The sequence below is a fragment of the Hyphomonas sp. UBA3195 genome (genome assembly GCF_002366485.1).
GTDB lineage: Bacteria > Pseudomonadota > Alphaproteobacteria > Caulobacterales > Hyphomonadaceae > Hyphomonas.
Genome location: NZ_DEXB01000049.1, coordinates 1 through 57,671, shown reverse-complemented (window position 1 = coordinate 57,671; position 57,671 = coordinate 1). Strand labels below are relative to the sequence as shown.

At 55.5% G+C, this 57,671-nt stretch carries 49 protein-coding genes (1 of these 49 running past the window's edge); 25 read left to right on the top strand and 24 right to left on the bottom strand.

The genetic code is table 11. The annotated features are described in order from the left end of the window. The 6 genes in view from B2344_RS14870 to B2344_RS14845 are tightly spaced (each overlapping or abutting the next) and all read right to left on the bottom strand, a layout consistent with a single transcriptional unit that may run on beyond the window. On the bottom strand, nt 1-901 hold the 5' portion of the coding sequence (locus B2344_RS14870; protein WP_242517325.1) for an RDD family protein. Its footprint begins 44 nt before the window's first position; the window shows 901 of its 945 coding nt (coding positions 1-901); it begins with the start codon at nt 899-901; its stop codon lies off the left edge, out of view. Further along, nucleotides 898-1,899: a stage II sporulation protein M gene (locus tag B2344_RS14865; protein WP_290485498.1), complete on the bottom strand. Its 1,002-nt coding sequence runs from the start codon at nt 1,897-1,899 to the stop codon at nt 898-900. The genes B2344_RS14870 and B2344_RS14865 overlap by 4 nt, the downstream gene beginning before the upstream one ends. Then, the gene (locus tag B2344_RS14860; protein WP_290485497.1) at nt 1,896-3,209 is read right to left on the bottom strand and encodes a DUF58 domain-containing protein; all 1,314 of its coding nucleotides are present in this window, start codon (nt 3,207-3,209) and stop codon (nt 1,896-1,898) included. The genes B2344_RS14865 and B2344_RS14860 overlap by 4 nt, the downstream gene beginning before the upstream one ends. Further along, nucleotides 3,206-4,162 (bottom strand): AAA family ATPase, encoded by a 957-nt coding sequence (locus B2344_RS14855; protein ID WP_034811615.1) that lies wholly within the window; start codon nt 4,160-4,162, stop codon nt 3,206-3,208. Before B2344_RS14855 ends, B2344_RS14860 begins: the two co-directional genes overlap by 4 nt. Then, nucleotides 4,149-5,375 carry a hypothetical protein gene (locus B2344_RS14850; RefSeq protein WP_290485496.1) on the bottom strand — a complete coding sequence of 409 codons (1,227 nt, stop codon included), beginning with the start codon at nt 5,373-5,375 and terminating at the stop codon, nt 4,149-4,151. The genes B2344_RS14855 and B2344_RS14850 overlap by 14 nt, the downstream gene beginning before the upstream one ends. After that, the gene (locus B2344_RS14845) at nt 5,372-6,163 is read right to left on the bottom strand and encodes a hypothetical protein (protein WP_290485495.1); all 792 of its coding nucleotides are present in this window, start codon (nt 6,161-6,163) and stop codon (nt 5,372-5,374) included. Before B2344_RS14845 ends, B2344_RS14850 begins: the two co-directional genes overlap by 4 nt. 144 nt (nt 6,164-6,307) lie before the next feature. On the opposite strand from B2344_RS14845, the gene B2344_RS14840 reads away from it, so the two are divergent. Then, nucleotides 6,308-6,775, top strand: coding sequence for a GAF domain-containing protein (locus B2344_RS14840; protein ID WP_206990733.1), 468 nt, complete (start codon nt 6,308-6,310; stop codon nt 6,773-6,775). Here B2344_RS14840 and B2344_RS14835 read toward each other — a convergent pair. The 6 genes from B2344_RS14835 to B2344_RS14810 all read right to left on the bottom strand — a co-directional run bounded on the left by B2344_RS14835 (nt 6,740) and on the right by B2344_RS14810 (nt 14,014). Continuing rightward, entirely contained in the window at nt 6,740-8,530 is a 1,791-nt protein-coding gene (locus B2344_RS14835) for a carboxylesterase/lipase family protein (RefSeq protein WP_206990732.1), read from the bottom strand. The genes B2344_RS14840 and B2344_RS14835 overlap by 36 nt on opposite strands. A gap of 68 nt (nt 8,531-8,598) precedes the next feature. Further along, the gene (locus B2344_RS14830; RefSeq protein WP_290485494.1) at nt 8,599-9,714 is read right to left on the bottom strand and encodes a cystathionine gamma-lyase; all 1,116 of its coding nucleotides are present in this window, start codon (nt 9,712-9,714) and stop codon (nt 8,599-8,601) included. Nucleotides 9,715-9,815: 101 nt separating this feature from the next. Then, a complete protein-coding gene (locus tag B2344_RS14825; protein WP_290483028.1) occupies nt 9,816-10,808 on the bottom strand; it encodes a glutathione S-transferase family protein in 993 nt (330 codons plus the stop codon). Next, nucleotides 10,805-11,227 (bottom strand): DUF1330 domain-containing protein, encoded by a 423-nt coding sequence (locus B2344_RS14820; RefSeq protein WP_290483027.1) that lies wholly within the window; start codon nt 11,225-11,227, stop codon nt 10,805-10,807. The genes B2344_RS14825 and B2344_RS14820 overlap by 4 nt, the downstream gene beginning before the upstream one ends. A 10-nt stretch (nt 11,228-11,237) precedes the next feature. Further along, a complete protein-coding gene (locus B2344_RS14815; protein ID WP_290483026.1) occupies nt 11,238-11,798 on the bottom strand; it encodes an NUDIX hydrolase in 561 nt (186 codons plus the stop codon). Next, a complete protein-coding gene (locus B2344_RS14810) occupies nt 11,795-14,014 on the bottom strand; it encodes a S9 family peptidase (protein WP_290485493.1) in 2,220 nt (739 codons plus the stop codon). Before B2344_RS14810 ends, B2344_RS14815 begins: the two co-directional genes overlap by 4 nt. Before the next feature lie 170 nt (nt 14,015-14,184). On the opposite strand from B2344_RS14810, the gene B2344_RS14805 reads away from it, so the two are divergent. The 3 genes from B2344_RS14805 (at nt 14,185) to B2344_RS14795 (ending at nt 17,803) form a co-directional block, all read left to right on the top strand. Beyond that, a complete protein-coding gene (locus tag B2344_RS14805; RefSeq protein ID WP_206990726.1) occupies nt 14,185-14,844 on the top strand; it encodes a tetratricopeptide repeat protein in 660 nt (219 codons plus the stop codon). Nucleotides 14,845-14,993: 149 nt separating this feature from the next. Then, the gene (gene ettA, locus B2344_RS14800; RefSeq protein WP_206990725.1) at nt 14,994-16,658 is read left to right on the top strand and encodes an energy-dependent translational throttle protein EttA; all 1,665 of its coding nucleotides are present in this window, start codon (nt 14,994-14,996) and stop codon (nt 16,656-16,658) included. A 257-nt stretch (nt 16,659-16,915) separates the two neighbouring features. Continuing rightward, a complete protein-coding gene (locus B2344_RS14795; protein ID WP_349679798.1) occupies nt 16,916-17,803 on the top strand; it encodes a sulfotransferase family protein in 888 nt (295 codons plus the stop codon). A gap of 69 nt (nt 17,804-17,872) precedes the next feature. On the opposite strand, the gene B2344_RS14790 is transcribed toward B2344_RS14795, so the two are convergent. Together B2344_RS14790 and B2344_RS14785 are read right to left on the bottom strand one after the other, a co-directional pair. Continuing rightward, nucleotides 17,873-18,502 carry an MlaC/ttg2D family ABC transporter substrate-binding protein gene (locus B2344_RS14790; protein WP_242517323.1) on the bottom strand — a complete coding sequence of 210 codons (630 nt, stop codon included), beginning with the start codon at nt 18,500-18,502 and terminating at the stop codon, nt 17,873-17,875. A 35-nt stretch (nt 18,503-18,537) separates the two neighbouring features. Then, nucleotides 18,538-19,293, bottom strand: coding sequence for an MlaA family lipoprotein (locus B2344_RS14785; RefSeq protein WP_206990723.1), 756 nt, complete (start codon nt 19,291-19,293; stop codon nt 18,538-18,540). Between the two features lie 143 nt (nt 19,294-19,436). Here B2344_RS14785 and B2344_RS14780 point away from each other — a divergent pair, with 143 nt between their 5' ends. The 5 genes from B2344_RS14780 to metH are packed head-to-tail and all read left to right on the top strand — an operon-like array spanning nt 19,437 to nt 25,451. Then, nucleotides 19,437-20,414: an ArsR/SmtB family transcription factor gene (locus tag B2344_RS14780; RefSeq protein WP_290485492.1), complete on the top strand. Its 978-nt coding sequence runs from the start codon at nt 19,437-19,439 to the stop codon at nt 20,412-20,414. Beyond that, complete coding sequence (gene metF / locus B2344_RS14775; RefSeq protein ID WP_290485491.1) at nt 20,411-21,319, top strand: methylenetetrahydrofolate reductase [NAD(P)H]; 909 nt, start codon at nt 20,411-20,413, stop codon at nt 21,317-21,319. Before B2344_RS14780 ends, metF begins: the two co-directional genes overlap by 4 nt. Nucleotides 21,320-21,322: 3 nt before the next feature. Beyond that, nucleotides 21,323-22,396, top strand: coding sequence for a homocysteine S-methyltransferase family protein (locus B2344_RS14770; RefSeq protein ID WP_290485490.1), 1,074 nt, complete (start codon nt 21,323-21,325; stop codon nt 22,394-22,396). Beyond that, nucleotides 22,393-22,821 (top strand): gamma-glutamylcyclotransferase family protein, encoded by a 429-nt coding sequence (locus B2344_RS14765; RefSeq protein ID WP_290485489.1) that lies wholly within the window; start codon nt 22,393-22,395, stop codon nt 22,819-22,821. The genes B2344_RS14770 and B2344_RS14765 overlap by 4 nt, the downstream gene beginning before the upstream one ends. Further along, nucleotides 22,818-25,451 (top strand): methionine synthase, encoded by a 2,634-nt coding sequence (gene metH / locus B2344_RS14760; protein ID WP_290479619.1) that lies wholly within the window; start codon nt 22,818-22,820, stop codon nt 25,449-25,451. The genes B2344_RS14765 and metH overlap by 4 nt, the downstream gene beginning before the upstream one ends. Here metH and B2344_RS14755 read toward each other — a convergent pair. Continuing rightward, nucleotides 25,448-26,287, bottom strand: coding sequence for a DUF5694 domain-containing protein (locus tag B2344_RS14755; protein WP_206990717.1), 840 nt, complete (start codon nt 26,285-26,287; stop codon nt 25,448-25,450). The genes metH and B2344_RS14755 overlap by 4 nt on opposite strands. 158 nt (nt 26,288-26,445) lie before the next feature. Between B2344_RS14755 and pyk the strand changes: the two genes are divergently transcribed. Then, nucleotides 26,446-27,870 carry a pyruvate kinase gene (gene pyk / locus B2344_RS14750; RefSeq protein WP_290485488.1) on the top strand — a complete coding sequence of 475 codons (1,425 nt, stop codon included), beginning with the start codon at nt 26,446-26,448 and terminating at the stop codon, nt 27,868-27,870. On the opposite strand, the gene B2344_RS14745 is transcribed toward pyk, so the two are convergent. Continuing rightward, a complete protein-coding gene (locus B2344_RS14745) occupies nt 27,857-28,393 on the bottom strand; it encodes a retropepsin-like aspartic protease family protein (RefSeq protein ID WP_206990715.1) in 537 nt (178 codons plus the stop codon). The genes pyk and B2344_RS14745 overlap by 14 nt on opposite strands. 9 nt (nt 28,394-28,402) lie before the next feature. Continuing rightward, nucleotides 28,403-28,597 carry a DUF1289 domain-containing protein gene (locus B2344_RS14740; protein ID WP_206990714.1) on the bottom strand — a complete coding sequence of 65 codons (195 nt, stop codon included), beginning with the start codon at nt 28,595-28,597 and terminating at the stop codon, nt 28,403-28,405. Nucleotides 28,598-28,797: 200 nt separating this feature from the next. Between B2344_RS14740 and B2344_RS14735 the strand changes: the two genes are divergently transcribed. The 7 genes from B2344_RS14735 (at nt 28,798) to B2344_RS14705 (ending at nt 38,852) form a co-directional block, all read left to right on the top strand. Further along, nucleotides 28,798-29,739 (top strand): nicotinate-nucleotide--dimethylbenzimidazole phosphoribosyltransferase, encoded by a 942-nt coding sequence (locus tag B2344_RS14735; RefSeq protein ID WP_242517322.1) that lies wholly within the window; start codon nt 28,798-28,800, stop codon nt 29,737-29,739. 109 nt (nt 29,740-29,848) lie between these two features. Beyond that, nucleotides 29,849-31,045, top strand: a complete 1,197-nt coding sequence (locus tag B2344_RS14730; protein WP_206990712.1) for an acyl-CoA dehydrogenase family protein — start codon at nt 29,849-29,851, stop codon at nt 31,043-31,045. A 26-nt stretch (nt 31,046-31,071) separates the two neighbouring features. After that, the gene (locus B2344_RS14725) at nt 31,072-32,226 is read left to right on the top strand and encodes an acyl-CoA dehydrogenase family protein (protein WP_206990711.1); all 1,155 of its coding nucleotides are present in this window, start codon (nt 31,072-31,074) and stop codon (nt 32,224-32,226) included. A 361-nt stretch (nt 32,227-32,587) separates the two neighbouring features. Continuing rightward, nucleotides 32,588-33,880: an outer membrane beta-barrel protein gene (locus B2344_RS14720; RefSeq protein ID WP_290481108.1), complete on the top strand. Its 1,293-nt coding sequence runs from the start codon at nt 32,588-32,590 to the stop codon at nt 33,878-33,880. A 72-nt stretch (nt 33,881-33,952) separates the two neighbouring features. After that, nucleotides 33,953-36,349, top strand: a complete 2,397-nt coding sequence (locus B2344_RS14715; RefSeq protein WP_290479616.1) for a GumC family protein — start codon at nt 33,953-33,955, stop codon at nt 36,347-36,349. Between the two features lie 59 nt (nt 36,350-36,408). After that, the gene (locus B2344_RS14710) at nt 36,409-37,554 is read left to right on the top strand and encodes a hypothetical protein (protein WP_290485487.1); all 1,146 of its coding nucleotides are present in this window, start codon (nt 36,409-36,411) and stop codon (nt 37,552-37,554) included. Next, nucleotides 37,551-38,852: an O-antigen ligase family protein gene (locus B2344_RS14705; RefSeq protein ID WP_290483017.1), complete on the top strand. Its 1,302-nt coding sequence runs from the start codon at nt 37,551-37,553 to the stop codon at nt 38,850-38,852. The genes B2344_RS14710 and B2344_RS14705 overlap by 4 nt, the downstream gene beginning before the upstream one ends. A gap of 30 nt (nt 38,853-38,882) precedes the next feature. On the opposite strand, the gene B2344_RS14700 is transcribed toward B2344_RS14705, so the two are convergent. Further along, nucleotides 38,883-39,053, bottom strand: coding sequence for a hypothetical protein (locus B2344_RS14700; RefSeq protein ID WP_156947807.1), 171 nt, complete (start codon nt 39,051-39,053; stop codon nt 38,883-38,885). Between the two features lie 399 nt (nt 39,054-39,452). On the opposite strand from B2344_RS14700, the gene B2344_RS14695 reads away from it, so the two are divergent. From B2344_RS14695 to B2344_RS14680, 4 genes are all read left to right on the top strand, one after another. Next, nucleotides 39,453-40,985 carry a lipopolysaccharide biosynthesis protein gene (locus tag B2344_RS14695; protein ID WP_290483016.1) on the top strand — a complete coding sequence of 511 codons (1,533 nt, stop codon included), beginning with the start codon at nt 39,453-39,455 and terminating at the stop codon, nt 40,983-40,985. A 54-nt stretch (nt 40,986-41,039) separates the two neighbouring features. Continuing rightward, the gene (locus tag B2344_RS14690) at nt 41,040-42,011 is read left to right on the top strand and encodes a glycosyltransferase family 2 protein (protein WP_290485486.1); all 972 of its coding nucleotides are present in this window, start codon (nt 41,040-41,042) and stop codon (nt 42,009-42,011) included. Between the two features lie 198 nt (nt 42,012-42,209). Next, nucleotides 42,210-43,958, top strand: coding sequence for a type I secretion system permease/ATPase (locus B2344_RS14685; protein ID WP_290483015.1), 1,749 nt, complete (start codon nt 42,210-42,212; stop codon nt 43,956-43,958). Beyond that, on the top strand, nt 43,955-45,298 hold the full coding sequence (locus tag B2344_RS14680; protein ID WP_290485485.1) for an HlyD family type I secretion periplasmic adaptor subunit: 1,344 nt from the start codon (nt 43,955-43,957) through the stop codon (nt 45,296-45,298). Before B2344_RS14685 ends, B2344_RS14680 begins: the two co-directional genes overlap by 4 nt. Before the next feature lie 9 nt (nt 45,299-45,307). Here the strand turns inward: B2344_RS14680 and B2344_RS14675 are convergent, their stop codons facing one another. From B2344_RS14675 to B2344_RS14665, 3 genes are all read right to left on the bottom strand, one after another. Beyond that, nucleotides 45,308-46,537 carry an acyltransferase family protein gene (locus tag B2344_RS14675; protein ID WP_206990702.1) on the bottom strand — a complete coding sequence of 410 codons (1,230 nt, stop codon included), beginning with the start codon at nt 46,535-46,537 and terminating at the stop codon, nt 45,308-45,310. Nucleotides 46,538-46,600: 63 nt separating this feature from the next. Continuing rightward, nucleotides 46,601-47,044, bottom strand: coding sequence for a hypothetical protein (locus B2344_RS14670; protein ID WP_206990701.1), 444 nt, complete (start codon nt 47,042-47,044; stop codon nt 46,601-46,603). Beyond that, nucleotides 47,041-48,501 carry a GMC oxidoreductase gene (locus B2344_RS14665; protein WP_290502204.1) on the bottom strand — a complete coding sequence of 487 codons (1,461 nt, stop codon included), beginning with the start codon at nt 48,499-48,501 and terminating at the stop codon, nt 47,041-47,043. Before B2344_RS14665 ends, B2344_RS14670 begins: the two co-directional genes overlap by 4 nt. A gap of 429 nt (nt 48,502-48,930) precedes the next feature. Here B2344_RS14665 and B2344_RS14660 point away from each other — a divergent pair, with 429 nt between their 5' ends. The 4 genes from B2344_RS14660 to B2344_RS14645 all read left to right on the top strand — a co-directional run bounded on the left by B2344_RS14660 (nt 48,931) and on the right by B2344_RS14645 (nt 53,818). Continuing rightward, a complete protein-coding gene (locus B2344_RS14660; protein ID WP_290485483.1) occupies nt 48,931-50,466 on the top strand; it encodes a lipopolysaccharide biosynthesis protein in 1,536 nt (511 codons plus the stop codon). Next, nucleotides 50,463-51,482 carry a hypothetical protein gene (locus tag B2344_RS14655; protein ID WP_290479605.1) on the top strand — a complete coding sequence of 340 codons (1,020 nt, stop codon included), beginning with the start codon at nt 50,463-50,465 and terminating at the stop codon, nt 51,480-51,482. Before B2344_RS14660 ends, B2344_RS14655 begins: the two co-directional genes overlap by 4 nt. 225 nt (nt 51,483-51,707) lie before the next feature. Then, complete coding sequence (locus tag B2344_RS14650; protein WP_290479604.1) at nt 51,708-53,420, top strand: hypothetical protein; 1,713 nt, start codon at nt 51,708-51,710, stop codon at nt 53,418-53,420. Between the two features lie 11 nt (nt 53,421-53,431). After that, nucleotides 53,432-53,818 (top strand): DCC1-like thiol-disulfide oxidoreductase family protein, encoded by a 387-nt coding sequence (locus B2344_RS14645; protein WP_206990696.1) that lies wholly within the window; start codon nt 53,432-53,434, stop codon nt 53,816-53,818. A 41-nt stretch (nt 53,819-53,859) separates the two neighbouring features. On the opposite strand, the gene B2344_RS14640 is transcribed toward B2344_RS14645, so the two are convergent. The 3 genes from B2344_RS14640 to B2344_RS14630 all read right to left on the bottom strand — a co-directional run. Then, complete coding sequence (locus tag B2344_RS14640) at nt 53,860-54,960, bottom strand: glycosyltransferase (protein ID WP_290485482.1); 1,101 nt, start codon at nt 54,958-54,960, stop codon at nt 53,860-53,862. 25 nt (nt 54,961-54,985) lie between these two features. After that, nucleotides 54,986-56,056, bottom strand: coding sequence for a glycosyltransferase (locus B2344_RS14635; protein WP_290483009.1), 1,071 nt, complete (start codon nt 56,054-56,056; stop codon nt 54,986-54,988). Nucleotides 56,057-56,099: 43 nt separating this feature from the next. After that, the coding region (locus tag B2344_RS14630; RefSeq protein ID WP_290485481.1) for a hypothetical protein at nt 56,100-57,671 on the bottom strand (1,572 nt) is incomplete at its 5' end.

Genomic DNA, 57,671 nt, shown 5'->3' with positions numbered 1-57,671 from the left:
TGCGTTGTTCGAGCCGCCTTCGAAGGGTTGCATAATAGGCTTCCAGAAAGGCGATATCGGTTTCACCCGGCTGGGCTTGCCATCCAATCTTTTGCCGAATGCGAAGCGCGACCTGCGCCTTTACATCTTGCGTTGACTGGCGAAGGACATCTTCCAATACGTGCAATTCATGAATGCCATAGGCTTCGGCTTGTTGGGGTGTGAAGGCAAATCGCTCATGCGTAGTGGCTCGGGTCGTCGATGAGATATCGCCCATCAGCTTGGTTTTGGGGTTTTTGATTACCCAGGTGCCAGCAATCAGATCACCAACGCGCATCTTGTCCTTGTTGAAGATTGGGAAGAGCAGGAAGATGCCGGACCAGACCAAGCCAAGCAGGGCCATCCAGCTGGTCACTTGATCCCCGCCCATCATAAGGAACTGAAAGGGTAGACCGATTTCGATTTCACGAATGAAATTCCGGGCTAGAACCGAGTTCGCAGTCAGACGCCCGCCATTGCGAGAGGTGACCCGGACGCCAAGGGCGCGCTTTCCGGGTGTGGCAGCCTTCGTGCCAAGTTCGAAGAAGATGTAGTAGAAATTTCGGACGAAGAAGAAAAAGACAAGCCAAACCGCCCAAGCGATATTGGCACTCTCGGGGTCCATGGCCCTTATTGCAAAAGAGAGCCCCAAAGCGGTCGCGATTACGATGGCCCATTGTATCGCGACATCGATGAGAAACGCGCCTGCACGCTCGGATGCAGTAGCCAGTTTAAGCTGTATCGCGGCGCCTTCCGGCGTGACCAGTTTTCGTACAAGTTTCGACTGACGCTCCTGCTCTTGCATGCGGGCGCGGCGGCGGCGCGCAGCTTCAACATTCGCAAGGTTCACGGTGTCTGGTGCCGGAGGAACGGTAGAGCTCATACGGTGTCCGTTCGTCTTGGCAGATAAAAATATGCGCACCACAAACCGAGAATGCTCAGAGCGATCGTATAGCGGATCGCGTCACTATTGATCATTTGCCGCCCGAAGCCTTCTAGCAAAGCCGCGACGATCAGCATGATGACGCACCCCATTGCAATTGTGGCGGCCTTTTGCCCGGCATGGCGCGCCGAGTTCAACCTGGTCATCTGGCCGGGGAAAGCGACTGCGCCCCCTATCACGAAGCCCGCTGCTCCTGCCAGTATGATGGCAAACAACTCGGTTGTTCCGTGGATCACCAGCCATCCGGTAAATTCATAGCCAAGCCCCTTGTCCCAGAATACGGCATGAAGTGAGCCCATCATGACACCGTTGTATACGAGCAGCCATGCGGTGGGGATACCGAACGCAAATCCGAGCGCGAAAGCAAACAGCGCAATCTGGGCATTGTTGTTGAACAGGAAACTCGCAAAGGAAGTCAGCTGGCCGTCGCCGTGATCTCCCTCGTCGGTATAGATTGTGGAACGCAGATATTCGACGGACGCATCCGGATTGCGCCCGTCCCAGAAGTTCTGGCCATGAAAAGTCCAGAACCATTCCATGTCCTGCATGCACAGAAAGAATGCGAGCGCCCATCCGCCAAACAAGAACAGAACTGCCAGCAAAGTTGGCCCGATGGCCGAGGAGACACAAGCAGGCCAGTCGCGTCGCAGGAAATCCATCATGCGCTCGCCGATGGAGGTCCTGGCGCCGTAGACGAAGAAATATGCACGTGTGCAGAGGCTTTCGAGATAGGCGATGACATTCTGGTCGAGCGAAATGGAGCGCGCCACCGACAAGGAAGAAACCGCCTGCCTATAGAGGCGAGGCAAGGCTGTCATATCGTCGTCGCTGAGCGCTTTCACGCCGGAGTTTTCAGCCCGTGTCAGGATCAAGTCCAGTTTGCGCCAGTCGGACTCACGCTCTTCGCGGAAGCGGTAGGATTTGAGAAGGTCGCTCACAGCATGTCCCTCTGTTTGATCTGAAGGTACCGGGAGATCAGTTCCGCGCCGAATTGTTCCGGTCTCGTCTCGATCACTTGTACGCCCATGCGCTGAAGCCGAAGCAGGACGGTGTCGCGCTCAGCCATGAGCGTGTCTGCGATGACGGCGCGAGTTACAGATTCCGTTGAACTTGGTGGCGCATCTACCATTTCTGCGAGCGATTCATCCTCGAATGTGGCAAATATCACCAGATGCCGATCAGTCAGGCGTTTCACATTTTCCAGCATGAGTTCGGCCGAAATCGTGTCGACAAAGTCGGAGAAAATAATGATGAGGCTGCGTCGCTCCAGCTTGCTCGCGAGTGAGGAGAGTGCAAGCGTGAAATTGGCCTCCTCAGCGGAGTAATCCAGTTGAGCCGCCAGATCCTGAGCTTTTGTGAAACTGCGTTGACCAGACATGAACCCGCTCATGAAACCGGGCTTGGCATCAAAGCCATAGATCATGGCGCGGTCGCCGCTGCGAAGAGACACAAAGGACAGGAGTAGTCCGGCATTGATGGCGCGATCAATCTTGGGCACGCCGCCAAGCGGCTCGCTCATCAATCGACCCGTATCAAAAGCGAAGACGATATTGTGATTGCGTTCGGTTCGGAATTCCTTGGCGAGCAGGTTGCGGTGGCGTGCAGAGTGTTTCCAGTCGATTGCCCGCCGATCCATGCCGGTCGTGAACTCGCGCAAAGCGTCGAATTCACTGCCATCGCCGCGCTCGATCTGCATCTTCACGCCGAATTCCGCATCACGAGAATAGATACGAATAGCTTCGTCTTTCACCCAGCGGATATTGGGTGTGATCGGAATATCTCTATCCAGCAAGGTAGTGTGTTGTTTTTGTATCAGCCCGAGCGGACCTTTCCAGCGGCTCCAAAGTTTGACCAGCCTGGCGAGACCCCGTCGTGTTGGCGTGAGCGGCAACGAGTATGACCGCGCCCGGTCCTGCCAGCCTCTTAATCCTGCGGGTGGAATGGTCTGCAAGAACGCGTTCACTTCCAACAACACCTCGATTCGTCTGGGAAGCGGACCTCGCGCGAACCGCAGCGTCAGGTCCGCTGGATCAGACCCGCCGACATAAAGCAGTGCCGGCGCGTCTACATTTGCCTCATAGGCTCGCAGGGATGCGGCCAGGACGGCATCCGCAAAGATCAGGCTGGCGATGCCGCCGACCCAGCCAGCGGATATGACCCAGAGCTCAGGACGCAGCAGAGCTATAGCCACCATGAGCGGCACGCCGAGCAGCATCAGGAAGATGGCGCGAGGTGTGGGTGAAATCACCGCGGTGCGGCCGTCTGTTCGATGATAGCTGAAAGAGTTTCGTCGGTCGTCTTGCCTTCGATTTCTGCGGCGGGGGATAACAAAACGCGGTGGCGGAGTGCTGGCAGGGCCAGCAGTTTCACGTCGTCTGGAATAACAAAGTCCCGGCCGTCGAGCGCGGCGCGGGCACGGGCCGCAGTGGCCAGCGCGGCAGCGGCGCGCGGCGAAGCGCCAGTTTCCAGGGCCGGGGTTGTCCGGGTCGCGCGAATAATATCCACGATGTAGGCAATGATATCGTCCTGCAGCCGGGCTTCAGCAACCGAATTGACAGCTTCACTGAGTTCTTCTGCCGAGACAACGGGCTCGATGCCGAACGCTGCTGCGGTTTTCATGCCCGTGCGTGTGCCATGCTTGGAAACAATTGCGAGCTCTTCTTCACGACTTGGATAGTCCAGCGTGTGCTTGAATAGAAAGCGGTCAAGCTGCGCTTCCGGCAGGGGATATGTGCCCTGCTGTTCGATAGGGTTTTGGGTCGCGATCACCGTGAACCGGTCATTCAACGGGTAGGTGTCGCCATCAATCGTCACCTTGCGTTCCTGCATGGCCTCTAGCAGCGCGGCTTGTGTTTTCGGAGGTGTTCGATTGATCTCGTCCGCCAAAAGGAGATCGGTGAAAATTGGACCCTTGGTGAGGGCAAATTGATTGGTTTGAAAGTTGAACAGGTTCGTGCCGAGAACATCTCCCGGCATCAGGTCGGGTGTGAACTGAATGCGACCGAAGTCGAGTGAAATCGATCTCGCAAAGCATTGCGCCAGTAGGGTCTTGGCTGTTCCCGGTGGGCCTTCAAGAAGGACGTGCCCTGACGAGAATATCGCAGTCAGAAGAACATCAACCGTTGTGTCCTGTCCCACGACTGCCTTGCGCACTTCGTTACGGATCCGGTCCGCCAGCGCCTTGATGTCATTCACGTTCATTCATGGATCTCCCGATAATTCCCTTGCGCCAGCGAAACAGCTCGCGCGCCTTGTTCATGAGGTCTTCACGGCTGGTGGCAGGACCGCGCAGTCCCGACGCCATGTCTGTGAAGTGTTTGCCGGACTCTTCTTCCGGGCCAAGCCGGTCGAACAGGGCGGTGAGTTGGGTTTCATTCAATGTCTTCGGAGCGCCTATATCCCGGGATACACGACGGCGGATCATGTGGAGATATGCGGGTGCTATACGCGTCTCCCGGCGCGCCATCGTAATCAAGCCTGCGGAGTTGTCAGCCAGCGCCTGTTTTCCAAGCGCAATGGCGCGTCCTTCCTTCACAGGTGGCCCAAATCGTATGAGCGCGGCCCAGCCCAGCAGGAAAGCGGCCGCCAACGCAGTCAACGTTGCGCCGATAAAGGGGATGTCGAAAATCATCTGCAGCAGATTCTCGGACCGAACGAAACCATGGAGAGTCGCATCAAATATAATCGGCTCGTCGTAGTCATTACGAAGAAAGTCGATCATCTGAGTCGCAAAGCGAGCGTTCTCAAACTGCGACAAACCGAAAGTGTTGATCATGTCGGGGTCGGACAGAACATACATGTCCGCATCGGGTGCCCAGGCGAGCAGGATCCCATCCTGTGTCTCAGCAATCGGCGTAAGCGAGTCTCCGCGTAGCACTTGCATCTTCACGTCTGGTTTGAGCGCGATTGATCCGAAGGGGGTTGAGGTTTCACTTGGCACATCGATACGTCCGATTTCCGCATCGATAGCTATCGTCTCCAGTAAGTCGTTCAAGACGCGCGCATTCATGAAGCGCGTATCCTTTTGATGGGTCTTGTTAAGAGGATCAGTCATGCCGGTCCATTTCGGCAGGACGAGCAAAGTAGTCCGCTGTGGCTCTAAGTCTTCGAGCGCCTTTGCTGCACCCCATTGGGGGAGTGTTAAGACGAGTAGGCCCCAATCACTGTCTTCAAGCGTGCGCTCCAGCCGGGAGACTTCCGCCGGATAGCCTTGTTCCTGAAGGAGTTGCACGAAGCCATTATAACCGAGCGCCGAGGTCGAGAACGGGTGCGCACCGGCCACATTCCGGTCCCGCAATTCAGGTGCCCAGCCTGCGAGCACCATGATTGCCCCAAAGGAAAAAAGCGCCACTGCCAGCAATATGCCGACGATCTTGCCACTGAACGGGGAGTCGACGTGAGAACGATCCTTCATGTCCACTGCTCCCCAAATGCGAAGTCTTCGTAGGAAGCCCGCGCCATATGCCAGCCGCTTTCGTCGACATCCCGGCCGCCGAAGAAACTACGTTCGACGATGGCGATGATCGGGCTGAGAGCGGTCCGCGCGCGATCTGGCAGGAAGCCAAGCTTGCCGATCTCACGTGCCGTGAGTGAGCGAGGCACGCCGATCTCGATGCGCGTCTGAATGTCCTCGATTGACCGGAACAAGAGTAAGTGCACGGCCTCCGCGAATTTTCCTGCGCGGGCAAGCGCATCGGCCTCTTCCAGTAGGGAGCGGGCGACGGATTCTGCCGGGCGGAAGTCCGGGATGACATCGTCGCCGACTTTGTCGGCTTTGCTGCCATCTTTGCCAAACCGGATACGCAGCGCCTCTCCGAAAAGGAAGTACAACACGCCCAAAATCAAGGCGGCGATTGCTACATAGAAAATGAGCGTTAGAAGCGGGCCCAAATGACTAAGGAACTCAAACAATCCTCGTAGCCAGTTAGGCGGAGGAGAGGGCGGATCGAACTCGACAGGATCGGCTTCCGGTCGTTCGAGCTGGAGGGTCGATTTTCTAAGATAGTCCCGATGCGCCTGTTCAAGTGTTTCAAGGTCTGTTTCGGGATGGTGGGTGACCTCGCCCCAATCATTCGAGTCGGGAATCTCGATTGGGGCGTCCAAGGTGAGGTCGTCATAGTCGTCGCCTGTCTGCGCCCCCGCAGGGACGGTGAGACAGGCTGCGATCAGCAAGGCGGCGCTTAGGCGTCCCGTCAGGCTCAATGACTGTCTCCCTCATGGCAGCGGCCCCGTCCACCGCCTTGACTGCTCCGACTATTTCAGAGGTTGGTGTCAGCTTCAACGCCCTATTGCGAAGTGCCTGCATCCAGCCGATATAGCCCGCTCAAGGCACAGATGAGGCAGAATATGGACAGGGCAGAACGCTACAAGGAATTGAAGGCGGAAATTGATAGCGTTGTTGCGGGAGAAACATCGATCACTGCGCGTTATGCGACAGCGTCCTGTATCCTGTCACAGGCCTTTTCACCCCGCTTTTTCTGGACGGGATTCTACATGGTTGACCCTCTGAAGGAGTCCGAACTGGTTGTTGGGCCGTATCAGGGCACGCTTGGTTGTCTGCGCATCCCCTTTGGCAAAGGGGTCTGCGGGCATGTGGCGGCGACGCGCGCGCCGATCATTGTTCCGGATGTTCATGAATTTCCCGGGCACATCGCATGCGACTCAGCGAGCAATTCTGAAGTTGTCGTTCCGGTGTTCGACGCAAATGGCGATCTCGCTGCCGTACTGGATGTCGACTCGACAGAACTGAATGCTTTTGACGCTGTCGACCAGGCGGGTCTAGTCGCTATTTGCGAAACGCTCCTCACCGCCTAGCCCGGCGGCTGTCGATAGAAGTGCCGTATTCTCGATCAGCTCAAACGGTGTTTTTGATCGCTTGATGGCGTCGATCCGCAAATTGAGATTGTCTTCCAGTATGTCGAGTTTGCGCGCGCGAAGGCCGCTGATGCGTTTGATCTCATGGTCCAATTCCAGCCAGATATCGGCGTCCGGATCATAAGCTGGCCACTCAGGCAGGTCTTTGCCATTGGGGTCACCTGTCTTGGCAAAATTGGTCCAGTACGAAATCATTCTGTCAGTCAGGATTTCATCGTCATCAGCTGCCGGAAGGAAGCCGTTGTGGCTATCGAAGACAAACGCGATCTCGGCCCCGTGATATGCACCGAGCGTTTGAGACTTTCCTGGCGGCGTCCGGCTGAATTGGTAGAGCCAAGTTGGCTGGCCAGCAGCGACATTGGCTTTGGCCAGAAAACGCGTATGGACGCCGAACAAGTCATCGCCCAGCATTTTTTCGGCGCCCCGATCCCACGTTTCCAAGGATGTCATGCCATAGAGGGCTTGTAGCGCTTTCGATGAGTTCACACCAAACACGCCTTCCAGCATCGCTTCGCGTTGTGTGATGGAACCAGAGATGTTCGGCAGCAGGGCTGTCGGCGATTTGCGCTGACTGTAAAATAGAGTGCCTTCATCAGCATTATAGCCTGCAAGGACTGGAACCCGATTGGCGCCACCGTCCCGAATAGCTTCACCGATTGGCACGGGCAGGACGTTACCATCCACTGTCGGCAAGAAGTACTTGACCAAATCCTGCCTCAACAGAACACGGTCGATGATCGCCCCCGACGGGATGGCGCGAAGCCGGTCTGCGGTAGCGGTGCCATCGGCCAGCGATGAAAGGAACTCGACACCGACTTCTTCGGAGCTTTGCACATTGGGCAATGGCGAGTGGGACAGGTGAAGCGCATTGTAACTGCTGACGCCACTCTGCAAGATGGCCTTGTCATACAGGCCGTCAGCAAGAGGCGTTGCCATCAGCTCACTGACAGATTGCGCGCCTGCGCTTTCGCCAAATATGGTGACATTGTTTGGATTGCCGCCGAAGCGCGCAATATTCATTTGAACCCAGCGGAGTGCTGCAACTTGGTCCAACAGGCCGTAATTGCCGGATGTTCCGGCTTCTTCGGTCAGGGCAGGGTGCGCCATGTAGCCGAATGGTCCGAGCCGGTAGTTGATTGTGACCAGAACGACGCCTTTATCCACAAGGCCATTTGCCTGGTAATATGACGCCGAACCCGCCCCAGCCTGATGAGAGCCGCCGTGAATCCATACCATTACCGGCTGTAGCCGAGGCTTGCCGCGATTTGCCGTTCGGACATTCAGGAACAGGCAGTCCTCAGCTTCAGCGGGCTCAGGCTGGGCAGCGAGGTATTGCCTGGCGGCCAATCGTTTCCACCAGGGCAAGCCGTTACCATCGATGATACGGTCGACAACCTCATTCATATGTCCGCGGGGTTGCAGGCATTGCGGGCCGAATTCCCTCGCATCCCGGGTAATGGCGCCCCATTGCGGCGGGGAAGTTGGCGCTGACCAACGACGGGCGCTGGCATAGGGAATCCCATTGAAAACCTGGATTTCCGGATTGTCTGGATCAACACCGCCCTGGATCTCGCCTTGATCGATCCGCAGGGGCTCAGTTAACGCCATAGGCGGCTCAGGCTGGTTCAGACGGAACCAGCCCCAAGCGCCAAAGCCCAGCAGGGCGAAGAAAAGGACAATACTCAGTCGCTTCATGAAACGAGACCCCTGCTCGTTGAGAGCAAACGCTATACCACTTGTCCGTGAAAGTCACTTCCCCAGCATCAAACCGGACTGATATCTCGTAAAGCATTTTCCGTAGCTTTTACAAGGTCTTCACCGGGCTCTATTCCGCACGCCAAGCGGACGAATCCGTCGGCGACGTGGTCTCCCCAGCGGACTCGGCACTCAGCAGAGGTGTGAACACCTCCAAAGCTCGTGGCGGGCACTATTAGTGGATTGTTATCAATAAACTTTTCTGCGCTTGCGCGATCTTTTAACGTGAAGCTCACGATCGGACCAAAGTCTCGCATCTGGCGAGACGCAACTGCGTGGCTCGCGTCTCGCGGGAGACCGGGATACCGGACGGTCTGCACAGAGGGGTGCGATAATAGGTGATTTGCCAGAATTAGAGCATTCTGGTTTGCCCGCGAAACGCGCAATTCCAGGGTCTCAAGCCCGCGATGCAGCAGATACGCGTCGAACGGGCTTACCGTGGCGCCGCCCAAACGACGGTAGCCACGCACCTGATTCATCAGGGATGTGTCCCGACTTGCTACATGTCCGCAGAGAACATCTGAATGGCCCGCCATGGCCTTTGTGTCAGCCATCACGACCATATCCGCCCCAAGATCGAGAGGTTGCTGGCACAGGGGTGTTGCAGTCGTGTTATCAGCCACCAGCAAGGCTCCGGCTGATTTTGCCCGATCAGCCACAGCCGCGATGTCGCAAACTTCGAGGCCCGGATTTGACGGTGTTTCAATCATTACGAGCCGGCAGCCCGACAGGTCAGCATCCGCCATCTGGGCGGTAGGACAAGTCTCGACGGTTATGCCCCGGGGTGCGAAGTGTTCATTCAACAGGGCTCGAACATTGTAGTAGCCGTCTGCATGCACCAGAACCTTGTCTCCCGGGCGCAGCACTGTGTGAAACATTGCGGCGATAGCGGCCATGCCGGATGGGAACAGCACCGTCTCGGCATTTTCCAGAATGCCTATCTCCGCTTCGACACTTTCGACTGTTGGATTTCCATTGCGCGCATAGAAATGGCTGCCGTCCGGATCTCCTGGCAACAGGAATGTCGTACTCGCCATGATAGGAAGCGATACCGGTGCACCCTTGGAAAGGTTGCGGGCGCGGTGGTGCAGCAATTCTGAGATGGGAGACGGTTTTTTCGTCACGGATAATATGCCTCGCAGTGGGATTCGCGCTGACTCTGCGTTGAGCCGAGCCACAAGAAAACAGAATTTCGTTCTTCAGGCGCAGTCTTGTACCCGAGTTGCTAAACGTTTGTTGAAAGGATGCTTGCGTTTGGTCCAATCCACTCAGCAAGTTTGTCTCGCGCGACAACATCCAGATCTTTCCAGGCATCGCCCAAGGTTTGCAGGCATCTTGCCTGATACTTGAATACGCCCTGTTCGTAGCGCCCGCGCTCTATTTCAAGCGAAAAACTGTCTGATCCGGAATTGAGCCCATCAAGATTGGCTTTCAGGAATGGCAAATAGGTTTCCCCTGCTATTGCGAGAAGGTCGTGGACGACCGGGCTGATACTATCAGACCAGTTACCTTCGATACCGCTCGCATCATCGGCGTGATCAATCCAGCGATACAAGTACGGTGTGTCCGCTCGCAGCCAGGTCATGGGAGTGGGGTCAACACTCATGACTTTCAACTGACCGTAAAAGCCAAGATCCGCGAGCGAAATGCGATCTCCGAACAAGAAGCGTGTTGGCCCGGTTGCCATCGCCTCCAGAACTTTGCAGATGCGCTTCCAGCTGGCCTCTATCAGAGGGGCAGTCTGGGGTGTGCAGCCAACAAGAGCCATGCGGCTGATTTGCCGGTCACGAATGGTGGCAGCAGCTTCTTCCACGCCAAGGCGACTTGTGTTGGGAAGCGTGTCATAGATCAGCCAATTGGCGCACCATTCAGCATCCAGGTCATATGCCCATCTGTAATGGAACATGGCTTTCATGAACCATTCGTCGGCCATGTCCTCAAGCAACAGGCAGGCAAACCGGGCAACCGGATCGGGTGGCAAGAGGTCTCGGCCTTCGCCTTCGAGTGACAGCAAGAAGGGGGTTGAATCATTCACCCAGCTGCCGTCAGGCTGGCGGATGACAGGGATCACGGGTGCCCGCACATTTGGCATGACGCTTTGTCGGTCGTCGGCTGTCATACCGGTCCAGGTATGGACAAGGCGTTTGGCCCGCAGGGCGGCGCGCACTTTCATGGAATAGGGCGAGCCGAGCGCGCCAAAGATTTCGTAGCGGCTCACAGCTTTCTCCCGTTTATCCAAGTGGGACGGGTCACGATCAATTCCTGGCAAAGCAGGCCTGCCTCGCGATGGCGAGACATGGATTTGTAGTCCGGATGGTTGAGCGTAGCGATGAAAGCCTGTCGATCTGGGAACTGGTTGACCAGCACGCCATCCCAATCGCCCTGACCGATGAAATAGCGTTCGGTCGATGCAAGGAGCAATGTGGAGCCGCCGACCTTTTTTGCCGCGAAAGTGAAGGCTTCGGAGTAACGAATATAGGCGTATTCCCCGCTGATCTCTTCGCCAAATTCGGGGTCATCCGGCTGATACTCAGCTTTAACTCGAAACTTCAGCAAATTTACCTGGGTAATGGGGCCATCGTTCGGGTCGTCACGAAACGCCCTGAATTGGTCGGCAGTAGGCTGGAAGGCAGGCATGGGCATTTCCTCACGGTCGTTTTTCGGGATGTTTCCCGAAATACCGCTCGGTGTAAAACAGTGCCGCCGCGTGAAGGCCGTGTTGAGTCTCGAATGCTTCGTATTCCAGGAAGTCTTTGTAAGGCATCTCGACGACCTCGATTTCCTCGTTTGCGTCAAGAGACTGAGCATCTGTCTTCTGGCAGCCCGTGGCCAAAAAATAATGAAGCTGATTATTCTGGGTTGCCGGGTTCGGATAACAGATGCCAACGGGGATCAACTCGCGCGCCGTGTAGCCGGTCTCCTCGCGTAATTCCCGCCGGGCTGCTATTTCCGGATCGGATTCTCCGGGATCCAGGACGCCGCCGGGTACGCCCAAGAGGACGATCTCGCCGGCGTGCCGATACTCGCGGACCAGCACAATATTGCCTTCGTCAGTAATCGGGATAATCGTGGCCCAATCTGTGAATTCCAACACATGATAGGCGGGCACTACATGGCCGTCTTCACGTTGGCAGACATCCGTGCGCACCGAAAGGAAGTCGTCTTTGTAGGTTTGACGGCTTTCCAGGATTTTCCAGGGTTTGATCATTCTGATGGTCTCTTCAGTTTGCGGTCCAAAAAGGCCATACGCGTTTGCATCAGGTGGCGTTGCAGCGCTTCTCCCCGAATGCCGTGGCGTTGGCCCGGATAGGTCATTAATTCAAACGGTTTGCCCAATTCCTGAAGTCTGGCCATCAGTCGTGTGGCATTGTCGAAGGTGACGTTGTCATCTGCCATGCCGTGAATGAGGAGGAGGGGGGTCGAAAGCGCGTCGAGGTTTGGAAAAACACTGGAGGCTTCATAGCCGCCTGGGTTGTTTTGTGGTGTCCCCATATACCGCTCCGTGTAGAATGTATCATAGAGGCTCCAGTCTGCAACCGCAGCTCCCGCGACAGCGCACGCGAATGTATCAGCTGGCGCTTGCAGAATGGTCATCAGTGTCATGTATCCGCCATAGGACCAGCCCTGAATGGCAATTCTGCCGGGATCGACAAATGGTTGTGTCTTGAGCCAGTCCACGCCCATCATCTGGTCGCTGACCTCATGCAGGCCCGTGCGGCGATGGATCACATCCTCAAACTTCTTGCCGCGATTCCAGCTGCCTCGATTATCGAGCCTGAAGATGAGGTATCCCTGACGGGCGAGATATTGATCTGACAGACTCCCCCAACTGCGCGTGACAGTTTGGACATGTGGCCCGCCATACACTTCCACAATAACCGGGTAGCATTTCCTAGCATCGAAACCGGGCGGTTTCAGTAGGGAATAGTGTAGAATCTGACCGTCATCGGCGGACAGGACTCCGAACTCTGGTGTGACGTGATCCGGCAGAAAGGAGTGATATGGATGGTCTGCGTCGAGCGCATTGTCCGAAATCCAGGAAATCAAACTGCCGTCAGAAGCGTACAGACCCGTTTGAGGGGGGTGGCTTGGGGATGATGATGTTCCGACAAAGGATCGCCCGTCTGGCGCCATGGCAATGGACCATGTTTGGCCTATGGAGGTGATGCGCTCGACCTCTGGAGGAGTTGCTGAGCCAGAAGTTGCTGGCTTGGCGCGATAGAGGTGGCACTCAAGCGAAGTATCCAGAAACCCTGTGAAGAGTATTTCGGACATGTCGGCTTTTACATGCTGCAGCTTGTCGACAACCCAGTCACCGCCAATCAGTTGTCTGGGGTGGGTTGTCGAAGGCGGTAACAAACTAATTTGGCGGTAACCACGAGATTCTTCCGTGAGAACAATGCCTGTATCCCCCAAGCTCACGAAATCTGAAGACAGATTGATCCAATTGGGTTGCTCATCAAGCTGAGCGACGGTGGCTTCATAAAGGCGCAACCCTTTCTCGGAATGCTTGAAGGCCATGAATTGGACCATTTCGAGCTGTGTCTGAGCCCGATTGACGCGCTGGACGTAGAGGCTGCTCTCAGTCCAATTGACCCGCGCGAGATATTGGTCGGTTGCGTGTCCCCAGTCGTTGCGCCGCCATCCAATCTCCGTGACAATGCCGGTTTCCACCTCCAGAACGAATAGGTCCACAATGGCGTTGGGGCGACCCGCGCGAGGATAGCGCTGCTCAATAACGGCAACATTTTCTGCGGCGATATCAAAGCGTGGAACGATGTCCACGGATGTCTCATCCACACGCGTATAGGCGATGTACTTATCGTCCGGGCTCCACCAATATCCGGTGTATCGGCTCATCTCTTCCTGTGCGACAAATTCGGCGACGCCATACGACAGTGATTTTGACGGCTCGGCCGGGGGAGAGGCGCGTTTCTCGTCGCCCGTCGCAAGATCAACTATCCAGAGCGCCCCGTCGCGAATGAAGCTGGCATACGTGCCTTTGGGTGAAATGCGGGCATCATAGTCAAAGGCATCGGTATCGGTTAGTCGCCGAACTTGCGGACTGTCTTCAGTAAGGGTGACCAAGTGCAGGTTTCCCCCTAGTGGGACGAGTATCGTCGTGGCTGTACCCCATGAGTAGTCGAGGATGCCTGTTCTCCCCGCAATTCGCTTGCGCTCGCGTAGGGCTATTTCTTCCTCTGAGAGAACGATTTCTTCTGGTTCAAGCAATAGGGAATCCACAAGGAGGGACGGCGCGCCTGTCTCAACGTCGAATTGCCAGAGATCGTGTCTTTGCTGGTCGTCGGGCCGAGGCTTGAGGAAGGTCACCCGTGCAGCATCGGGAGAGTACTTGATGCCCAGTGTTGTTTGGCCAGTTAGGGAAGGCGACGCAAAGAGGCGATCCAGGGTCAATTCTGTCATGGATGGATAGTGTCCTGAGGAAAGTTTTTTTGAGATTGATCGAAGTGTGCCCTGAGTATTCGTGTTCGCCACTCATGCATGCAGATTCAGTGACTATCGGACAGCTAACCAATCGCCAAAACTAAACACTTGTTTCAACTTTTGTGAGGCAAAAACTGCCAAAAGTCGCTATGCAAGTAGTGGTTTATGCATATCGTGCACTTATGGCGGAAGGGGATGTTCTGTTCGAACAAGCGGTCGCCTTGCTACTCGATAGCGAGGGCGGAGAGAGCTTGATGAAATCCGCGGCGTTGATGCGCCGGGCTGCGGACTCCGGACATGCTGCGGCTGCCAACAATTTCGGCGCCATGCTACATCATGGGCGGGGCGTCCATCAGGACTTTGCCGCTGCCAGAGCATATTATGCACAGGCGGCGGAGGCTGACCTGCCACCCGCATTGTTCAATCTGGGGTTCATGAAGTTACGAGGCCTTGGTGGCGAGCGTAACGAGACGGATGCGCGCCGTTTGTTTGAGCAGGCCGCGCATATGGGCGAAGTGAACGCGATGACATACCTCGGCGTCATGATGATGACCGGCGCTGGTGGCCCTAAAGAGTTCAAAACCGCGCAATCGTGGTGGGACAAGGGCGCAGAGCTCGGCGACAATCGCTGCGCATTCAACCTCGGAATTGCTCATGCAGGTGGGCATGGCCAGGACCAGCCCGACTTTGTCGAAGCTTGGCGCTGGTTCAGTCGGGCTCAGGATATGGGAAATCAAAGTGCTGAAACCGAGCTCGAGCGTCTCGCAAGTGTGCTGACCGACGACGAGCGCAAACGCATCGAAGGCTAATCGACAATTTGGTAGAAGGGGAGGTTTCTGGCTGAGCGAGGTTTGCCAGAGATGTTTCTCAGAACAGGTTGCGCTTACCCGCTTGATTTTCGGCCACGTCCGCGTAACTGAGGCGACATATTCCCCCAAAGTTTCAGGAGACGCTTTCAATGGCCGGTCCCCAAATCGTATTCCAAATGCAAGGCCTGACCAAGGCATATGCCGGTGGCAAGAAGGTGTTCGAGAACATTCACCTGAATTTCCTGCCGGATGCCAAGATCGGTGTCGTCGGTGTCAACGGGTCTGGTAAGTCCACGCTGCTGCGTATCATGGCGGGTGAAGACAAGGACTTTCAAGGCGAAGCCTGGGCGGCCGAGGGCGTGAAAGTCGGTTACCTGCCGCAAGAGCCGAAACTCGACCCCAAACTTAGCGTGTTCGACAATGTCGCCTCAAAATGCCCTGAAAAGCAGATGTTGGACGAGTTCAACACCATTTCAGAAAAGCTTGGCGAAGACTATTCCGACGAGTTGATGGAGCAGATGACGGCGCTGCAAGAGAAGATCGATGCGGCTGACGCATGGGACATCGACTCCAAGATTTCGATGGCGATGAACGCGCTGCGCTGCCCCGATGATGACGCCGATGTGGAAAGCCTGTCCGGCGGCGAGGTTCGCCGTGTCGCGATCTGCCAGCTGCTTCTTTCGAAGCCCGACATGATCCTGATGGATGAACCGACCAACCACCTCGACGCCGAAACCGTCGCGTGGCTGCAGAATTATCTGATCAACTTCCCGGGCTGTGTGATCCTCGTGACCCACGACCGATACTTCCTTGATGATATTACCAGCTGGATCCTCGAACTCGACCGTGGCCGCGGTGTTCCCTTCCAGGGCAACTATTCCGGGTGGGTTGAGCAAAAGGCCAAGCGGATGGAGCAGGAGGCGCGTGAAGAGTCCGGTCGCAAGCGCACCCTGGCGAAGGAACTTGAGTGGGTTCGTTCTGGTCAGAAGGCGCGTCAGGCAAAATCCAAGGCGCGTATCAACGCCTATGAGGAAATGGCATCGCAGGCTGAGCGCGAGAAGGTCATGACCGCACAAATCCGGATTCCCCCCGGCCCGCGCCTTGGTGGAGTCGTTCTGGAGGCGGAAGGGTTGCGAAAGGCATTCGGCGACAATCTCCTGATCGAAAATCTGGACTTCAAATTGCCTCCTGGTGGTATTGTTGGTGTCATCGGCCCGAATGGTGCGGGTAAATCGACCTTGTTCAAAATGATCCTTGAGCAGGAGAAGCCAGACCAGGGTAGCCTGCGCATCGGTGATACGGTGAAGATTGGCTATGTTGACCAGAGCCGCGACAAACTCGATTCCGACAAGAATGTCTGGGAGGAAATCTCCGGGGGGACGGATGTCATCGATTTGGGTGGTGTTGAAGTCATGTCGCGCGCATATGTTGGCGCGTTCAACTTCAAGGGCACAGATCAACAGAAAAAAGTCGGGCTCCTATCTGGTGGTGAGCGTAATCGTGTCCATCTCGCCAAGATGCTCAAAGGTAGCCACAATTTGCTTCTGCTAGATGAACCGACCAACGATCTCGACGTGGAAACCTTGCAGGCGCTCGAAGAAGGTCTCGACAATTTCCCCGGCTGCGCGGTGATCATTTCGCACGATCGCTGGTTCCTGGACCGTATGGCAACGCACATTCTCGCATTCGAGGGCGATTCCCATGTTGAATGGTTCGAAGGCGACTTTTCTTCCTACCTTGAAGACAAGAAGCGCCGCTTAGGTGAGGATGCCGTCAATCCCAAGCGTCTGAAGTTCAAGAAATTTGCCCGCTGATTGGCAAGATTTTCGGCCCGCTGGAAGTCGGGCCGTACTTGTTGGCCCAAACTAAAAATGAATTGTCATCGCATTACTGATGAGCGTTTGCTTTGCGGGTAGTGAGAAGTGTGATCGAATTTTGGTGTAAATTCGAATTTCGTTAACATTGGTTAACGAAATGCTTGCGCGTTGCCATTCCTTTGCCGATAAGAGGCTCACCCTTTGAAGGGTGGGGACAGAATGTGCGTATATGCTCGAATTGGGCATTTGTGCCCATGACAATGCGGGAATGTTCGACGATGATCCAAACCGGCGAACCAGGGGACAAGACTGCGGCTGACGCAATCGTCATTGGGGCGATGCGAGCTGGCACGACCGCCCTGTACCGAGTATTCCTTGAGAGCGGTCTAGTGGCCGTGCCGGAATGCAAGGAAACCGACTTTTATCTGTCCAAAGAAAATTTTGCGCGAGGCCTGGGCTGGTATCGCAAACAGTTCGGCAATTCGGACCTTCCTTGGGTGGATTTTTGTCCGAACTATACAAAGCGGGACATGTTTCCAGGCGCACCAGCGCGGACGTATGAAAATGCTCCGAACTCGAAGCTGATCTTTATCGCCCGGGATCCCGTTGCGCGGGCCGAGTCCCAATACAAGCATACATTCATGCATTCAGCATCTCTCGCTGAGCCGGCTGATGTGTTCGACACACATGAGGGTGAGCACATACTTATGGTTAGCAAATATGCTTACCAGTTGGAGCCCTACTTTGAGTACTGGTCTAAAGACGACATTTTAATCGTAGATTTCAACGATCTGCTTGCCAACTCTTCCTCCGTGTTCAGGCGGATCGCAGAGCATATCGGTCTGGCACCTTCGGCCGTCGAACATTTGAGCAATCTGCCCGAGGCAAATTCGGGAGAGGAAATTCGCAAAATGCCTCGTTGGTGGGGGCAAATGCGAGATACAGGTATGGGGAGATACGTCCGTTCGCGCACGCCGCGAGTCCTCATCGACTCCCTGCGCGCAGCGGTCAAAACGAGGAAACCGGTCGAAGTTCCAGAATTCGACGACAGGATTCGTTCTAATCTGGCGCAGAAGCTGAAAACTGATGCGAGTCGCTTTCGGGAGCTGACTGGAAAACCGTTCCGCAGCTGGAGCGTGTAAGCCACACGTAAAAAAGCCCCCAACCAGCCGTCTGGTGGGGGCTATTGATCTTTGGCTGATTTCAGACGACTAGCTTCGCTTCTCGGTTTCCAGCTTCCGCTTCATGCTTTCGATCTTGTCAATCAAGGCCTCGGCCGAGCCGTTCGAGCGGTCTAGCAAAGCGAGGAATTGGGCGCGCTGTTCGATTGCGAGCCAGATCAAATTACCGTCCAGATTCAGGGCAACGTCTACGACCTGATACTTGCCGTCGCGGGTCAGAACGCGCCACCGCACATCCATGTCTTTGCCGTCCTGACGCTTAATGACCGTGTTGACGATCGAATCGGTCGCAGATCGATCCACCGAATCCTTTACGATCACGGCTTCTCCGCGATAGGCGTCGAGTTCATTCTCATAAACTGCGAGTGCATACTCCCGAAAAACTTTCCGGTAGCGAGCTAACTCATCTTCGCTGAAGCGGCGCGCATACTTGCCAATGGCAAAGTTGGACACCGCAGTCATGTCGGTGAACTCATCCATGTAAGTATTGAATTTTTCTGTGCGCTCTTCTGAGTCCAGGGACGGATCGTTCAGCGATGCCAATACGTCACTGGCATTCTCCTGAACATAGGATTCTGTCTTTGCGTCTGCCTGGCTGGTTGGGGCAAGCATCAATACTGCAGCGCCAGCCAATGCAAAATATCGGTAGTAGCGTTTCACATTTCGCTCCTGTTGGTGGTCATCACGCCCCGGACCTACTCTTCAAATTCGTCAAAATCAGGGAGATCCTCGTAAGCATCTTCCTCGTCTATGCGACCATTACGTATTTCTGCCTGACGCTGGGATGAATAAAGTCTCCGCAAAGCGATGTAGGGCTCTGGCTGAGCATTCAGTTGCTCCAGCGCATCATCGAGGGCGACGCGGGCATTCAGCCCTCCGAGAATTCCACGACCCATTTCGATGTGATCGTCGAGGTCGGGATTGTTATCGAACTCTGTCCAGACAAGCGGATCCAGCGCACGATCCACACCGCTACCGAACAGGTCACGCGGCGTTGTTGGACCCATGAGGGGCAGGATCAGGAAGGGGCCGCTGTCGACACCCCACACAGCAAGGGTTTGTCCAAAATCCTCATTGTGCTTCTCAATACCGGTATACTCAGCAACGTCCCAAAGTCCGGCGATACCCAGCGTCGAGTTCAGAAAAAATCGAGCAAATGTTTCGCTAGCGCGATCACTCTCGCCCTGCAGGACATCGTTTACAAAGATCACTGGAGACTTCAAGTTGTGAAGGAAGTCGCTCAGTCGGTCGCGACCGTACTCGGGGGTCACCGTCTCATACACGTCTGCTGCGGGGCCGAGCGCATACTTGTCTACGCCACTATTGAAGGCGAACATCTGACGGTTGAAGCCTTCGTAAGGATCGGGAACGGTGCCGGATTCAAGGTTTTGTGTGGACGCACAGGCTCCTAGCCCCATGGCAAGAACCGCAGCAAAGAGTCGCTGTGTCATGTGTGGATAACCCCGTTGTGGAAGCCGGTAGATGGTAGTTAAGCGCTGGCGCTTCAACTCTCAATCTCTACCGAAACACGCATAGGTGATATTTCTGTAAAGCTGTGTTGCAAAAACATATAAATCAATGTTTATATCATTAAATGACTTCACGGCTGTCATCCATGATTGAGGCTCTGCGCGCAGCAGGGGAGCCCACTCGTTTGAGGGTGTTGGCCCTGTTGCGCCAGCGCGACCTGTCGGTCGGGGAACTGGTTCAGGTATTGGAGCAGTCCCAGCCTCGCCTGTCTCACCACCTGAAGGCGCTCACGGCTGCAGGTTTGGTTGAGCGTTTGCCTGAAGGTTCATTTGTCTTCTACCGCGCTTCAACCGGGTCGTATGGAAAAGCATTTCTGGATTCCTTGTTTGCGCAACTGGATCGAGACGAGCCGGAACTGGCTCGTGATGCAGCACGTCTGGACGAAGTGAGCGCTGCGCGTGCGGAATCAGCTGAAGCTTACTTCTCAAACATCGCTGAGACGTGGGACCGTTTGCGGTCTCTTCACTATCCCAACGATCTGATCGAGGGGGCTCTAGTCGAACTCGCGGGGAAGGGACCATTTGGGCGCGTCCTGGATTTCGGAACCGGTACCGGACGTATGCTGAGCCTATTTGCACCTTTGGCCGAGGAAGCAGAGGGCATTGACCTAAGTCATCATATGCTCACTGTCGCGCGGGCAAATCTGGAACAGCAAGGCATGCATGGTGCCCGCGTGCGTCAGGGGAACGTGACAGCTGTACCGTTTGACGACAACTCTGCTGATTTGGTGATCATTCATCAGGTTCTTCACTATATGGACGCGCCAAATCGGGCGATCGCGGAGGCTAGCCGTGTGCTGAAGCCCGGCGGCCAGCTCCTGATCGTGGATTTCGCACCGCATGATCTGGAGTTTTTGCGCGCCGAGTATGGCCATCACCGGTTGGGTATGGCGCACGAAGCTATGGCTGTGTGGTCTGCCGATGTGGGCCTCGACCTCTTCGAGCCGCGTTCCTTTGCGCCTCCCGAAGGTGAACAGGATGGTCTCACCGTAAATATCTGGAAGGCGGTCAAGTCCGCCAAACCCAAGGAGCATGTCGCATGAGCTCGCTCGCTACCCCTCGGCAGGCAGGCTCGCCGTCTGTTTCATTCGAGTTTTTTCCGCCGAAATCCGAAGCGATGGCTGATCGCCTGTGGGAAACGGTTGAGCGCCTCGAGCCGATGACTCCGAATTTTGTTTCCGTCACTTATGGCGCCGGGGGATCTACGCGTGAGCGTACTCACGACACTGTTCGCCGGATTGCTCAACAGACCCATTTGCGACCGGCTGGTCACTTGACGTGCGTCAGTGCAACCAAGGATGAAGTGCTGTCCGTTGCGGAAGATTACTGGGAGGCTGGGGTAAGGCATATTGTTGCCCTTCGCGGTGATCCACCGAGCGGCATGGGCGAGAAATTCGAACAGCACCCCGGTGGGTTCAGGGATTCAATCGATTTGATTGAAGGCATTCGTGCCCATCGGCCCGATCTCGGTCGCTGCTTCGAGATTTCTGTGTCCTGTTATCCTGAGCTTCATCCTGAGAGTCAGGGGTGGGACGCCGAAATCGCGTTTCTGAAAGCAAAGCAAGATGCAGGTGCGGATCGAGCAATCACGCAATTCTTCTTCGAGCCGGAAATCTATCTGAATTTTCTGGAAAAGGCTCGTGCAGGTGGTGTTACCATGCCCATTGTGCCGGGCATCATGCTGCAACCGAATTTCAAGGGCTTGAAGCGTATATCTCAACTGTGTGGCGCATCACTGCCGACCTGGCTGCATGAGCTCTATGAGGGCCTTGAGGATGATCAGGAAACGCGGGAACTAGTAACAGCTAACGTTGCGGCGGACCTTTGTCGGAAATTGTCCGATGAGGGGGTCTCCGATTTCCATTTTTACACGCTGAACCGGGCTGGGTTGGCTTTGTCCACCTGTCGCCTGCTCGGACTGAAACCCAAACCAGTTGAGGCCGCTTGAGCCATGAACAGACAAGATCGCATCAGCGCCCTGAAGGCAGCCGCCAAGGAACGAATTCTCATTCTCGATGGATCGTGGGGGGTCATGATTCAGAGGCGCGGCCTGGAGGAGGGAGATTACCGAGGGACTCGGTTCAGCGAGTCTGATTATCCCGGCCAGATGAAAGGAAACAATGATGTTTTGTGCCTGACGCGGCCGGATATCGTGACCGACCTGCATGATGCCTATTATGGAGCAGGTGCCGACATTTCCGAGACCAACACGTTCAGCGCAACGGTCATCGCGCAGGATGACTACAAGCTGGACCCGCAATCTGTCTGGGACATCAATCTGGAAGGGGCGAAGCTCGGCCGGGCTGCGGCCGATGCGTGGACGGCGAAGACGCCGGACAAGCCGAGGTTCCTGGCGGGCTCCATCGGGCCTCTAAACAAGATGTTGTCCATGTCATCGGATGTAAACGATCCAGGCGCTCGGTCTGTGACCTTTGATGAGGTCTATGAAGCCTATCGCCAACAAATCCGTGCGCTGAACGAGGGTGGGGTCGATCTCTACCTGATTGAGACGATTACAGACACTCTGAATTGCAAGGCGGCGATAAAGGCGATCATGGACCTTGAAGAAGAGGGCATGGACCAACTGCCCATCTGGATTTCCGGCACGATTACTGACCGGTCTGGTCGTACACTGTCTGGCCAGACGGTCGAGGCGTTCTGGAACTCGGTACGTCACGCGAAGCCTTTTGCTATCGGATTCAATTGTGCGCTTGGCGCTGACTTGATGAGGCCGCACATTGCGGCTCTGTCACGCGTAGCGGACACGCTTGTCGCTGCCTATCCGAATGCTGGTCTGCCGAATGAAATGGGCCAGTATGATGAGCAACCTGAAGAAACATCCGGTTCTGTAGGTGGTTGGGCGAAGGATGGTCTTGTGAACATTCTGGGTGGTTGTTGTGGTACCACCCCGGAACATATCGCGGCGATCGCCAACGCAGTCGACAGCATAAAGCCACGTGACCCGGCGCCGAGCAAACACACGATGCGCCTGTCGGGGCTGGAGCCATTCGAGGTGGCCTCATGACGGCCAGAGCCGTGGAGGTCGGAGACCTTTTCGTTTTCTATGGACTGCTCAAGCTGGGCGCGGCCGGGCAACCCGCCGATCTGCCGCTGGACAGTGCGGGTGTCTTCGGGGCGCCCTGCCGCTTTCGAGGGCGGATGATCGATCTTGGAGGTTTTCCGGGTGTCATCGAGGGTGATGAGCTTTGCCATGGTATTCGCTGGCGGATCGGCGATACAGCGATCATGTCAGCAATGGATGCCTTCGAGGACGTAACCAACGACCCGGTGACCAGTCTATACTTGCGTAAACGAATTTCCCTGGTGGATGACACCGGGGCTGAGTCAGGCGAAACCGCCTGGATTTATTGGTATAATCGTCCTGCAGACGGGTTTCCCTCTGTGGTCGATGGCAACTGGCCGCTAGACGCCGGGAAAACGAGAAAATGACAATTGCAGCTTCCCAATCTTTTGTGAACATTGGTGAACGTACCAATGTGACAGGTTCTGCGCGTTTCCGGAAAATGATCACCGAAGGTCGTTACGCGGATGCCGTTGAGGTTGCGCGACAGCAGGTCGAGAGCGGCGCGCAGGTGATCGACGTAAACATGGATGAAGGCATGCTGGATGGCGCCGAGGCCATGCGCACCTTTCTGAACCTGATCGCCGCCGAGCCGGACATTGCCCGTGTCCCGGTCATGATCGACTCTTCCAAATGGGAGGTGATCGAGGCTGGCCTGAAATGCGTTCAGGGCAAGGCGATCGTCAACTCCATTTCCATGAAGGAAGGCGAAGAGACGTTCCGGAAGCAGGCGCGAGCCTGCCTCGCTTACGGCGCGGCCGTCGTGGTTATGGCGTTTGATGAAGTGGGTCAGGCCGACACCAAAGACCGCAAGGTCGAGATCTGCCAACGTGCTTTCAGAATTCTCACTGAAGAAGTCGGGTTCCCCGCTGAAGACATCATCTTTGACCCGAATGTCTTTGCCGTCGCAACGGGCATAGAAGAACATAACAATTACGCGGTCGACTTCATTGAGGCGACGCGCGAAATTCGCAAAACATGCCCGGGATGTCATATATCCGGTGGGCTCTCGAATGTCTCATTCAGCTTCCGAGGCAATGAGCCCGTTCGGCGCGCCATGCATTCTGTCTTCCTCTATCATGCCATTCCGGCAGGCATGGATATGGGCATCGTCAATGCCGGCCAACTCGATATCTATGATGATATCGAGGCTGATCTGCGCGAGCGCGTCGAAGACGTGATTCTGAACCGTCGCGAGGATGCCACTGAACGGCTGATCGAGATAGCTGAAGGCTTCAAGGGCCAGAAAGGAAAGACGGCCGAGAAGGATCTGTCCTGGCGCGAGGCGCCTGTCGCGAAGCGGCTCGAATACGCGCTCGTGCACGGCATTACCGAATACATTGATGCGGATACCGAGGAAGCGCGCCAATCGGTCGAGCGTCCGCTGCATGTCATCGAAGGCCCCCTGATGGACGGGATGAATGTCGTTGGCGACCTGTTCGGCTCCGGCAAGATGTTCCTGCCGCAAGTGGTGAAGTCCGCGCGCGTCATGAAACAGGCTGTCGCTTGGCTCGAACCTTACATGGAGGAGGAGAAGCAGCGCCTCGGCACTGTGGATGTTTCGAATGGTAAGGTTCTGATGGCGACTGTGAAGGGAGATGTTCACGACATCGGCAAGAATATTGTGGGCGTGGTTCTGGCCTGCAACGGTTATGAGATCCTGGATCTTGGTGTCATGGTGGCCGCAGAAACCATTCTGGATACGGCCGAAAAAGAGGGTGTCGATATCATCGGGCTTTCAGGCCTGATTACACCAAGTCTTGATGAGATGGTCTATGTTGCTTCCGAAATGGAACGGCGTGGTATGAAACAGCCACTCCTGATTGGTGGTGCTACGACCAGTCCCGCTCATACGGCGGTCAAGATTGATCCGGTCATCCGAACAGCCCCTGTTGTGCATGTGTCCGATGCGAGCCGTGCCGTCGGCGTCGTCAGCACGCTATTGAGCGAAGACGACAAACCGGCCTTTGTAACGCAGACCAAAGCACGCTATGAGCGGATGCGCGAAGCGCGCGCGGGCGGTCCGCCGAAACCGCGACTGCCGATAGGTCAGGCGCGCGAGGCTAGGCTCAAACTAGATTGGAAAACTTACACGCCGCCACAGCCAACGTTTGAGGGCGTGCGGACTTTTGAAGATTTCGATCTCGCGACGTTGGCGCGCTATATCGATTGGACTCCCTATTTTTCGGCATGGGACCTGGCGGGTCAGTATCCCCAGATATTGGAAGACAAGATTGTCGGCGAGGCTGCGACCGGCCTTTGGAATGACACTCAAGCCATGATGCAACAACTCGTCGGGGAAGCGTGGTTGAAGCCGAAAGCTGTGGTGGGCTTCTGGAGGGCAAATTCTGATGGCGATGATATTTGCCTCGATTCAGGGGATGTCTTTCATACGCTTCGCCAGCAAATGGTGAAGGATAATTCCCGCGCCAACTTCGCATTGTCCGACTTTGTTGCACCGGAAGGCGATGACTGGATCGGTGGATTCTGCGTTACTTCAGGTCCGCATGCGGAGGAAATTGCGCAAGACTTCATTAAGAGAGGCGACGATTATTCCTCCATTATGGTCAAGGCGCTGGCTGACCGGTTTGCAGAGGCGATGGCGGAATACATGCATGAGCGTGTTCGCAAGGAGTTGTGGGCTTATGCTCCCGATGAAGACCTGTCCAATCCTGAACTGATCAAGGAGAAGTATCGCGGCATCAGGCCGGCTCCCGGCTATCCGAGCCAGCCGGAACACACCGAGAAGGAAACCCTGTTCCGCCTGCTCGAACCTGAGGCGCGCATTGGCGTTTCGCTGACCAGCAGCTTCGCCATGACGCCTGCAGCCAGTGTTTCGGGACTCTACTTCGCGCATCCCGACAGCGTATATTTTGCGGTTGGACGTATCGAAAAAGACCAGGTCGAGGATTACGCGCGGCGCAAGGGGTGGGAGACGCGCAAGGCGGAGCGTTGGCTTGCGCCGATTCTCAATTATGATCCGTTTGCTGTCGACTAATCGGTGAGGTAGGGGGTGGCTTCGACCAGTTCGAAGCCGGGCGTTTCCTGCGCGAAGTGGCGCAGCCAATAGTTGTGTCCTGATCCGTATACGATGAGGATCCGGTCTCCTGGTTCTGCAATTTCGGTGATGTTCGCGAAGATTTCGGCATTGCGAGCATACCAGCCATAGTTCAGAACGGCACCCGCAGCATCTTCGATATCCGACATGTCGAGCAGGCCATAGTAAAAGTCTGAATGCATGGTGCGGATCACAGCCGGGTCATTCTGTCGGACCAGCAATTCTGCGATGGGGGTTGAGGCCTGGTCTTGCATGAGGACTTCGGCTTGGGTCTTGATTGTGTCGATCAGACTGGTGATCTTGTCTTCCCGGCCCGTGCGTGCAGCAAAGGCTTCCACCCGATCGAAGGGAAAGTAGGCGATTTCACCATCCTGAGTGTCGACTGCGTAGACCCGGTCAATTCCGGTCTCGTGCGCGATGCGGTAGCCGATCTGGACCCTCTCGTTGCGCTTTCGGGTCAAATCCTCGGGGACGAAGTCCACAAAGTTCGGGTCGAGCGCATCATCGGTCTGGCGGATGCGCTCCAGGGCGATGGCGGTGGGGCGAAACGCGGTCAGCCGCTCGGCCAGGTCTTGCAGTTCCGCCTGGCGGTGCGGCGCCAACACATCATCTGCATCCGTGTTCACCAGATCCAGGCCCGGATTTTCGAAATGATAGGTGCCGAGCACCATGACCTGGACAGGTTCGACCCGATCTTCGGTGGGCGGCGTTTCGGCTTGTGACAGGGGCACGGCGCAGGCGGCCAGGACAGACAGGGCCAAGAGGGCTGATTTCATGCTCGATTTCTCCTTTTGCATAGGAAGATGCATCGACTTGGTCGATTGGATGCACGCACATGAAGTTTTTGTGTATTGAGCGGGGGAAAAACAGATCGGCTGGCATACCCGAAGGGACTCGTATAGGACCGGTGTCAACCTTGTCATAGGAGGGCGGAATGACTGAAAATCGGCTAATTGGTGAGAACGCAAAGATTGTCGCAACACTCGGTCCGGGCAGTCGCTCGCCGAAGGAAGTTCTGGCGTTGGCCTATGCAGGCGTTGACGTCTTCCGCTTGAACTTCAGCCATGGCGAGTACAGTGCACACAAAGATGCCCTGGATGCTGTGCGCGCCGCTGAAAAAGAAACGGGTCGTCCCCTCGCTACGCTGGGAGACCTGCAGGGGCCCAAAGTACGCGTCGGATCGCTGCCGGGTGGAGAGCTGCGACTGCGGTATCAGAAGGAATATGCGGTCGTTGCCGCTGAGACGACCGAGGCGGATGATACCATTCCAGTACCGCACGCCGAGATTGTCGAAATCCTCGAAGAAGGCGACGTTATCCTGGTGGATGACGGCAAGCTGATGTTCACCGTAACTCAGGCAGGCAGCAAGCCGATGGTGCGAGCTGACGTGCCTGGCAAGTTGACCGACAAGAAGGGCTTCACGGTTCGCGGCAAGGCCCTGCCGGTGCGAGCATTGACCGACAAAGACCGCGCCGACCTTGATTTCGCGCTCGAGATTGGCGTTGATCTCGTCGCATTGTCCTTTGTGCAGACAGTTGAAGACATCGAAGAAGTGAAGGCCATCATTGCTGGTCGGGCACCGCTTGTCGCCAAACTCGAAAAGCCTGCCGCCATTTCAAACCTGGAGCCTATTGTTGCCGCGGCCGACGCTGTGATGGTCGCGCGAGGGGATCTCGGTGTTGAGTATGCGCCTGAAGACGTGCCGGTCATCCAGCGCCGGATCGTACGTTGTGCTCGCGGACTGGGCCGGCCGGTAATCGTGGCGACGCAGATGTTGGAATCCATGATTGAGAATGCCGCCCCGACCCGCGCCGAAGCTTCCGATGTGGCCACGGCCATCTATCAAGGCGCAGACGCAGTCATGCTGTCAGGTGAGACCGCAGTCGGACGCCATCCCGCCACCACGGTGGCCATCATGTCCCGGATCATCCGTGCTACAGAGGGCGCTGAGGATTATCGGCGGTCGCTGGAACAGTTTTCGGGTGACATACCTGCGCAAAGCGCAATCGATGTTGTTGCAGAGACGGCCCAGGGTATGGCCGAGGCGGAAGGTGCGACAGCGCTGGCCCTACGTACTGGCGCTTTTGATCGGCTCGCCCGTTTTGCCAGAGTCCGAGGAACGGCACCGATTCTTTACGGGTCATTGGACGATCAGCGCTTGCGCACGGCCTGTCTGCTCTGGGGCGTGCATCCGCAAAGGCTGAATGCCGGGGCTGACTACTGGTATCGCGACCTGATGGATGCAGCGGGACTTGAGGGTCGCGTGGCCTATGCCCGATGGGCCGGCGATGCAGAAAGGTTCGCGTGGGAAGTTGGTGTCGGAAAAGGCCAGAACGGTGAGAAAATTACCGGCGTATGATCAATTGGCTTTGCTTGAACTCGTATGAATAGAGTTCGCCAAGATAGGTCATACCCAAGAGCGATTGTTCGAGCCCGTCCTTGAGGATCATGGCATCGACACGTTCGATTTCGACTTGGCCTATGCGAATATTATCCAGCGTGACGGCAGCGCCATATGTGATGCCGCCAGCCGTGCGAATTTCCCATTTGTAGTCCAGCGTTTCCGGTTTCAAACCAATCCGCTGAGCATCACGAAAGGTCAAGGCGACGGTGCTGGCTCCGGTATCGACCATGAACTTGACCGCTGTTCCATGCACTTCGGCGCGGGTCCAGTAATGGCCATCTGACTCGCGATCGATAATGGCGGCATCCGCAAAGTTTACCGATGTGCGCTTCTCGGACGGGGCCGGTGCCGGATCCGGTTGCATTGTGGCAATCTCTGCCTGATGCTGCTCCAGCCTAGGGACGAGAAAGAAAGCGACAGTTGCGGAAATCAGCACAGCTGCGCCAAATCCGGATACGAGGGTCTTTCCTATGGACATCGAGAAATCCTAGCGTTTGCCGAGCGCTTCAAGCCGGGTGATCCGCTCAGGCAATTCGGCCATTATCTTCTCGCGTCCGTCTGGTCCCAATCTTACCCAACTTCCGATTTCCTTAAGTGACCGTGCACAACCGAGACAGAGTCCTGTAGAGGCGTCTACAGCGCACACTTTGATGCAAGGGGATTTTATGGGTTGAGTGGTCATGTATTTAGGTTAGTCAGCTCACGAGAGGACACAAGTATCTCATAAACGAGGTAACAAAACCTTGTCGCAGTTAACATGTGTTGTCTGCTATAAGATGAAATCGATTTCAAATGCATTGGGAGCAACCTGCTTTGAGTGAGCCGGCACAACAAACTTCACCATTGGCGGATGCCAGGTCTCTAATTAAGGCGTCGGTGGATGTGGATCCGGCCCCTGGCCAGAAAGTGCGTGCGGCATTGCTCGAAATGGGCCGTGAGGGAGATTTCGGTCGTCTCGGCAAGGCCGCAGAATGGCTTGCTAATTGGCAGCATCGCTTTCCTCCACGTATCGAAAACCCGGTGTTGGCAGTGTTCGCCAGTTCACACGGCCTTCAGTCAGAGGGTGTCTCGCTCTCAAGTCAGACGGATACGCGCGCACATGTTGATGCACTGCGGGAAGGCAAGGCGCCGCTGTCGGCAATAGCAACACAGGCCGGAGCCGCCATACGCGTGTTCGATCTTGCCATCGACAAGCCAACTCCAAGTATTGCGGAGGAGCCGGCCATGACCGAGCGGGAATGTGCCGCGACCATCGCATACGGGTTTGAGGCCACCGAGGAAAAGCCGGATCTGCTCGCGCTTGCCGTCTCCGGAGCAGGGGTCGGCACCGCCGCCGCGGCTGTCGCGTGCGCATTGTATGGCGGAGCGCCGGATTACTGGGTCAGGCCGGACAATCAATCCACGGCCAATTTGGTAGAGCGGCGAGTGGACGTCGTATCGCGCGCGCTGGCTTTGCATCGGGGGCATCTGGCTGATCCGTTACAAGCTCTCAGATATCTTGGCGGTCGGGAATTGGCGGCCTGTGTCGGCGCAATCATTGCGGCGCGGCATCAGGGAATCCCGGTGGTTCTGGATGGATTTGCAACCACTATCGCCGCCGCGGTTGTGCATTCAATCGAACCAAAGGCCATCAGTCACTGCATAGCATCGCACGTGACACGGCGACCAGCTCATGAGGCGGCAGTCGAGCGGTTGGGCCTGCAACCCCTCCTTCAACTCGAGTTTCAAACCGGGGGCGGACTGGGTTCCGCTACGGCAATTGGGTTGCTCAAGACAGCGTGTGCCCCTTTCATTGCTGAGCCTTCAGCGGCAAATGCGACCTGACGCGACGAGAACCTGACGTTTACGCTCACGTCACCTTGCCTTTAGCCGAAAATGGCTGAATTAGAGGGGATAAGTACGATGCGCATCAAGCGCACAGTGAGGAGCCGTCATGAATCTCGATTTTTCGCCGGAAGAGATTGCCTTCCGCAATGAGGTCCGCGAATTCATTCGCGAAAACTATCCGAAAGAACTTGAGGGTATCGGGTCGCGTGAGGATCTTACGCGCGAAGAATTCCTCGCCTGGCACAAAGTGCTCGGTAAAAAGGGGTGGTCAACACCTGCATGGCCTGAAAAATACGGCGGCACCGGCTGGACCTCTACCCAGCGCTATATCTGGTCGGAAGAGAATGCTCGCGTTGATGCGCTGATGCCTCTGCCATTCGGTGTGTCGATGGTTGCGCCAGTTATCTACACATTCGGCAATGAAGAGCAGAAGGCTCGTCACCTGCCAGGCATTCGGTCCGGCGAAGTGTGGTGGTGCCAAGGCTATTCCGAGCCAGGCGCAGGTTCTGACCTTGCAAGCCTCAAGACGACAGCGGTTCGCGACGGCGACCATTATGTTCTGAATGGCCAGAAGACCTGGACCACGCTGGCGCAGCACGCGGATTGGGGATTCTTCCTCTGCCGTACGGACCCGACGGCGAAGAAACCTCAAGAAGGCATCAGCTTCATCCTTGTCGACATGAACACGCCGGGCATCGAAGTGAAGCCGATCAAGTTGATCGATGGTACGCACGAAGTGAACGAGACGTGGCTGACGGATGTCCGCGTTCCGGTTGAAAACCTCGTCGGCACGGAAAATGAAGGCTGGACCTACGCGAAATTCCTGCTTGCTCATGAGCGCTCCGGTATCGCTGGCGTTGCGCGCTCCAAGCGGGGCGTTGAACGCTTGCGCAGTATCGCGTCAGAAGAGCTGGTTGATGGTCAGCCATTGCTTCAATCGCAAGATTTTGCGCGCAAGATCAGCCAACTCGAAATCGACCTGACCGCTTTGGAATTCACTGAACTTCGCACGCTGGCTTCCGAGGCAGCAGGCAAAGGCCCCGGGCCCGAAAGTTCGATCCTGAAAGTGAAGGGAACCGAGATCCAGCAGCGCTTGACCGAGCTTACGCTCGAGGCCGTTGGAAACTATGGTGCTCCGTATGGCTATGGCATGGAAAATACGGGGAATGACGGATTTGGCGTCGGTCCCGACCATGCGAACTTTGCGGCTGAAACGTATTTCAACATGCGCAAGACATCGATCTACGGTGGATCCAACGAGATCCAGCGCAACATTATTTCAAAGATGATCCTCGGCCTTTAGGGCGCACGAGGCAGGGAGGATAGAAGATGGACTTCAATTTCACCGAAGAGCAGAACATGATCCGCGACAGCCTCTCGAGGCTGATCCGCGAGCAGTATGATTTCGACACGCGCCGCAAGGTGGTCGAGTCCGAAGCGGGCTGGCGTCCTGAAATGTGGGCACAGTTTGCTGAGCTTGGTCTCTTGATGGCACCGTTCAGCGAAGAAGATGGCGGCCTTGGTGGCGGCCCGATTGATGCGATGGTCGTCATGGAAGAGTTCGGCAAGGGCCTCGTGGTCGAGCCTTACGTGCCGAGCGTTGTTTGCGGTGGTGGTTTCCTCAAGCGCGGCACGGATGCGCAAAAGGAAGAATACCTTAGCGGCATCATGTCGGGCGAGAACATCTTTGCATTCGCCTACGCAGAACCGCGCGGTCGCTATAATTTGGCCGATCTTGAGACGACCGCCAAGAAAGACGGCGCCGGCTTTGTCCTGAATGGGCACAAGGCCGTGGTCATTGGGGCGCCTTGGGCAACCCACTTCGTTGTGACAGCGCGCACGTCAGGTGATCGCCGTGACAGCAATGGCGTTTCAGTCTTCGTCGTTGCCAAGGATGCGCAGGGCGTAAGTACCCGCGATTATCCGACGGTCGATGGTCGCCGCGCGTCGGAAGTCTACTTCGAGAACGTCGCGGTTGGCGCAGAAGCGGTGATTGGCGAAGTCGACAATGGTCTGCCGTTGATCGAAACCGTTACCGACGAGGCCATCGCCGCGATCTGTGCCGAAGCCTGCGGCGCCATGAAGGTGGCGCACGCCATGACGGTCGAATATTCACGCCAGCGTAAGCAGTTTGGCGTTCCGATTGGCAAGTTCCAGGTGCTGCAGCACCGCATGGTCGATATGTTCATGGAGCATGAGCAGTCGATTTCCATGACCTACATGGCCACGCTCAAGCTTGATGAAGACGAAGTCACGCGCAAGAAGGCGGCATCCGCTGCCAAGGTGCGCATCGGTCAAGCCGGTCGCTTCATTGGTCAGGAAGCCGTGCAGATCCATGGCGGCATGGGCATGACAGACGAACTGGCTGTCGGACACTATTTCAAACGCCTGACGATGATCGATTCCGAGTTCGGCAATATCGATCACCATCTGAAGCGGTACACCGGACTGACAGAGATGGAACTTCCGGCAGCGGCGGAATAGACATCAGAGTCCAGTAACTGTGCAGGCTGAATATTGGGCCTACGGGCTTTTTAATAATTAATATTCTGCCGAATTAGTCTGACGAGACGGCCCGGGACGCGAAGACAGCGTCCCGGGCCTCTTCTTATGTCTTGATTAATTGAGAAATTATTGCCGACAATCCGCCTCTCGGTCTTGCGGGCCGCTGAAACCTTCCAATAATTCGCTCGAATTTGCCTAACTTTGATTACTTGACTGACACCGTATTCCCCTATGAAGCCCTCACTCTTTGTAAGAAAAGTGGTATGGGTCTTGCTTTGGGACCTTTGGTAAACATGGCGGTTCGAGCAACCGGAATACATAATCCAGGGAAGAGGTGGAAATGTTGTATACTAAGCGGGTTAGCCTTGCAGGAGTCGCGACAGGCGCTCTGATTGCGGCGATGTCTGGGACGGCGTATGCGCAGTCGAGCGACTATTACAGTCGGGACAAGTATGAGGCGGTTACAGACCGCCGTCAGCCCGAATATGATCCGGAGCCCATCCGGCTCGGAGCATTTACGGTAAATTCCAGTCTGTTCGCTGGCCTTGGTTATACCGACAATGCGTTGGGAACGAGCGACAACGAAGAATCTGATGTCATCGCCCGCATCGGTGCTGATATTGCGGCTCGTACAAACTGGAGCGTGCACGAAGTGGCCGCTTCCGTGTCTGTCAGCCGTGACGAGTACCAGGATTTCAGTGACCAGTCAGCCAATGACGTCAATACGCGGCTGCGGGGCCGTCTGGACGTCACGCGCGACGTCGCACTTGGCGGCGCGGTCTTCTACCAGCAATCTACGGATCAGCGGTCCGACCCATCGAACACATCCGGACTGGGCGAGCCGATCGAGTATACCCGCGCAGGCGTCGAGCTGAGTGCCAATTATACAAATGACCGTATTCGCTGGACGAACTCTGTGACATTTGCGGAAGTCGACTATGACGACACGGTCTCCCTTGACGGCACGCCGATCGATCAGGACTTCCGTGACCGGTCTGACACGCTCTTCAATTCGCGCCTCAGCTATGCGATTTCGCCGAACGTGGCTGTTTTTGGCCAAGGCATGATCCAACAGCGTGAGTACGATAATCTGATCGTCGTCGATGGTGCGGAACGGTCCAGGGATTCAGATTCCTACACTGTTTACGGTGGTGTGGACTTCGAACTGAACACGTTGATCCGCGGTGACGTGGCCATTGGCTACCTGAGCGAAGAAAAGGATGACACTTTCTACGAAGACACTGACGGTCTGGCCGTCGATGCGAATGTAGAATGGTTCCCGACCCGTCTCACCACTGTGAGCTTCAATGGTGCACGCCGAACAGTCGATAGCGGCATTCGGACCAGCGCGAGCTCCATTCAAACCACGCTAGGCGCCCGTGTTGATCACGAACTGTACCGCAATATCATCCTGTCAGGATATGGCGAGCTCACCAGCTATGAATACGATGAGACCGACAGGGATGACGACATCACCGAATTCGGTGTGATCGGTACGTACAAAATGAACAAGCGGGTGCACCTGAACGCCTTCGCACGTCGCGTTGATCGTGACCGGAGTGGTACGGCGTTTGCGGCCGATGAGAGCTTCTCTGCGAACCTTCTCGGTATTTCGGTTCGTATCCACCCTTAATTTCCATACCAGGCGACCGACCATCCGGCCGGTCGCCTGAAAGCTTCCAACCCCAACGCGCGGTATATTATCTTGACCAAGACATTCAGTTTTGAACTTCCGTCCCAGGTTCCCGCAGAAGCGGAGACCGAAGGCAACAACATGCCGACAGATCTGAAGTCGCTGTTGGGGGCTGTGTACCGGCGCTTCTGGCTGATTGCGCTGAGCTTCCTCTCGGTCTTCACGCTGGTCGCGTACATGACGTTCAACCAGACACCGCTCTACCAATCGAGTTCTGTGGTCCAGCTGGATACTGAGCAGCAAAACGTGATCGACCTGGGCAGTGTTCTCAGTGGTTTGGCGGTCAGCACGGCGGTGATCGACACCGAAGTCATGATCATGAAGTCAAAGTCACTTCTGACGAAGGTTGCCGTCAAACAGAAGCTCATCGAGGATCCTGAGTTCAACTGGACACTGCGCGAGCGAAAGACCAGCGCACTGGGCAAGCTGAAGAACCAGGTCAAATCACTGGTCGGCATGGATACGCGCGTGGTCGACCCGTTTGAAGGCATGAGTGTCGATGAGCGCGAGAGCGCCATTCTGGATAGCGTGGTCGGCACGTTGATGGGGCGTGTTGGTGTTTCGCGTATCGGCACCACCTATCTTATCAACGTTGAGGTCACGAGCACCTCGCCAGAAACATCTGCCCGCCTCGCCAATGCCATCGCGGATCAGTATCGGGTTCAACAGCTTGAAACGAAGCTGGACGCCACACGGCGCGCTACCGAATGGTTGTCTGATCGTGTGTTTGCCCTTCGTGAGGAAGTTGAGGAAAAGGAAAACCGCGTTGCCAAATTCATTGCCGACAACGACATGGAAACGGCGATGGGTAACACGCTCACCGAGCAGAACATTGCCTATCTGACCACGCAGAAAACACAGGCTGAAGTCGAGCTGAACCGTGTCCGGTCACGCTTTGACAGTATGCGCCGGCAGATCAATAGCGGCGCTGGCGTGGATGGGATTTCCGAAGTTCTGGAATCTCCTCTTATCACGAGCTTGAAACAACAGCTCTCTACTGTCCGCGGCCGGGTGGGTGACCTCGAAACCCGTCTCGGGCCGCAGCACCCTGAACTGATTGGTGCGCGCGCTGAACAGGCGGATATCGAGCGTCAGATCCAGAACGAAATGACCCGGATCGCCACTAATCTCGAAAACGAAGTTCGTGTTCGTCAGGACCAGGTTAGCCGGCTCCAGTCACAAATCAGCAACTCGAACTCCAAGCTCCGCGGCAACAGCCTCGCAATGGTGCGCCTGCGCGAGCTTGAGCGCGATGCTGAAACCAGCCGCGTATTGTATGAAGAGTTCATTGCGCGATCCAAGGAGACCCGGGAGCAGGATGGTCTTGTCCAGCCGGATGCCGTGATCCTGTCCAATGCATCGGTGCCAAAGTTTCCAAGTTCACCTCGTACCACACTGAACCTCTTGATTGGTGCGATACTTGGCTGTTTGCTCGGTGGCGCTCTCGCCATCATGGCCGAAATGTTCGATATGAAGATTTCGTCTTCGGAAGACATTGAAAAGAAGCTTGCTCAGAATGCCCTCGGCACGGTGCCACTGATCCGCACCGGCAATGCCCTTGGCTTCGCTCAAACCAATCCTGCCGATTATCTCATAGAAAACCCGTTATCAGCGTTTGCCGAAAGTATTCGCTATCTGCGAGCAGCAATCGCTTTCTCGGACTTGGACAGCGAAACGAAGACCGTAGCGATCACTTCGTCCCTGCCGGATGAAGGCAAGACAAGCCTGACGCTCGCGCTCGGTCGTATGTCGGCCATGTCGGGTGCACGGACACTGGTCATTGATGGCGATTTCCGCCGCCGCCAGTTGACTGACGCAGCTGGCTTGAAGCCTGAGATCGGTTTCATTGAGTATCTCTTCGGCGCAGGACAGCTTTCTGATGCGATCTCCAAGGACCCCAAGAGCATGCTGGATATTCTGCCGCTGTCTCTGACGGGCCATACGCCACATGACGTGTTCGGGACGCGCGCCTTTGACGATCTTCTGGTTCGCTTGCGCTCCATGTACGATCTCATCCTGATCGATACGGGGCCACTGCTGCTGATGGCTGAGGCGCGGGTTGTTGCAGGCAAGACGGACAAGGCCATTCTGGTTGTGCGCTGGCGTCACACGAACCGCTCAGCAGCGCGTCAGTCGTTGGCACTCTTGCGATCCTTCAAGGCCGACCTGCTGGGTGTTACGCTAAACATGGTGAACCTCAACCGCCGCCGCCACTACAGCGACCCGGGTGCAGGATATGATGCCTATCGTAAGTACTATCAAATGGAGACGAAGCCTTCTCTGTTCAGCTTCATGCGCCGGGATCCGAACAAGCCCAAGAAGGGCGAAATTCGCCCTACAGCGATCCAGACCCCGCCGAGCCTCGCGGAGCACAGCACAGAGTCTCCTGAAAAAGTTGACGCAAACTAAGGTGTGAGACGGAGCGATCATGCGATGATCGCTTCGCTTAGCCTGAATTGGATCGAGCGATGACGACAATTGCATTCTTCGGACACGATGCGGCAGATGCCGCTGTGCGCCGACGTGTGAAGTCGTTCGTCGGCGATGGAATGGATGTTGTTGGCTTCATGATGCGCCGCCGTGATGTTTCTCCGGAATGGAAAAATGTCGATCTTGGCAAGACGCGTGATGGCGCCTTCCTCCAGCGGATCAAGCAGGTGTTTGCTGGCGCGCGGAAGGCGGCTGAGCAACGTGAGTTATTAGCTGCAGCTGACGTCATATATGCGCGAAATCTCGACATGCTGGCGTGTGCGTTCCTGGCAAAGCGCCATACAAGACTGAAGACGCCCGTCATCTACGAGAGCCTCGATGTGCATCGCTTGCTGACGCGCTCCGATTTTGTGGGTCGGATATTTCGTGGCCTCGAACGCGCTCTGCTGAAGCGGACACGGGCGCTTGTTGTGAGTTCTCCCGGCTTCTTGCGGAACCATTTCGAACTTCACTACGGGGGCGACTTCACGGCCTATGTCGTAGAGAACCGTTTAAGTGCTGACAGTAACTTTGGCCCACGGCCGGATACTGCGCTCCCGGTGGAGATTCTGGAAGACCGAAAACTTGTACTCGGCTGGGTCGGCATGTTGCGGTGCCAGCGTTCGCTGGACCTGCTATGCGCTCTGGCTGACGCGTATCCCGATACATTGGAAATTCGGCTACATGGAATCCCGGCACGCACCGAAATTCCTGTGTTCGAACCCGAGATTGAGCGTCGACCAAACATGACCTTCTTTGGAAAGTTCCGGTCACCAGAGGATCTATCCAGCATTTATGCCTCGCTGGATGTGGTCTGGGCAGGGGACTTCATGGAGGCTGGGTACAATTCGGTCTGGCTGTTGCCGAACCGGATCTATGAGGGAGGCTATTACGCGACGCCCTCGATCGCGCCGGCCGGTACAGAGACAGCAGCCTGGATCGCACGGAATGACTGCGGGTTCGTGATTGAGGAGCCCCTTGAGCGCTCGCTGTCGAAACTGGTGGGACATTTGTTGACAGATCGCCGGGAGATTGCCGCTTACGCCATGCGTCTTGCAAGCTTGCCAGAAGACCTGTTCGTGCAGCCGGCTGGATTTATGCGCGACATGATCTCGACCAGTCTTGGCCAGGAGGCTGTCGCATGAACATTGTAAGTCGTATTCCGACTGACCGCGATTCATCTCTTGTCATGGCCAAAGTCTATGAGGAGCCGCGGAAAATCCCATACTGGGAGCAGGCGCTTATCTCGGTTTGGTTCCTGAATTCATTCGTGCCACTGCCGCTTGAAACTCCACTACGCTATCTGATGGTTTTGTGGTTTCTGTGGCTTCTCGCCTTGCATAAGGAGCAGGTCATTCCGATCGTGCTCAAGGCGTGGCCTCTTTTCCTCCTGCCGATATTCGGTTTCATTTCGATTCTGTGGTCACCCTATATGGGGGCAGCCATCCGGAGCGGCGCACTTTACCTTCTAACCCCTCTGGTCGCTGTCATTATCATTACGCGATTTGATATCACCACTATCCTGCGATGCATGTTCTTCGCAGGTGTGATGGCGATCATTGTGTGTATTCCATTCTATGATTCAATGCCCTCCGGCGGGCCGTATCCGCAAAAGAACTATTTCGCCCAGCAAATGTTGTTCGTGGCATTGCTCAGCTTCATGACATTGTTGAATGAAAAGTCATGGCCTTGGACACGGCTATTGGCCGCGCTCATTTTCCCAGTTGCTTTGATCTTTATGCTACGGGCGCCGTCGGCAACGGCACTCGTGTTTGCCGGTGTCGGGATCATCGGCCTGTTTCTAGTCAAGTTCGCGTGGCAATCCATTAGCAAGGTGCGCCACTTGCGATCCATCATATTCATTGCTGGCGTCAGCGTTGTTTTGATAGGCGCCATGATTGTGCTGAACCAGACTCACCAGGACTATGTGGCGGACTTCCTAGGCGCGCTAGGTAAGGATACGACTTTCACTGGGCGAACTCATATCTGGTCTGCTGGGCGCTTGGCAGCGGAAGAGCACCCAATTATCGGTTTGGGGCTTGAGGGATTTTGGAACCCGTCAAATGGCGCGGCACAATCGATCAATGAAATGGATTTCAAGCCATACGGGACAAAGCTGACCTTCCACAATGCGTATCTCGAAGTGCGCGTGCATCTCGGATACATCGGTCTCGGACTTTACCTGTTGATGTGGGCGTGGTGCGGTTATCGTCTGCTAATGCAGTTCTTCCGGGATTCGTCTTTGGAGATGTCTGCGCTGCTCGTCTTCGGCGCGATCGTATTCATTTCGACGTTTACGGAGTCTTTGGCGTGGGCGAGTTTCAACACCCCCCTTAACTTGCTGTATCTTGGCGCCTTGGCGACACTATCGCCGGTGCGTCGCACATACGTAGGGAAGGCGCCCGTGTACCTGAGTTCCAGTCCGGGCTACGCCAAGGCGTAGCGACCAGGTAACCACTTTTTGGGGGCTGTATTACAACAGGGCGCCGATGGCGAAAATGATGCCTGCCCACAGCGAAGCGCTAAGACCAACGATCAACGTGATGCGCAGCCAGACGGGCCATTTGCCGAAATTCTCGATATCGGTCTGGACGTCGCTCTGATAGTGGCGAATTGTGGTGGGCTCTGCAGCCAGATGCATCATGGATGTATTCCTTGCCAGAGACGAATTCGCATTGCGCATACTTCTTTTTTGGCGACCAACTATTAAAGGTGACTTAAACCGACACGTGATTTCACCCATAATCATTGACTCAGTCTCGACGTCGAATCCGGCATCAATGTGGTTGGTTTGGGACGGTATCCCGCCGTTACTGGGGATTTGAGCAGGCTGACGAAACACCAACAGGCTGCAATGGGCGACCGGTATATTAACCATCTGCGCAGATAGCTGAATTCTCTAGGAATTTTCTCTCGTTTGTTGAGCATTGCAGGACAGTAATCTTACCGCTCGCCGGTACTGCAATTGGCAAAATCTGCCCTTTCAGGCACCATCCTTGCAAGGTTAAAAGCCGAATCCAGCTTTTGAGTGCGTTCAGCTTCCATGGGAACAGCAGCCATTTCTTCCGACGAAATTCCCTCGAGCCCATCGCAAGGCCTGATGAGGTCTGCTGGCAAAGCCGCCATCTGGGTAGCTTTCAGTAAGTGGTTGGGCTTGCTGAGCGGTCTGGTGTCGCTTGTTGTGGTCGCTCGGTTGCTCACGCCAGAGGATTTTGGCGTCTACGGGTTTCTTTTGATTGTACTTGTCATCCCGGAAGTCTTTTCGAGCGACAGTCTCAACGAGGTTCTCATTCAGAGGACCGATTTGAAAACAGAACATTCCAACTCAGTCTTTCTGTCCTCGCTGTGCTTCGCAGCCCTGTTTTTTGGACTGATCCAACTCAGTGCTCCCTACATTGCGGTGCTCTTTGATGTGCCGCCCTTGGTCGACTACCTGCGGGTCATGTCGTTGGTTCTGTTCATGGGCGCGCTGAGTGCGGTTCCAGCTGCCTTGCTACAGCGACATATGCAGTTTCGCGAAATCACCATTGTGGATGTCGTGGGTTACATCGTTGGCGCAATTGTCGGCGTAAGTTGCGCGATCCTGTTTCAGAATGCCTGGGCGCTGGTCGCGATGGAAATTTCCCGTCGTTTCGCGAGGATGCTGGCTTTCCTGTATTTTGCCAAATGGTGGCCGTCTTTCCGGACAAATCTGATTGAGTTCAAGTCCTTGCTCCGATTCAAGATGGCATCAATCGGATTGAGGCTGGTAGCAGCAGGGGATTTGGGTCTGCCGCGATTGTTTGTGGGTTTGTTTCTCGGGCCGGCGGCGCTCGGTATGTTCAATCTTGCCATGCGGATACAGAATCAGGCGATGCAGGCGCTCGTGTCGCCGTTTGGTGCAGTTGCATTCCCGGTAGCGTCGAAAACTCAGAACGATCTTCCGACGCTCTACAAGACGATGTCTACCGCGATCTGGCTCGCCGGATTTATTGCGTATCCGGCATTCATCGGTGCCGCCGCTGCCGCTCCGGTCATTGTGCCGGTTGTGTTTGGTGACCAGTGGAATGATGCGATCATCGCGATTCAGATTTCCATGTTGATGGGTATTCGCCTTCCGTCTTCCGCGTTCAATGGCGGGGTACTTCGCGGTGTCGGACGACCGGGCCTTTTGCTGAAGGTCAGTGTTTTCGCGCTGCTGGTTCTCTTGGTGATGCTGCCTTTCGCATCGCGGGTGAGTTTGGAGGCCGTAATGATCGCCTTGGCTTTCCAGAAGTTCCTCGGCTGGTTCCTCAGCAGTTGGGCCGTTTACCGTGCTGTGAAATTCCCTATCACCCGTCAAATTCTTGCGGGGTCGTCGGTTTTAATTGCCGCACTCGTAATGGGCGGCGGGATATGGTGGGCCGCTGGCCACCTTCCTGATGACTGGTCCGACCTCACCAGGGTTGCGGCGATCATCGGGCTCGGAATAGCGCTCTACGTCGCAGGCCTTTTGATTGCGGCCCCCGCAATGGCGAAGCGCGGCATGTCGTCTATGGTAATGCTGCTGAAGGGGGACCGGAAGATGGCGATCGCGAATCTCCGGAAAGTGTCATGAAAATCTATTCGGACACTGAAGATTTTCAAGGGTTTAGATATGGAGGCAAGACCAATGCTTGATGAAAACAAGATTGCGATTGTTATTCCCCTCTACAATGACGCCCCCAATATTGAACGTGCCATTCGTAGTGCCGTCGAACAGAAGGTTCCGGACACTGTTGCGGTTGAGGTGATCGTCGTGGACGATTGTTCTTCAGACGAGGGACCAGAGATCGCCAAGCGAATGGCGCGGACAATTCCGAATCTTACATTTGTCCAGCAGGCTCAGAATTCCGGGCCGTCGGCCGCTCGAAATTGCGCGATACGGCAAACAGATGCGGCCTGGTTCACGCCGCTCGATAGTGATGATTTCATGTTGCCGACGCGCATTGCCGGCCTGCTGGACGAAGCGCGCACGAGAGATCTCGACTGGGTGGCAGACAATCTCCTGATGAGTTCCGAGGACACTCCGGAAGAGGTCGAGCGTGTCTTGTGGCCCGATAAGCCGGAAGGGGCCGTCCGGTTGACGACTGAGTTGTTCGTCAAACAATCCTACGATGTAGACATTGAGCGGTCGGAACTCGGCTTCATCAAGCCCCTGATCAATCGGCGCTGTCTTGGCGACGCCTCGCGACCTTACAGAGACCAGTTGAGGTTCGGCGAAGACTTTGAATTGTATACGCGGTTACTGATGTCAGGTGCCAAGGCGGATCTTGTCGATCCCGAGGGCTATTACCTTGTTCGCCGGAGAGGATCAGCTTCCCATTCCCAGTCGGGCAGGGATCATCAGCGCTTGGTTGAAATCAGTCGGGAAATGCTGAATTATCCGAGCCTGACGCGTACGGACCGGCGCGCGCTTCTGGGTCACTTGAGATACTCGGAAAGAGAGCTGGCCTGGTGGACAATGATCGAGGCTGTTCGCGAAAGAAATCCAGCCAAAGCCATCAGAGCTCTGGTGATTTCACCATTGGCAACGCTTCACGTCATCGGGAATCTTGCAAGACAGGCCGGCGCGCGCGTGAGTTCACGAACTCCGACAGCGTAAAAATTAAGTAACATCTCCGAGAAGTCGTTGTTTTCAAAGGCTTGGTAAATAGAGATTCAACCAAATTCCATGTATGGTGAATAGTGCCTGGAAACTCGCGCATTCGTGCGAACCGGTGGGCACAAGATCAGCGAGACGGTGCATGTCTGCTTGATAGAGCGCTGACGTGACGACGTCTCGCACGGAAGAGGTGGATGCGTGTCCAATCAAAGACCGAACCAGTTGGGTCATGAAGAAACCCTGATCGAGACGGCGCGGAAATCCCGCAGGGCTATTCTCGCAGTCGGGGGCTTCAGTGTTGCCCTTAATGTGTTGATGCTGGCAGGTCCGCTTTACATGCTGCAGGTTTACGACCGGGTGCTGGTCAGTGGTTCCCTGCAAACGCTGATCGCGCTTACAGCTTTAATCGCCGTATTGTTCATTGGATACGCGCTTATTGATGCGATCCGGTCGTCGATGCTGGTTCATGTGGCTGCCCGGATTGAGCGTGAAATGGCCCCTTTGGTTTTCGATGCCATTCATCGTCGATCACTCCAGGATTCAGGTGCCAAGGACGGTCGGGCAATGAAAGACCTGGCGGAACTTCGGCAATTCATGGCTGGCCCGACGGTCAAGGCGGCTTTTGACCTGCCACTGGCGCCACTCTATTTTTTGATCCTCTTCCTCATGCACTGGACGCTCGGTGTACTGGCCCTGATTGGTTCAGCCGTGATTTTTGCGCTGGCTCTATATACTCAAAAGGCAAGCGAAGCCTCGTTGCTCACCTCTGGTGAAGTCAGCAATACGGGCGCTGTCTTCGCCCAGAATGCATGGCGCAGTTCTGAATCGGTTCACGCGCTGGGTATGCAAAAGACTGTCCGTGACAAATGGGTTGATGCCACCACCGAAGCGGATGCCACAGCTATTCGAACATCTGACACAATCAATACCGCCGCCGCCGCCACACGTGCTTTCCGGATGTTTTTGCAATCCGCCTTGCTTGGTGCGGGCGCCGTGCTCGCCATTGCTGGTGTTGCAACGCCAGGTGTGATCATCGCAGGCTCTATCATCGGCGCGCGGGCCATTACTCCAATTGAGCAAATAGTTTCGCAATGGCGTTCGATTGTTCGTGCCAGGGCCGCGCGAAAACGGCTTGCGTCTTTAACGGGCGCTACCGAGCAGAAGGCAGCGCCGATGACCCTTCCGGCCATCACCGGGAAGCTGTTGGTAGAGAATGTATTCGCAGCCTTGCCAGGCCAGCAAAAACCTTTTCTTCAAGCAATCTCGTTCTCGGTTGAGCCGGGCGAGATTGTCGGTGTGATCGGAGCGAGTGGCTCGGGCAAGACGACCTTGGCCAGGGTGTTGACCGGAGTCTGGCCCTATGCGCTTGGGGCAGTGCGACTTGATGGCGCCGAGATCAAGGAGTACCAGCCGGACCAGTTGGGACAACAGCTTGGCTACTTGCCGCAGGCGGTCGAACTTTTACCCGGTACCATCAGTGAGAATATTGCCCGCCTTCGTCCAAACGCCGACCCAGAAAAAATCGTGGCTGCGGCCAAACGTGCGAACGCCCACGACATGATCCAGTCTTTTGCAGATGGCTACAACACTGAGTTGGGTATTGGTGGCGAACGTCTTTCGGCCGGTCAACGCCAACGTATTGGGTTGGCGCGCGCCTTGTTCTCTGATCCCAAGCTGGTGATCCTGGATGAGCCGAATGCCAATCTCGACCATGAGGGCGATGAGGCGCTGAATGACACACTCAAGCTGCTCAAGGATGAGAAGGTGGCTGTTGTGATAATCGGACACCGCCCAACCACGCTGCGCCATGTCGACAAAATAGTGTTGATGCATGAGGGCAAAGTGCAGGCGCTCGGGCCGCGAGATGAAATTCTGTCGAAGGTTCTGCGAACTCAGAAGCGGTCCGCTACTGGCATCAAGCTGATAGAGAAGGGCAAGACGCAATGACCACGGGTCCGATCGTATTCGAGGATAGCGACCGTCTGACGCTGATCGACCTGGGCCTGCGTAGGCTCATGGTACAGGGCCTTGTAGTAGTTGGTGTGTTGTTTGGTGGCTTGTTCATCTGGTCGGCGGTCGTGCCACTCGAAAGCGCCGTTGTCGCGCCGGGCACGGTGCAGGTTTCGGGTGCCAACAAGACGGTCCAGCATCTGGAAGGTGGGATCGTGAAGGAGATCCTGGTCGCGGATGGAGATACTGTTGAAATCGGCCAGCCACTGATCCGCCTGGATACTTCCGGTGTTGCGGCCTCTCTTGCCAGCCTTGAGGCCCAATTGTTCACCCTGGCAGGAGAAGAGGCGAGGTTGCTGTCGGAGCGGGAAGGAGGTGACGTCGTTGTCCGGACCCCCACAATCGAATTTCTGGAAACTCTAGAGGACGGCAAGCGACGCGTGGCGCGCGTTATTGCAACTCAGCAGGCCATCTTGGACACGCGTACTCAAGCACTCGAAACCGATGTCCAATTGCTCTCATACAAAATAGATCAACAGGGTGAACGCGTTGCGGGCCTGAAAGACCTCATGAGTTCGAATTCCCAACAGATATTGATCCTTGAAGACGAGCTTAACGGGCTTGAGGCATTGTTCGAAAGAGGGCACGCGCCAAAGAGCCGAATGCTGGCGCTAAAGCGCGAGAAGGAACGTCTTGCTGGCCAACAAGCGTCTCATAGAGCGGAGATCGCTCAGATACGTACGGCGATGGCGGAAGGCCGGCTGCAGATATCGAGATTGGAAACCGATACGCGTGAGACTGTGCTGACTCAGTTGAAAGAGATCCAGTTGGGTATTGAAGACCTTATGGAACGTCGCCAGTACGCGGCTGACCAATTGGCTCGTACTGAAATTGTTGCGCCTTATGCAGGGCAGGTTTTTGGTGTGAATGTGCATGCGGTCAATGGCGTGATTGGTGCGGGCGCGCCTTTGCTATCCATCGTCCCGGATGAGGAGGAGTTGGTGATGATCGTCCGAATATCCCCAAGCGAAATCGACCGGGTGCAGAATGGGGATTCCGTGCGGATACGCTTTCCCTCGCTCAATGCGTCTCGTACGCCCGAAGTCAGAGGCACTCTGAAGACCGTGTCGGCTGATGTCCTGGTCGAACAGGATGGCATCGCGCCGTATTACCGCGCTGTCGTCGAGCTGACTGAGCAGGAGAAAGAGCGCGTCGGCACCGAGCTGACGCCCGGTATGCAAGCGAACGCCATGATCCAGACAGGTCAGCGCACGGCTCTGTCATACTTGACCAAGCCACTTGCAGACTTCACGGCCGTATCGTTCAAAGAAGAATAGGCGAGCATTTCAGGGCGTCTCGACAGCGGGCCGGGTGTTTGCCGCCGACAGTTCTGCGGTCTTGTCAGCCGATTGAATTTGCTTGGAATATTTTCTTCCGAGGTCCTGCAGCGGGCGTTCGAGATAGTGATAGCTCAGCGTTGCAAGCGGAATGGTCACTGCCAGCGTCAAGGCTGCAATGAACGCCATCATGGCAAGTGCAGAGACAGGTGAAGGATCGGCACCAAGCATCGGCCCAAGCAATTCTGCGAATGCGAACAAGATGATGAAATGCAAGAGGTACAGCCCGTAGGAGATATCTCCGAGGAAGACGAGCTTCTTGGAGGCCAGCCAGCCTTCACTACGACCATAAAAAGTTATGGTGACAAGAAATGTTGCGGCAAGAGATACGACCAGAACAGAAGACGGGTCCACGTGAACCCATGGCCGGAAAATCCGCTGGACGAACATGCCAGCGAAAAGTGCACCGGCAATGAGAAGGTAGCGAAACCATTTCGGAAACCGAAAATATAGGTCGGCGACCATGCGTCCATAGTTCGGTATCAGAGCACCCAGAAAGAATGCGATCAGATAGACATTCACATGGCCGATGTGCAGCGGTGCGTACATTAGCGCCACCAGCACAACAAGCGTAGCGGCTATAAGGGCCGGCCGACGCGTCAGAACGACAAACAAAGGCATCAAAAATGATGCAATGATCTCTGTCCGGATGGTCCACGCCGGAGAGTTCAGGCTATTGGAGTAGCCGACGGCATTGAGAAGCGTTTCTATGAGACCGGGGTCCTGGTTGAAATATCCATTCATCCAGCTCGTGGCCCCAGCCGTGGGCGCATCACTGAAATACAGCCAGTGCATGGCCGCAGCAAACAATGTCACCGCGATCAGTAGCGGATACAGGCGAAAGAGACGTCGAACATAATAGCCAGCCAGATGAGCAAGTCCTTTGCCCTTCGACCGGCGCAGGGAAAGCGTGAGAACTGTCCCGCTCAACACGAAGAAGAGAACAACTGCGGCAGGTCCGTTGAAAAATCCGATCAGGCCGTGAACCAGCATGTGGAACGGTTCAGAAAAATTGAGACCGTGCCGTTGCGGTGTATCCAGTCCAGAAACCTTGAACAACAGGAATGCATGATAAATCACGACGAAAGAGGCGGCAGTGCCTCTCAGGCTCGCAAGACTGTTTGAGAACGTCACCTGCTCAGACGAAGAAGGATTTGGGAGAATTGGTTGTGAAGTCATAACGCAAATCTTTTCAAGGTATTGTGCAAGCACCGCATGAGCGCCAGCATACAGGTGCCTGCCCTAGGCAAACTCGGCATATGGATTGAAGCAAGCCGTCATGGAGCCGAGATAGGTCGTGGGTTCAGTGGCGGGCTCATCAAGCAACGTATAGTCGGTGCGCACGATAAAGGCGGTGAGCAGGGCGCGTTCGAAATCGGCTTGATGATCAGACAATTTCGGAATTCCGCCCCCGGATACAGTTGATCCGAGCCCAATCAATTCCAGTCCGCGCAGCGTGGCCGACTTGATGAAGGAAGGTGCAGCCTCAGCCTCCCGAAAGTCTCGTACGAAGGTCTCAAATTCCGCTTTGTCCATTTTGAACGGACCGACCAGCCGTCTCAGCGTGCGCCGGATATGCCCCTGATCGGTCGTCAGCAGAACCGTGCCAGCCCCAGCTGCTGCCGCTACGCCAACGCCGCCTAAAATCATGGCCCGGCGAGAAAGTGAGAGTCTGTTCCGGGTCATATGGTCACCTTCGCAGTCAGCTTTTCAGCTGCCCTCAAGCTGAGAGCGGCAACGGTCAGGCTGGGGTTGCCGGTTCCACATGTTGGGAACACAGACGAGCCGACCACAATGAGATTTCGGTATTTGTGGTGAATGAGATCTCCATCCACCACGGAGCTTGCCGGATCGGACCCCATGCGCATCGTGCTTTGCAGATGCGACTCCGTCCGGCGTATCCGGCGGAACACAACCTCTTCTACGGGTAGGGGTTGAAGGATCTCGTCCAAACCGTCGATGGCTGCCTGCAAACCTTTCTTGGCGTAGTCGCTGGCGCCCATGAAGTGAACGATTGGCTCTCCGTTCTCGCCGAGTTCGACGCGATTTCCGTCTTCAAGCATCTCTTCGACAACGATAGAGATTGGAAGCGTCTGCCGCCATTTCGAGCGCTCTGTCCGAAGGCCAAACTTCCAACGATTTTCAAAGTAGATAAGCGCTGCGCCGCGATCGGCGCGGAAGTCGCCATCTGCGAAACTATAGTCCAAGCCAGTCGTGATAGTGGAACCGTCGAAATTCTCCATACCATCCAGCAGGATTTCTAGATCAGCCCCATAAGTCTCGTTTAGGCCGGCACCGGTCAGCGCATCGGCCATTCCAGATGCCTGCATTATAGCAGGGCTATGAATGGCATTTGCGCCGAGTACAAACACGTCTCCGGTAACCGAGAATGTCTTTCCCGCGGACTCGAAACTCGCGCTCTTTACCGTATTATTCGTCGAGTCAAAGCTGGTGACGCGGCTGTTCAGGATCACCGTCACGCGATGGTCGTTATACACATCCATCAGGCCGTTCTGGGCCGTGAACTTCGCATCGGCCGGGCAAATCATGCATCGCAAGGAGGCGCAGCAGGGGCCGCGTCCTTCCGTGGCAACTCGGGCACGAGCAGTGGGAATAATAAAGTGTGTGTCGGGTCGCGCCGCCTTCATCACCTGATCGGGCGTAGAAGGATGATGCGGTGGTTGTGGAAACGGTTTCGAACGTGGCGCGATGCCGTGCATGTCCGGATCGCCTGAAACCGACATGATGGTTTCTGCATCGCAATAGTAGGGTTCCAGCTCATCATAGCTGACAGGCCAGTCCTGGCCGACGCCGTACTTGGACTTCAGCCGGAAATCATTTGGCAGAAATCTGGGCGATTGGGCGAACCAGCAATTCGTCCCGCCGCCAAACCCGATGGTGAAGTTCCACGGCTTGTCGCTGTCGGAACGATAAGTCGTTGCCCGGTCGATCGAGCTGTTCCGGTTTTCGTTCACTTGCCACGAATGGGCATTATAATCCCCGCGTTCGATGACGAGCACTCGACCGGTTATTGTCTGCAGTAATTTCGACAGAAAGAAACCGGAGCCAAAGCCGGAGCCGACCACGACAAAGTCGTAATGCTGTGAATTCACAGTTTCCGGCTGTGCCAGATTTTTTAGCATGACCCCACCTTTGATCCCCATTCATGCAGCGCTGCAGCATGGGTCTGAAAAGAGACCCGATAGCGCCGGTATTCTTTATTCATCTGGCGCTATATTTGCAATTCGCATGCTAGAGGGGATCGTCCCCAAATAGTCAGGCTCACCATCTAACATTTCTACACGGGGGCGTCTCCCGAAACCCGGGCGTGTTCGCGCCGGAAACTTGGGACATGACCGAAAAAGGGGAATTGAGGCAAGGCAAGCGCCATGGGTGCACAACAAGCGAGCATTCCAATGACGAGCGCAATGAAAATCAACCGGATCAAATTATCAAAATCTAGATAGAGATCCGGCAGTGACGTCCTTGTACTATTAACCAGCCAGAATTTCGCACTGTAGCAGCCTGCAACAGAATTGAGAACGAGCCAGAGAAAGCCTCCATTTCAGAACATGTCCAAGAACGACACGCCTCCCGAGGATGACGAACTCAATAATATCAATACGACTGCGGCGGGCCTGGCGAGTGGAGCTGCGATCACCGGCGTCGCTCAGGGCTTTCGAGTTGTGCTGGGGTTTGTTCAGGGTATCGTCTTGGCGCGCCTGTTGCTGCCGGCTGACTTCGGTCTCGTTGCCATGGTTGCGCCCGCCGTCGCCTTCGCGGCCATGGTCAAGGAACTCGGTCTGAACCAGGCGACGGTACAGCGAGACCAGATATCGCAGCAGATTGTGAGCAATCTTTTCTGGCTCAGCGTTTCGATGAGCATTTTGCTGGCCGTCATCATGGCGGCGTGTGCGCCTTTGCTTGCCGATTTCTATGGAGAGCCTGAAGTCCAGGCGCTCGCGGTCGCGTATGCTGCAACGATCGTGGTCTGGGGCCTGCAATCCCAGCCGGCCGCCTTGTTGGCTCGCAAGCTCGCGTTCAAGACCATCGCGATCATCGAGGTCGTTTCGTTGCTCGCCGGGTTCATTGTCGCGGTCGCAACCGCCTATCTGACCCGAAGCTATTGGGCGCTCTTCTACGGCACGATTGTTACGGCGGCTGTTTCCACACTCGCCAGCTGGATGGCCAGCAAGTTCAAGCCGATGAAGATAGGCAGTGCGGAGGGCATGAAGGAAATGATCGGGTTCGGCTCCAGTATCGCCGGATTTGACCTTCTCAACTTTGCCTCACGAAATGCCGACAATATTCTAATCGCGCGCTTTCATGATGCGGTCGAACTCGGTCTCTATGACCGGGCCTACAAGCTTCTGCTCTTCCCATTGCAGAAAATTACTTATCCGCTCTCCAGGGTGATGGTGCCGTTCCTTTCTCGTAATGTGAACCAGCCTGAGCGCTACAAGCGTGCTTACTTTGTGGCCGTCACCATTATTCTTGTTGCCGCGCAGCCGGGCGTTCTGGTCGGCATACTGTTCGCCGACGAAATTTTCCTCGTCCTGCTGGGCAAGGAGTGGGTGCCGGCGGCGCCAGTTTTCATGTGGCTCGGAATTGCTGGTCTTGTTCAGGTCATGACCTCGACCATGGGTTGGCTGTTCGTCAGCCAGGGGCGAGGCAAGCACTATCTCATGGTCGGCGCCGTTACTGCCGTGATTTCCATAACCTCCTTCGTTGTGGGATTGCCCCAAGGGGCCGTAGGCGTGGCTGCGGCGTATGCCATTGGCGATCTAGTGTTCAAGACGCCTTATGTCTGGTTCATGGCATCCCGCAATGGGACCGTCAGGTTCGGAGATTTCGTGCGTCTGCTCATGCCGCACCTGTTGGCGTTGGCAGTCGCAGCTGCTGCACTTTATTTCACGGGGCAGTCGTTCCAGCAGATCGGCTTTTTACAAATTGGCCTGCTTCTGGCGCTCTCTTATGGCATATACCTTGCTGTTCTGACCTTGTTCAAAGAAAAGGTTTCGATGGCGCGAGAACTGCTTGAAATGGTCTGGAACAGCATTCAGTCCAAGCGACAGGCTCGAGCGGCTCAAAAGGGAATGCAGGAATGAACTATCGCTCTCTCGCAGATATGTATGACGCCATAACGATGGGGCTTGGCCGGTTGCCGGACAACATCGATCTAATCGTGGGCGTTCCGCGCAGCGGCTTGATTCCGGCGAACTTCCTTGGCCTTTTGCTGAACCTGCCCATCACGGATGTTGAAGGTTTGATTGAGGGGCGCGTCATGGCTTCGGGACGCACGCGTCGCGGTGCGGCGGTGAACAAGACCTTCGCCGAGATGAAGAATGTGCTGGTGATTGATGACAGCGTGTTCCACGGCAATTCCATTCGCGCTGTAAAGGAGCGGCTGGATGTCGAACTTGAAGGATACAATCTGACGTATTGTGCCGTTTTCGGTCCCAAGATGACGCACCCGGATATCGACATTGTTCTGGACGCTGTACCCCAGCCGCGAATTTTTCAATGGAACCTCTTCCACCACGGCCTGCTTAAGGAATGCTGCATCGATATTGATGGCGTCCTTTGCCTGGACCCCACGGCCCAGCAAAATGATGACGGCGACCGCTATCGCGAATTTATCCTCAACGCGATACCGCTGAATCGTCCGACAAAGCCATTAGGCCATCTGGTAACGAGCCGACTTGAAAAGTATCGCCCGGAAACGGAAGCTTGGCTCGAGAAGTGGGGCATCCAGTACGAGTCGCTCAACATGCTAGACCTGCCAAACAAGGAGGCCCGCCAGAAAGCAAAGGCGCATGGGTCGTTCAAGGCGGAAGTCTATCGCAACAAGAACAGCATTATGTTCATTGAAAGCGAACACGATCAAGCGGTTGAAATCGCCCGTCTATCTGGCAAGCCAGCGCTATGCATTGAGACGCAGCAAATGCATATGCCTGCCAGCGGTGATCTGCGCACAATTCAGCAATCCATGAAAGGGTTGCCTCGGCGGATTGTGCTTCAGAAGACGCCCTTGTCAAACAAACAGTCGATGAAGAATTTTGTTCGTTCAATTGTGGGCGACAGAGGATACGCGCTCATGAAGAAGGCGTCGGGTAGATCCTGACGCAAATCCCTTCGTTAGCGTTATCGTTTCAGAGTTTTTTTAAGATGAATACGGACTAATACTTATTTCGCTGAAGCGATCAGTAGTAATTATCAATAAAAACTAGTCTGACCGGGCCGGTTTTCCATTCCGATAAACTCTTCGGCGTGTTAAATGGTCGTAATGTATATTTCTGTTTCCGGGTAGAGGAACGCTGCTTCGGAGACCTAGTGGGGTGACAATAAAATGGCAGGGCTACGGTGGGCAACACTCGGGCATAGATCCAACCTATCCGACGATGACAATCTGACACCAATCATCAAGTTTGGGACAATCGGCATCATTGTGCTGGCAAGCTTGTTGCTGGTTCCGATTTTCAACTTCATTGCCAATTATTCGGCCGCTTGGCACCCTGAACGCGCGCTTGCGATTTACATTGCAATCGCAGTTTGCTGCGCGCTGGCTGCCATCATCAAGTATGATGATGTGCCAAAGTATCTTCGTATAATCATCAAGGGTCTCGCCCTCTTCCTCGGCTTTTACAGCCTGTGGTTGGGCGCGGATTTTTCGAGTGTAAACGAGAACGTTCAGAGCGGCGCTGGAAACTTTATTGTTGTCGTTCCATTCATTGTTTTCGCCGCCACGATTGCCGCCATGTTTCGGCCATCCCTGGCGCTGTTACCTCCCTTGTATCTATTGATCCACAAGGACCTGACACGGGTTCTGTCTGGCGCGAAGGAACTCGGTCGCAATGATTATGCGCCGCTTGTGGAAGTGCTTGTCTTCACGGCCGGTGCGGTTGTGGCGCTTGGCCTGTTCGTAAAAGCGGTAGAGATCGCCAAGCGGAAGCAGATTATCCCGGAGCGCTTTCACACGGGTATTCAGCAGGGCATCACCGCGTTGCCACTCATCATTCTTTGCATGGCGGTCGGCGCTCATCTGGGCAACTACTTCATGTCTGGCTTGGCGAAGATTCACCTTGATGGAGGTGTCTTTGCTTGGGTTTCTGACAATCCAACCAGTTCTCTGATGTTGGCTGGCTATAATGTCGGTGCCGCACCAGGGGCGTATGCGCCCGGGCTTTTCGGTTTTGCATATTCAGTTCTTCGCGCAGTCGAGCCGTATCTCAACGTCGTAACATTGGCGGCGCAGTTCTTGTGCTTCCTCGCTTTTTTGCGCGTGCGAACCATGTTGGCCTTCACCGTCTTCTTCGACATGATGCACATCGCAATCTTTCTGCTGACCGGCGCGTTGTTCGTTCCCTGGATTTTGTTGAACAGCCTTCTCGCATCGGCTTTTGTCGCGATGAAGATGGATCGACTTCCCAAGGAGGCGATCATTGCTGGCGTACTTGTCACGATCATGGGACATACAGTTTTCTACAATGCACGCCTTGGTTGGTATGATAGCCGGGAATTGCGAGATTCCTATTTCACCGCGATCACCGATACAGGTGAAGAGTACCGGGTCCCCAATAGCTTCTTCCGGCAGTCTTCTTATCTCATGTACACACGTAACTTTGGATATCGCGAGCATCGCGGACCGTCTCGTCACGTGCCGACGTCGCAATGGGGGCAGATTGGCATCGGCGTTCACTCGGACGAAATCGCCAATTACGATATCATGAAAGCTACCAAGACTTGCTCCTATCATTCACCGTACGAAAATGATGCGTCTATCGTCGATTTTGATGCCGGAGCCGCGTCGAGCTTCATCGGCTCTCATCACCAGATGATGCTGCAGCAGAAAATTAAATCGGGCAAAATGCCGTCTTACCACCTATATCCTCACCATCATTATTCCATGCCGGTGAGATACAAGGGGTTTGAAGCGCTGAATCTGGAAAACATCGCAGGCTATCGTTACAATGTCGAAACGGTGTGTCTCGACTGGCAAGATGGCGCATTCAAGCGAGATGTTCTGGTGAGCACAAAAACCGACATCATTCCGGTAAACTAGCGGCGATCAAAATGACTGAAAATGTAATCGTCTATGATGGTGAATGCCCGTTTTGTAGCCAGTATGTGAAGATGCTGCGGATACGCGAGTCGGTGGGGACTGTCCGTCTGATAGATGCCCGGTCGTCCGATGAAACGGCTATCTTCGCCCGCGGCAAGTACGATATGGATCAGGGTATGGCCGCGCGCATCGGTGGCGAATGGTATTATGGGGATGATTGCATCCACATATTGTCGATGATCAGCAGTCCTGTGACAGTGTTCAACAAGTTGAACGGCTGGGTATTTCGTAGCCCCAAGCGAGCACGCGTGCTTTATCCCGTTATGCGGAGCGGCCGCAATCTCGTTTTGCGTTTGCTGGGGCGGCGGAAGATCGGACAGTCACTCTCGGAAACCTGAGACCCGCAGAGCTGGTTTCTTTCACCTAACTGTCGTGTCTATCAGTTCGCTGTCGCAGCTGCTTCTGGTTCGGCGGTAAAAGCTGCCTTCGCGCGGTTGCACGCATCCAGAAGCGTGTCGATCTGGTGATCTTTGTTCAGGATATCACGCTTGGAATAATCACGCGTCTGTTGTTGCATGGCCGCATAGAATCCTTGGTCATCCCAAAGCTTCCTCACCGCCGTCACCCAGTCATCGATTGGTGCGTCCGGGCTGATCAGGATACCGCCCTCGCCAACAGATTCCGACAAGCCTCCAATTTTTGTGGCGACGCACGGAATGCCAGAGAAGTGAGCTTCTGATGCAATGCGCCCCCAGGCTTCCTGCCATTGGCTCGGGATGAGCAGGATCTTGGTTCTGGAATAGACTTTGCGCATATCATTGGTGCGCGGCTTCAGAGTCACATTTCCGCATTTTCGTGCCCACTCGACATTCTGTTTGCTGACATCTTCGGGAAGTGGCCAGCCTTCAACAAACTCGAACGGAATATCAGGGCAGCGTTCAGCGATCTGGAACGCAATATCGCGCCCTTTCTTGGGGTGTGGATTAATAAAGGAGACGACCTCTGGTGCATGATCGCAGGTATAGCGCTCGGCCATGAACATGGGCGGAATGGGTACCGCGTCTATGCCATACTTTTCCTTGTAAGCATCCGCAGTAAATTGGGAATTCGCAACATAGATTGTCGAAGCCGGGAGGTCGGCAGGGCTGGCTTCATACTTGTGGAATTCCACGTCTCGGACGTAGACTACGAGTGGAATGCCAAACTGGGCGAAATGCTTTGCGGTCTTGAAGGGCTTGCCCGCTGTGACAATCAATACGTCCGGCTTGGCTTGTTTCAGAACCGCGTCACCTTCTTCCCAGACAAACCATTTTCGATAAACAGGATACCCGGGTAGCTTGTCGCGCGTATACTTCATAGGCGTCAGCTTGAGCGCCGCCCGTACAAGGTAACCGAGCCGGTCTTTGTGGTAGAGGCCGGACAGTACTGAGACATCATGACCGCGTTTGATGATTTCCAGCGACAATTCATGCGTACTGGATTGTGATCCGCCTGCAATTTGCGGTGTATGCGGATGAGCAGTGACGAACAATAGGTTCATGGTGTGTCCTGTTCGGTAGGGCGGGTTACTGGTCGGCCAGGGACGTTGCACGTCCGAGCACCGCTTCCAGTGTATCGAGTTGATGATCGCGTTGCAGGGCAGGGCGCGCTGCATAGTCTAGTGAGGCCTGGACCAGTTGATCGTAATGAGCCTTATCGGTCCACAATCTCTTCAGGGCGCTTGACCAGGTTTCTTCAGGCTCTGACAAATCGATCAAAACCCCGCCGGGTCCTACAGATTCTGGCAATCCGCCTTGGGCCGATGCTACAACAGGAATTCCGTTGATATGAGCCTCAGCCGAAATGCGTCCAAAAGCCTCTTCCCATCGACTTGGGGCCAGCACAATCTTGGCTTCGGCATAGACCTGCTTCATGTCCTGGGTCCGGGCCTGAACCCGAACGTTTGGAAGAGTCGCCAGCGCGGAGTTGAGTTCGTCGAGGTCTTCCTTGGATAGGGTCCAGGTCATCTGGAACGTGAACGGGATCTCGGGACAGGCGCGGGCGCAATTCAGCGCGATGTCGAGTCCTTTGTGCTTGTGCGGATTCACAAACAGGACAGACTCACGCCGCGTTTCCGTCTGGTACATTTCTGGACGAATGAGAGGATAGATGATTTCCGACTTCACGCCGAATGCGTCATCGAACTTTCGCGCCGTGAATTCGGAATTTGCAATAAACTGGCAATCTGAAAACTCTTTGAGGTCTCCCCCCAAATCTTCGAATTCTACATTTCGCAGGTAGAAAACCAGCGGTACATTCCGGGATTTGAAGCCTTTCGCCAGCCGGGCTGGAAACCCTGATTGTAGAATCACGACGTCGGGTTTGAATGCGTCCACGACTTCGGATGTTGAATCCACAGGGTGCCAAGCACGATAAGTGGTGTAGCCGCACACGTCATCGCTGACGATCGTTCCAGACTTCACTTTCAACATTGTACGATGACGCAAGCCGAGCCAACCGTCTCCGGTCAGGCCTGAAAATACGTTGACGTTGTGCCCTCGAGCTCGCAATTCCAGAACGAGTTCATGCGTGCTGGATTGGGCGCCGCCCGCAATCTGCGGAATATAGGGGTGTGCGCTCGCAATGAGTATTCGCATATCGTGCTCTCGACTGTGCCAGACGAAATGATGAGTGCACGATTTACGCCAGAACTTCACCCGTCAATACATTTGCGACGGTCTCGGCAAGTTCTTCGGCGATGAGACCAAATCCTTCCACATTGAAGTGGATTCCATCGTCCATTTGCTCATCGACATCCGTGGTCGTCGCCCCGATATAAACGTTGTCGTAAAGTGATGCGATGTAGGCTTGGGCATCCCGGATAGCTGACAGCGCGCCTTCGGGGCCATCGAGCCAGGGGCCCAGCTCCGGAAAGTCACCCAATTCCTGAATGAAGACGGGGATGTCTGTGCCATACCGGTTCCAGAGATACTCGAACACGCTCGTCGTAGCGTCGATCAGAGCGTCGACAATTGAAGAAGTGTTGCTTCCATCAATCGCGCGCGCATCATCTTCGCCTTGTGCCCAGATAATGGCGTCGAGATCCTCGCCCGCATTGAGGGCTGCATCTATCTTTGAAACCGCGGTTAGCAGCGCTGGCCCCGGGGAATCTGTATCCACATTCCACCAATAACTATTGGCATCGGCCAGTGGGTTGGAGCCGCTGCCGCCTTTGGCGGCGTTGATCAGCGTGGTGTCACCATTGAGATAGGCCTCGATGGAGTCCTCGAACACAACCGATCCGATATCGCCTGGGCTCTCGTCATCCTTGTGGCGATAGAAGTACCGCTCGGCGTTCGACTGACCGGTGAAGGCGATATAATCGTAATCTTCCGGGTTGAGTGTGTGAGAAATTGGGGCGATTGAATCGTCTTCGACGATTTCAATCCAGTCGATCCGGGCCTTCTCGCCTGAATCATAGACCGCTTCCACGGAGATTTGGTCGCCGGTTTCGAGAGCGACCGAAGCTTCATGAATATTGAACACATCATTATCTGCATCTGCCAGCCAGCTTGTGATGACCTGGCCGTTTACTTTGATCTGATAGGCCGAGACTCCGTCGCTCTCATCAAGATGGGATAGGCGAACCAGATAGTCGCCGTCAGCACCTGTGAACTGTCCCTCGGCGACGCTGGTGGTTGCGCCATCTTCCGCGCGTATAACGGCGTCGTTCGAAGCGGTCGAACGGGATTCCGTGATGAACCCATCAGTGAGGATCAGGTCTTCTGCCTCTGTGCGGCCAAGTCCAATATCCGCTGCTGGTGGTGGCGGCGGAGGCGGCAGCAAGGATGCATCGGTTACGGTTATGGTGTCTATACGTGCATATTCACCGGCATTCTTGGAGCCCTCGATCGTAATCACGTCGCCCGCGTTGAGGTCGAGCTGGAAGGCGTGCGTGTCGATGACCCATCCACTGGAGCCACCTGCGCCGGTCCATGTCTCGACCTCGACGCCGTTGACGTAGACTGCGAACTCTGACGCGCCGTCATTCTCGTTGAAGAAGTTGACGGCAAATTCGTAGGTGCCGTCTTCGCCGGTGAAGGCGCCTGTCGCGGTGCCGGTGCCGGTCGACTTGATAGCCTGCCCGCCGGACGCATTTGCGTTGTCCTCGATCTCATAGTCGCCGCCGAGCGTGAGAACTTCAGCTTCGGTCTCGCCGACTGCAATCTCGCCTGGAGGCGGCGGGGGCGGTGGAGGCGGAGGAGGTGGCGG

Coding starts and splice junctions, on each gene's coding strand:
- B2344_RS14855 (WP_034811615.1), bottom strand. CDS start 4,162: ATGAACGTGAATGACATCAAGGCGCTGGCGGACCGGATCCGTAACGAA.
- B2344_RS14850 (WP_290485496.1), bottom strand. CDS start 5,375: ATGAAGGATCGTTCTCACGTCGACTCCCCGTTCAGTGGCAAGATCGTC.
- B2344_RS14840 (WP_206990733.1), top strand. CDS start 6,308: ATGGACAGGGCAGAACGCTACAAGGAATTGAAGGCGGAAATTGATAGC.
- B2344_RS14835 (WP_206990732.1), bottom strand. CDS start 8,530: ATGAAGCGACTGAGTATTGTCCTTTTCTTCGCCCTGCTGGGCTTTGGC.
- B2344_RS14820 (WP_290483027.1), bottom strand. CDS start 11,227: ATGCCTGCCTTCCAGCCTACTGCCGACCAATTCAGGGCGTTTCGTGAC.
- B2344_RS14815 (WP_290483026.1), bottom strand. CDS start 11,798: ATGATCAAACCCTGGAAAATCCTGGAAAGCCGTCAAACCTACAAAGAC.
- B2344_RS14810 (WP_290485493.1), bottom strand. CDS start 14,014: ATGACAGAATTGACCCTGGATCGCCTCTTTGCGTCGCCTTCCCTAACT.
- B2344_RS14805 (WP_206990726.1), top strand. CDS start 14,185: ATGCAAGTAGTGGTTTATGCATATCGTGCACTTATGGCGGAAGGGGAT.
- ettA (WP_206990725.1), top strand. CDS start 14,994: ATGGCCGGTCCCCAAATCGTATTCCAAATGCAAGGCCTGACCAAGGCA.
- B2344_RS14795 (WP_349679798.1), top strand. CDS start 16,916: ATGACAATGCGGGAATGTTCGACGATGATCCAAACCGGCGAACCAGGG.
- B2344_RS14785 (WP_206990723.1), bottom strand. CDS start 19,293: ATGACACAGCGACTCTTTGCTGCGGTTCTTGCCATGGGGCTAGGAGCC.
- B2344_RS14780 (WP_290485492.1), top strand. CDS start 19,437: ATGACTTCACGGCTGTCATCCATGATTGAGGCTCTGCGCGCAGCAGGG.
- metF (WP_290485491.1), top strand. CDS start 20,411: ATGAGCTCGCTCGCTACCCCTCGGCAGGCAGGCTCGCCGTCTGTTTCA.
- B2344_RS14770 (WP_290485490.1), top strand. CDS start 21,323: ATGAACAGACAAGATCGCATCAGCGCCCTGAAGGCAGCCGCCAAGGAA.
- B2344_RS14765 (WP_290485489.1), top strand. CDS start 22,393: ATGACGGCCAGAGCCGTGGAGGTCGGAGACCTTTTCGTTTTCTATGGA.
- metH (WP_290479619.1), top strand. CDS start 22,818: ATGACAATTGCAGCTTCCCAATCTTTTGTGAACATTGGTGAACGTACC.
- B2344_RS14755 (WP_206990717.1), bottom strand. CDS start 26,287: ATGAAATCAGCCCTCTTGGCCCTGTCTGTCCTGGCCGCCTGCGCCGTG.
- pyk (WP_290485488.1), top strand. CDS start 26,446: ATGACTGAAAATCGGCTAATTGGTGAGAACGCAAAGATTGTCGCAACA.
- B2344_RS14745 (WP_206990715.1), bottom strand. CDS start 28,393: ATGTCCATAGGAAAGACCCTCGTATCCGGATTTGGCGCAGCTGTGCTG.
- B2344_RS14740 (WP_206990714.1), bottom strand. CDS start 28,597: ATGACCACTCAACCCATAAAATCCCCTTGCATCAAAGTGTGCGCTGTA.
- B2344_RS14730 (WP_206990712.1), top strand. CDS start 29,849: ATGAATCTCGATTTTTCGCCGGAAGAGATTGCCTTCCGCAATGAGGTC.
- B2344_RS14725 (WP_206990711.1), top strand. CDS start 31,072: ATGGACTTCAATTTCACCGAAGAGCAGAACATGATCCGCGACAGCCTC.
- B2344_RS14720 (WP_290481108.1), top strand. CDS start 32,588: ATGTTGTATACTAAGCGGGTTAGCCTTGCAGGAGTCGCGACAGGCGCT.
- B2344_RS14710 (WP_290485487.1), top strand. CDS start 36,409: ATGACGACAATTGCATTCTTCGGACACGATGCGGCAGATGCCGCTGTG.
- B2344_RS14705 (WP_290483017.1), top strand. CDS start 37,551: ATGAACATTGTAAGTCGTATTCCGACTGACCGCGATTCATCTCTTGTC.
- B2344_RS14700 (WP_156947807.1), bottom strand. CDS start 39,053: ATGATGCATCTGGCTGCAGAGCCCACCACAATTCGCCACTATCAGAGC.
- B2344_RS14695 (WP_290483016.1), top strand. CDS start 39,453: ATGGGAACAGCAGCCATTTCTTCCGACGAAATTCCCTCGAGCCCATCG.
- B2344_RS14690 (WP_290485486.1), top strand. CDS start 41,040: ATGCTTGATGAAAACAAGATTGCGATTGTTATTCCCCTCTACAATGAC.
- B2344_RS14680 (WP_290485485.1), top strand. CDS start 43,955: ATGACCACGGGTCCGATCGTATTCGAGGATAGCGACCGTCTGACGCTG.
- B2344_RS14675 (WP_206990702.1), bottom strand. CDS start 46,537: ATGACTTCACAACCAATTCTCCCAAATCCTTCTTCGTCTGAGCAGGTG.
- B2344_RS14670 (WP_206990701.1), bottom strand. CDS start 47,044: ATGACCCGGAACAGACTCTCACTTTCTCGCCGGGCCATGATTTTAGGC.
- B2344_RS14665 (WP_290502204.1), bottom strand. CDS start 48,501: ATGCTAAAAAATCTGGCACAGCCGGAAACTGTGAATTCACAGCATTAC.
- B2344_RS14660 (WP_290485483.1), top strand. CDS start 48,931: ATGTCCAAGAACGACACGCCTCCCGAGGATGACGAACTCAATAATATC.
- B2344_RS14655 (WP_290479605.1), top strand. CDS start 50,463: ATGAACTATCGCTCTCTCGCAGATATGTATGACGCCATAACGATGGGG.
- B2344_RS14650 (WP_290479604.1), top strand. CDS start 51,708: ATGGCAGGGCTACGGTGGGCAACACTCGGGCATAGATCCAACCTATCC.
- B2344_RS14645 (WP_206990696.1), top strand. CDS start 53,432: ATGACTGAAAATGTAATCGTCTATGATGGTGAATGCCCGTTTTGTAGC.
- B2344_RS14640 (WP_290485482.1), bottom strand. CDS start 54,960: ATGAACCTATTGTTCGTCACTGCTCATCCGCATACACCGCAAATTGCA.
- B2344_RS14635 (WP_290483009.1), bottom strand. CDS start 56,056: ATGCGAATACTCATTGCGAGCGCACACCCCTATATTCCGCAGATTGCG.